The following is a 57,671-nucleotide window of genomic DNA, read 5'->3' as shown; positions in this document are numbered from 1 at the left end:
GTAGTACATTAGAAATCGCGTCAATTTTAATTTTCGCACTTTCTAAACCATTAAAAAAACTAATTAACAATGCACCTAAAATAGCTCCAATATAAATTGTATTACGCTTCCCAATCCACTTATGGAAATACGAAAGTACGATTAACACAATTGCAACTGGATAAATGATCATTAACACAGGTAATGTTACTGCGATTAATTGTGTTAAACCTAGGTTAGATACAATTAAACTAAATACACATACCATTGTTACAATCGTTTTATGCGAAAGTTTTGGGAATAAGTTTGTAAAGAAACCTGCACACGCAGATGTTAACCCAACAGAAGTTGTTAAACAAGCGAGTATAATAACAAGCCCTAATAAAATTTTACCACTCGTCCCATATAGCTCATTTACAACATTCGTTAAAATAAGGCCACCGTTTTCTGAGATACCAAGTGATGTACTTGTTGAACCAAGATAAGCAAGTGATAAATAAATTAACGTTAAACCAAGTACAGCAATAATACCTGATACTACTGTTATTTTTGCAATTTGACTACTCTCTTTTATCCCTTTAGAGCGGATAACTTGTACAACGACAATTCCGAATACGAGCGCGCTAATTGCATCCATCGTTAAATATCCTTGAATAAATCCACCAAAGAAAGCATTTTCTTTGTAAGCAGCTAACGGCGCAGCTGGCTCTCCAATTGGATCAATAATTGCCTTTCCGACAATAACAGCGACAATTAATACTAATAATGGTGTAAGAAACTTTCCGAACCAATCCACTAATTTAGATGGATTTAATGATAAATACCACGTTATTCCGAAGAAAACTATCGTGAAAAGAAATAGCATGTACCACTCTGAAACCATTGCCTCTGATAAAAACGGCTTCATACCCATTTCAAACGAAACAGCTCCAGTACGAGGAATCGCGAAAAATGGTCCAATTGCTAAATAACTAATCAATGGGAAAATAAACGCAAATATAGGGTGAACTCTAGAAGATAGCGCTTTCAAGTCCCCCTCTACAAACGCGACAGCTGTTACAGCTAGTAGGGGTAATCCGACTCCCGTTACAAGGAATCCTATTGTAGCAATCCAAACATTCTCTCCTGCTTGTTGACCTAAAACTGGCGGAAAAATTAAATTTCCTGCTCCTAAAAATAATGCAAATAGCATTAAACCAATTGCTACCGTATCACCTGGCCTTAAACGTCCCTTCATGCTCTTCATTTGCATAGCACTTTTTCATTGTTTATCTCTATATTTTACAATATGCTATGCATCCTCCTCTCTGCTCAAGATGATAAAATATGCCCCTTACAAAGCAGTGTCTTTCTCCATAATTTCTCCATTCCCCTTATTTTTACTCTAATCATTAATACAATTATTATTTTGAATTTTGATTTTTTTGAATTTTTAAATCATTAGAGTGTTATTACGTGGAGTGTAGATGTCAGACCTCTTTGTTTTTATCACACATATAGTAACATATTTAGTTGCAAAATAAAAACATATTTTCAAATTGATTTTTTTGAAAATCGAAATTATCTACATTTTTTATTCTCTTACACAAATATTGTTATAATCTCACCTATTATTCGATTGTTATTTTCAAATAACTTTATACACGTAACATACAAAAGCCATCTAATATATAATTAGATGGCTTTTGTTATGTTACTCTATCGTTTCAACTTCACGTGGATTTTTCATCTCTTCCACATACACAACTCTAAATCCGTGATCTTCTAAATCTTTCAATAATGTCTCTAATTCACCGTCGTTAAACTCTTCTCCTAATGTAAACATAATTCTACGAACTAATAAGGCATCATTATCAAAAGTCATCAAACTTTGAATACCAGTGTATTTCTTTAAAACTGTCGATAACTTTTGGATTGCTCCATTATAGTCTTGCGTTCCAATCATGACAGAGTATTTACTAGAGTGAACGCCCCATGCATCCTCTAATAACTCAAAAACTTTTTTATGCGTTAAAATTCCAAGGAAAACCCCTTTTTCGTCAACTACTGATAAATAAGGCAATTTTTTTATTGTAAAAAATACTTTAAAGAAAGATGAATCTTCTCTCACAAATCCTTCTTTATCGTTTAATAATTGTATTACACTCTCATCAAGTGATCCTTTATATTCTAAAATATCTACTTTATATATATTCCCTAAAAATTTCTCTTTTTTTTCATCTAAAACTGGTACACAACGATACCCCGTTTTATTTAAATGCTCTAACGCTTCCCCAATCGTAATCGAACTTGAGCACAGTAAAACTTCCCTTTTCGGCACGTAATTCCCTTTAATCCTCATAAAAAGCCTCCTTATGTTAAAATACTTTCTGTGCCATAACTATATTATATTTTCAGAAAAAAATAAATAATTTATTTTATTTTTCTGAAAATTATCCATTTTCTTGTCATAATTTATTCATGAATCCTTCACTTGTATATTTTTGCTATCAAATCTTCTCTCTGAATTACTAAATGAAAAATATATTGTAACTTCTTTCAAAAAAAGCTAAAATAAGAATAAGAATTTTCTGAATATTCTAAGAGTAGGTGGTTATATGTCCTTATTACGCTCACATATATGTAAATTTATAATTGGTGTTATTTTTATTTTTGCCATAAGTCCTATTCCAGCTCTTTTTATTACACACAATTACTCTTATCAAAATGGATTTATTAGCATTTTTCAAAACTTCGCACAGCTTTCTTCTATATCAATTCCAAAGGTTGATTGGATGCATGAATCTATCTTTTTCTCAGCAAACCAAATGATACATACTTCTAATCATTCAACACCATTATTCCCTTACATATGGGAAATATATTTTATATCGATTGTTCGTTTTACTTTTACCCTTGCGATCGGATTTTTCATAAGTTTGGGTATCGGCCATTTATTTTTCAAAGTACCTAATTCGTTTAAAAAGTTTACTACTGTATTGAAATGGATTCCTTACTCTTTTTGCACTGTAGTATTACAATGTTCAGTCTTATTACTACTTCTATACATCGCACAATTTATAAACCTTCCTTACTACTCATCATTTATCATCGTATGTAGTACTTCCATGATTATCGTTATGCAAGCAGTAAAAAAATGGATTCCTTTCTTAAAAAACACAAATGAATATGAAATAAAACATGATTCTTTTCTTGTGGATACATTGTTTTTGGCGCTTACTTCGAATCATAAATCAATTTTAGGTTCCATTATTCTTTCATTCGTTTTTATGGAATGCGTTTTTCATGCAAATGGACTGTTACAATTTATCGTTCAATTTGGCGGAAATTCACCCATAATTGTTACAATCGGCTTATTACTACTCTATATCCCATATAGCATACTTTCTTTCCTTCAAACACTATGGACCACAAACTACTCCAAACAACAGTCATACACTTTGACGAGAAGTGTTCCAAAACCTTAATTTAAAATAACCCTCTATAATCTAAAAGTAGGGGGTTATTCCTTTTGTATAGCGGACAAAATAACAGCAAATTCAAAAACTATTACAGAAACATACCAATATTTACCCTTTTCCTTTGACTATTCTTTTCATTTGGATTTATTATAAAAGTATAACATAATTGCAGGAGGTGACATCTTTATTCCAAACCTTGGAATGGAGAACACGCTTGGACATATTAAATATTTTTCTCATCTTTGTACTTATTCTTATTTCTGGCTTTTTCGTTGCATCAGAATTCGCTGTTGTAAAAGTACGAAAAAGTCGAATTGACCAACTTGCAAATGAAGGTAATAAACAAGCTTTAGCTGCAAGAAGCGTCCTATCTAATTTAGATGTTTATTTATCAGCTTGTCAGCTCGGAATTACAATCACTTCTTTAGGGCTTGGTTGGCTTGGTGAACCGACTGTGGAACATATACTACGACCGCTCTTTGAAAAAATTAATATTACTGGAACAATGGCTAACACTTTATCTTTTGTTATTGCTTTTAGTGTTATTACATTTTTCCACGTTGTATTAGGTGAATTAGTTCCAAAGTCTTTCGCAATTCAAAAAGCAGAAGCAATCACACTCAAATTTGCAAGACCGCTTATTTTATTTGATAAAATTATGTATCCATTCATTTGGCTACTCAATAGTACAGCTATATTTTTCACAAAACTACTCGGATTAGAACCTGCGAAGGAAAGTGAACTTGCTCATTCTGAAGAGGAATTGCGACTCATTTTAGGTGAAAGTTTTAAAAGCGGTGAAATAAACCAAACCGAATATAAATATGTAAATAACATTTTTGAATTTGATGATCGAGTTGCGAAAGAAATTATGGTTCCTCGTACCGAAATGATTTGCTTGTCTACTGAAAATACGTTAGAAGAAAATATGGATATCGTCGCTACTGAAAAATATACACGCTATCCAATCATTGAAAAAGATAAAGATGATATCATTGGAATGATCAATACGAAAGAAGTATTCCATGATCAAACGAAAGGTATTTATAAACCACTTGAATCTTATATACATCCTGTTCTAACTGTATTTGAAACAGTTCCAATTCGTAAAACGTTAGTCCACCTTCAAAAAAATCGCGTTCAGATGGCAATCGTTATGGATGAATATGGTGGTACTGCCGGACTTTTAACGATGGAAGATATTCTTGAAGAAATCATTGGAGAAATTCAAGATGAATTCGATGCTGATGAATCACCTATGATTGAAAAGCGTACACCTAAGCTTACTGTTTTAGATGGAAAGGTGCTTATTTCTGAAGTAAATGATATGTTTGGCCTACATATTGATGATAGTGATTTAGATACAATCGGAGGATGGCTTCTCTCTCAAGCAGTTGACTTAAATATTGAAGCTGGCTATTCCATTGAATATGCTGGTTTTCAATTTAAAGTATTAGAACTTGATGGACATCAAGTCAAAAAAGTTGCTGTACATAAACTAGATATTAAAAAGGAGCTATAAAGTGACTGTTTTATTAACAATTTGTATCATTGCCTGTTTCGTTGTTTCATTTCTCGCCTTTATTTATCCAATTATCCCTGGCATACTAGCTGTCTGGGCTGGATATTTGATTTACCATTTCGGTATAAATGGAGGCGAATTAACAACTTCTTTTTGGATTATTCAAGTCATTTTCACTCTTTTCATTTTCGTTGCTGATTTTATTGCAAATGGATATTTCTTAAAAAAATACGGTAGTTCTAAATGGGGTGAACGTGTCGGAATGATTTCTATCATTGTCGGCTCGTTCTTCTTCCCACCATTCGGACTTATTATCATACCGTTCTTATCAGTATTTATAACAGAACTAGTACATAAAAAATCGCCAAAAGATGCTTTTCTAGTTGGAGTCGCTACTGTAGTTGGTTTTTTAAGCAGTACAGTAGCGAAAGCAATTCTCCAAATCATTATGATTATCATCTTCTTGTGTTATATCATCTTTTAACCATCCCGACTTCGGGATGGTTTTTTAATATGCAATACCTACTCGACTATTTTCATATATATTTTTCTTACATAGATCCCATGCAAAGTGTGCTGTATCACCCACTGTAATTTTTGATCCACCCTCTGGCAATATATCTTTTTCAGTTCGATATACCTCTGTCGCCTCACCATCTATTAAATGTGTCGGACAAACAACTGTCCAACATAAATTATTACTATTACTTAGTACCTTATATGCAGCCAAATGATCTTCCGCTGCCGTTGTCGTTTTCCTTTTTGATTCCGTTGATTGAAAACGATATAAATTTAGATCTGTTCTTGCTTGTAAAATACCAGCTGTTCCTATTGTTATGATCCTACGAACCCCATCTTCTTCCATTTTCTTTATAATTTGTGGCATACTCTTCGCTAATGTTCCATTTTGATCCGTTCCAAGTGCACTAATTACTATATCACTTCCTTCTATCGCTTTCTTTATATCATTTTCGTTCAATACATTCCCTTCTATCACTCTTAACCTTTCATGTTGTATTTCTATTCTATTTAAATCACGCGCTAATGCAGTCACTTCAGCTGAATCCTTTAATGCTAAATTAATTATGTTTGAACCTACTCGTCCTGTTGCTCCCAATATACATACTTTCATTTGTTTTCCCCCTCTTTCATTCTCTTTCTATTTTTCAATAATCTCAGTCAATTTACAACAAAAAAGCTTCCTCATATATAAGAGGAAGCTTTATTATTACTTTATTTCTTTTCTTTAGAATCAGTAGACTTCTCGGTTCCGCTTGTTTCTTTATCCTTTTTGTCCTCTTGTTGTGTTGTTGTGTCGTCTTCTTTCTTCTTGTCCTCACCTTTACTACAACCTACCATTAATAAAGAACTTGCAAGTGCCATAGCAGTTAATGATTTAACCCATTTGTTCATTTGCGTTTCCTCCTTGTGATAGAATATGTACAACCTCATATTACTCTCTATTTTTAAAGGAGAGATTGAAAAACAGTAAATATACGGTAAATTTTTGTAAATTTTCCGATAACAAAACCTAATTTTAATTTATATATTTCATTTCCAATCGATACACAATAAAACTAGTTTTTTCTCTCAATGGACGTAAAAAAACTAAGGCGCATACCATTTCGCCTTAGTTTCTCATGCAAATTTTTCATTTTCATATAGATGTGTAATCTTATATTCCTTCTTCATAACATATTGCCACACACTATAAGCGTAACGGTTCATTTTCAGGAAACAATTTTCCAAAAATGAGCGAAACTCTGGGTTAGCAACTTCCACTGCAACTTGAGCAAACTTTAAAGCTAATCGTTTCAAATGCGCAATATAACTGGTTGCAATATGAATATCCCCTGTATATTTACTAACTGTTTCCTTTCCCATTTCATGCAAATCAAACTCCATTGTTTCACAGGTTATATGCTGCACATTCTCTCCTTCTTGAAAATTTACTTGTTCATTATATGCTTGTAACATATATGGTAAATGGTGCTGTAATAGATTTTTTAATTCTTCGTCTCTGACCTTTCCAGCATACTCTCCAACCTTGTATATTAGCATATAACTATATTTCATTAATTCTTTCATACAGTCCATTAAAGCGCCTCCCTTCTCTTTTGTCCATATACTATAAATATGATGCTAAAACATTCGCTATTCTCGCTAAAAACCAATCCCATCTACTAATTTTCTCAAAATCTTCTTCAGAAAATCGTTTTGATTTATGAAAGTCTACCTGTAATCGACTCCATACTTCATCAACAACTGTTTTATCATATATGATACAGTTAGACTCACAATTTAAATAAAAACTTCTATTATCAAAATTCGCTGTCCCAATATCAACAATTTCTCCATCAATAATTGTTACTTTCCCATGAAAAAATCCATTTCGATATTGATAAATCTCCGCTCCAGCATGTAACATATCTTTCAAATATGGATAGGCAGCTTGTTTTAACAATATGGCATCACTTTTAAATGGCACGAGAATTTTCACATTAACACCACGATTTAATGCAGCTTTTAACTCTTTCACCATTTCTTTACTTGGTACAAAATATGGTGTAGCGATAATTAAAGACTTTTTAGCCTTTTTTAAAAGTGCCCCATACTTTTCCCATAAGCCTTTTCCATTTGAAAATAAATATTGATATTTCACATTCCCTAATGTAGGTATACTTTCATGTATAGGCATTTTTTCTCCTGTATCTTCTTTCCAATCTTCGGCGAACTTTCTTTCCATATCCGCTGCACCCTCACCATGGATGCGCACGTGATAATCACGCCATGGCCCAAACTTTGGATTTTGTCCAAGGTACTCCTTTCCGATATTAAAACCACCGACGTATGATACCTTTCCATCTATCGTAACAATACGTCTATGATTCCGTTGATGAAAAGAATAGAACACATTTTTCAGTTTCGGTTTTTTACTAAATGTAAACTTCACACCGTTTTCCTTTAATCGGCTAATTACCTTTTTCTTCAGCTTATATCCACCTATCCGATCGACTGACAATTTTACTTCTACTCCGCTAGATGCTTTTTTCTCTAATAACTGTAAAAACTCTTGGCTTATTTCATCTTTTCCTACAATATAAAAATGGATATATATATACTTTTCTGCATCGTTTATATCCTCAAATAATTTTCTATATAACTCTTCACCGTTCGTATATAATTGAAATTCACCTAATCGAACTTGTCCTAATTCATATTCACTAGCCATTTCCTTCCCCATTTCCACATCGATGTTCATCCAAATGAATACACCTATTAAACAAAGGATTATAGCGAAAAAGTGCTTCATGGATAAATTCCTTTCTCCACTTACTGTTATTTCTATATCTTCCCTTTTTTATTACATTATCATTCAAGAAAATATGTCATTGCATGATATATGTCCATATCAAACAATAGCTCATTTGCATATTGTATGTTGTATCTTAAAATAAAAGGAGGAAATAACAATGGGCTTCGCACATGGTAATGGATTTGCGCTATTAGTCGTATTATTTATCCTCTTAATCATCGTCGGTGCTGCTTGCTTCTGCTAAGTAGCTACTGTCATATGATATGTGGATGAAAAAACTATAAAAGCGGACACCTATTTTTAGGTGTCCGCTTTTCATTTTAAAACCATTTCCGACTGCTATAGTAACTTAAATGGCTAAATATTCATCTCAAAAGGTTAACAATGTGGCTACTTTCTTACTCTCTGCCTTACGTATATGACGCTGTTCTGCACGTAACACAGCAATACGATGTAATTCTTTCTCTTCTTCTGTTTCAGGGATAACACGCGGTACTGGAACTGGATTATTTTCCTTACTAAGTGCCACAAAAGTAACGAATGACGTTGCCGCTATACGCTTCTCACCTGAAATTAAATCTTCAGCCACTACCTTCACAAACACTTCCATAGAAGTTCTTCCAGTCCAAATTACGAAAGATTCATAACTAACACAATCTGAAGAACGAACAGGATGTAAGAAATCGACCCAGTCCATAGATGCTGTGACACATTCCTTTCTTGAATGTCTGGATGCTGAAATAGAAGCAACCATATCCATCTCCGCTAATATCTTCCCACCAAATAGCGTGTTATGATCATTTAAATCCGTTGGGAAGACTCGGCTCGTTTTGAACACCCTTGACTCATTGGCTGTTTTCCCCTTTACTTCTGTCATTGTTATCACCCCTTTAATGATCTATCCCTACTATTTCAATAATCACTATACTAAATGAACTACACGTTTAATATTAACAACATTCAGAACTTTTAGTCCACAAAAAAGAACCGATTTTATCAATCGGCTCCTCTAAATACATATTGTTCTTTCGGCTGTTCAACTTTATTCCATTTGGTTACTTCTAATACAGGAATATTCGCATGAAACGGCTGATAAAACTCAGTAGTTATCTCTCCTTCTACTTGAATCCAGTCATCATTATTCCACTCTACGCCTTCTGGTTTTTTCACTAACATACCATACACACCAGAATCTGCTACGCAATGTATAATACCGAAACGGAATAAGAAGTATTGTTCTTTTTTAGAAGAATCATCTCTAAAAACAAACCCTTTAAAAGATAATTTTTTCCCAGTAAACTCGCCAGGATAATTATAAATTGTTTCCATACCCTTTAGGAAGTCTTCATCTTTCAAATTAATATTGTCTTTCGTAACAAACTCTTTCTTCCCTTTTTCCATTACACCGCGGTATCCTTCTTTCCCGTAATAAATGCTCGTATCAGGTCTTAGAAATTGTCTTGTCATAAATGGATCCTTACTTTCTGCTTGTGCAACAGGAAAGTGAAACCCTTTCGCTTTAACAATATCCGAATCTAGCGTCGCAATTGGGAAAAATAACCCTGAGATAATTGGAAAACAAAACAATGAGTACGAAAATGCTTTTTTCCACCATGTATTCTCATCTTTTGAATGATCATGTCCGCAATGACCATGGTCACAACTACAATCATTTTTCTCTTTTTCCTTTTGGTGTTCTTTTTGGAAAACGACGATAATTTGTATAATCGTTAAGAAACCTAAAATAATTGCTGCTGTTGTTGATAAATAGGCATACTTCATATTGATATACTTCGTAATGTTACCGGAAATATGCAGTTGCGCAATTAATATTGTAAAACCTAATAATATATATGCTCGAAACATAACCTACCACCCCATCGCATAAATGAGTAGTGAGCTTGCATAAACAACAAGAGTAACTGTAACTATAACAACAATTACAAATTTCGTTTTAAATGTCGCAAGCATCATAAACATATTTTTAATATCCACCATCGGTCCGTAAACGAGGAACGCGACAAGTGAAGCTGTTGAAAACGTACTTTGGAACGAAGAAGCGATAAATGCATCTGCCTCTGAACAAAGTGATAATATATAAGCAAGTCCCATCATAACAGCTGATGAAGAAAACGGACCTTGTCCAATAGCAAGAAGTGTTGAAGTTTGTACAAACGTTTGTACCGCTGCTGCAATTAACGCACCTAGTACTAAATATTTTCCCATTGAGAAGAATTCCTCAACAGCGTGTGTACATACATCCCACATTTTTTTACGCAGTGGACGCTTATTATTCACTTCTGGGAAGTGATCATCTCTTAATTGATGTTCTTTAAACATAAAGGATAATATAATTCCAACGATAATGGCTACGATAATCGCTACAATAGAACGATACCATACCATGTGCATACTACTCCCAAAGGCAACATAAGTAGCAAATAATACAACTGGATTAATAATAGGTCCAGTTAACATAAATGCAATCCCTGCGTATGGTGGAACGCCTTTTCCAATTAATCGTCTTACAATCGGAACAATTCCACATTCACAACCTGGAAACAACATGCCTAAAAAAGTAGCTAATAAAACAGACAGAAATCGGTTCTTCGGCATCCATTTTGCCACCATATCTTCTGTCACAAACATTTGAATGAATCCTGAAATAAATACACCAATTAGCACAAACGGAAGTGCTTCGATTAATATGGAAATAAAAATTGTATTCATTTGCAGGAATGCTTTCGGTAATTGAAACAATTCCATGATGTATTTCCTCCAACTTTTCATTAACAATATGTAATTTTAACCCCATTTCATTAATTGAACAAGGCTTATATGGAATACATACCCTTTATATACATTACATTGTACAAGTTATATTCTATTCAAAATTTGAGATTTCATAGCAAAAAAGCTGCTCTAGCGTAGTTGTATAACTATGCTAGAGCAGCTTTCTTATCGTTAAAAGTAACGTTTCTTCCAAAAAACAAAAGCTAACGTGAAAGATAGTGTTACACATATGATGAGTACAATTACAAAACCGTGGGCTTCCCCTTCAAACGGAACCTTTACGTTCATTCCAAAGAAACTAGAAACCATCGTCGGTAAAGATAAAATGATCGTAATTGACGTTAACAGTTTCATAACACTATTTAAATTATTTGATATAACGGAGCTAAAAGTATTCATCATTCCACTTAAAATGTGACTATATATTTCCGCCATTTCAATAGCCTGTTTATTTTCAATTAATACATCTTCTAATAAATCTTGATCGTCTTCATACATTTTTAAAAATGTACTATTACGCATTAACTTTTGAATTACAATTTTATTAGCCTTTAATGACGTTGTAAAGTATACTAAACTTTTCTCAAGGCCTAACAATGTGAAAATCTCTTTATTTTTCATTGACTGATTTAATTGATGCTCTAAATCAATTGTTTTTCGATTTATTTGCTTTAAGTATCTTAAATAATAAGTAGAAATCGTATATAAGAGCTGAAGTGCAAAGCGCGTCTTCTTAAACGTATAAAATTCTTTAATACGTTGATTAATAAAACGTTCAAAAATTGGATTCTCTTCTAAGCAGATTGTAACAAAACAATCCGGCATCACAATCATACCTATTGGAATCGTGTCATAAATCGAATTTCCTTCTTCATCATGTCTAACTGTCGGAATATCCACGATAATTAAAGTATTATTGTCTTCCTTTTCAATACGAGAGCGTTCTTCATCATCCAAAGGGTCTTTAATGAAATCTAAGTCTACATTTAAAGTTTGTACTAGATATTGAATTTCTTCTTCTGTTGGATGAAGTACATTAATCCAGCACCCCTTTTGCATTTCCTCAATCTCTTGTAGTTTTCCGTTTCGGTCTGTTAAATATATATTTAACATACTATCACCCCGATTCTTTTTACATGTAGGAATCTACCTCTCTTAAATCACAGTTTTTAAACCGCCATTCTCAGCATATGAAACATACGTTTAAATTTCAATAGAAAAATTATTTTGAAAACGTTTTTATAAGAAAAATATTATAAAGTGAAACTTTAATCAGTGGGGGGCTTCATCCTCACTAATTATTAGCCCTTACAAATCGGGCTTTTACGGGTTATCCGCCCCCAACCAAACTTCTTTTCTTTCGCTGAATTGTGCGGTGAGGGTCTCACTGCCCGTTAAAGCGGGATAAACATAGAAAAAGACAGAGTGCTCTCTGCCTTAAAAGCTTATGTTGCCTTTATAACATATTTAGAAAGCATCCACAAGTTAAACCCGACTGAAATCGTATAGCCCGCGTATGTTGAAATGATAAAACTTACATAATCGAAATACGGAAGCAATACAATATTTAAAACTATCTTCACAATAATTCCAATCACTAGTCCTAGCACCGTCTTCTGCTGTTGATTGATTCCTTGTAGCATAGCAGCCGTTACTGTAAAAAGAGAAAATAGTATGCAAGCAGGAGCATAATACTGTAAAATGATTCTCCCCATCTCTGGATCATTTCCAGCACCGAATAAAAGAGTATATACAGGTTTGGCTAACACCATCATTCCAATTGCCGCCGGTACCGTAATTGCTACTACTAATACATTTGTTCTCGTAAAATGTTTGTACAATAGCTTCGTATTTCCTGCTGTGTAAGCTTTCGTCATCTCTGGTACGAGAGACATACTAAAAGCTGTCGCAACGGATACCGGGATAAGCACAACCATTTGAACAAGACCAATTATCGCATTAATTTTTTCCGCTTCTCCTTGCATATACCCTATTTGTATAAGTAGTTTATTAATTGTAAATGTATCAATCGTCTGATACAACGGAATTGCTAAGCCCACCACAACAAAAGGAATAGAATATGTAAAGAGCTCCTTATACAATGAGAAAAAAGATTTCGTTGTTTGTGGTATACTTTCCATCTCTTTTTTCTTTAAGTGCCTTCTCCTTCTTATATAATACGCACTTAAAACAGTTAATCCACCTACAGCTCCCATAAATGCACCGAACGTTGAAATACCAACCGCTAGCGAAACAGAAGCTTTTAAAACATATAAAACGACAAAGCTTCCTATTAAAATGGTTAAAACCCGAAAAAATTGCTCTACAACTACACTTAATGCAGAAGGCCCCATCGATTGGAATCCTTGAAAGAAGCCCCTTAATAAACTCATTACTGGCACAAGTATTAACGCAAAACTTACAATTCGAATATTAGTAGTAACCGCTCCTACACTATTCCCCGTTTGATCATTCCCATCGATGACAAGTTTAGCTAAATGCGGAGCTAGCATATATAACGTAAAACACGAAATGACTCCCATTATAAACATAAACACGATTCCACTTTTCAACACTCTCTTAACCGTATGATAATCATTCAGTTGATCATATTTTGATACCATCTTTGAAACAGCTAGCGGTAATCCCATTGTTGCTATGCTGAGCATGATGGTATAAGGACGATATGCATATGTGTATAGAACGTAACCACTCGTACCGACCATCGCTGTAAATGGTATAACATATATAAACCCTAACATTTTTGATATCATCGTTGCCATCGTTAAAAATATCGTTCCACGTATAAACGGTGACCCTTTCATCACATTCCTCCGCTACGCTTTATTATTACACATTATGGACAACTCCTTTTCTTTAGAACCGAAACAAATAAAAAAGCCAATGAAAAATCATTGACTTTAACGCGCTGCTTTTTTCTTTTTGAAATACTTTAAACCAAAGTATAGAGCAATAAAAAGAACAGCTCCTATAATTATGTAATGTGTGTAATCAGATGCATACTCTTTAATTTGTCGCCAATTCCCACCAAGTTTTTCACCTAAGTATATAAATAGAATTGACCATGGAATGATCGCTACAACCGTATAAAGTGTAAATAGTTTTAATGGCATCTTAGCTAGTCCTGCTGGAATAGAGATCGCATGACGTACTACTGGGATAAAGCGCGCAGAAAATATTACGCCTGCTCCATAACGCTTAAACCAACCTTCCGCTATGTCTAAATGATGTTTATTAATAAGTAGATATTTCCCATATTTCTCTACAACCGGACGCCCTCCGTAGTATCCAAGCCAGTATAAAAAGATTTGCGCTAAAGTACCACCAATCGTTCCGGCGATAACTGCACCCACAAAACTAATTTTACCATTCGCTACTAAAAAGCCAGCATACGAAAGTACAATTTCACTCGGGATTACTTCAATCATTAAAGCAAGAGCTACTCCAAAGTAACCTAAGCTTGCAAAAAATTGCAATAACTGATCTATTATGTTTGCTAACATGTTCTTTTTTATCTCCTTTTTTCTTCACATACCATCCCATTATTACATAAAGGCTGCAATCTGCCAATATCTTCATTTTAACAATATGTACAATTCAAGCAGGATTAATCTATTAATTTCTCTTTCTGCGGGTCTTTCATGTAGGCAAACATCTCTTTAATTTGGTTTTCTGTATTTCTAGCAATTGATAAATTAGGCAATTCATTTTCACCAAAAAACTCCACCTCTTCTGTTTCAATGCTAGTTTTCTTTTCTCCACCAATAATCTCACATCCAATGAAAATCTTATATACATGCGTCGCCGATGGAGATGGTTGATGTTTTTCTTTATCAAATATAGCTAGTAACTTAAAATGATCTACCTCATAACCAGTCTCTTCGAAAACTTCTTTTGCTGCAACTTCGGTTGGCGTATAACCGACATCAGCCCATCCACCTGGCAATGCCCATTTCCCATCGCTTTTTTCTTTCACAAATAATAACTTTTCATTTTGAAAAACAACAGCTCTTATATCAACTTTAGGTGTTTGATAGCCTGTCTCACTTGCAAATAATTTCTCTACGACTTCCCAATCTGTTTTCGTGTAATGTGACATCATTGAAATAGAAATATCTCGTAATTGCTGGAAACGCTCAATATCATACACATCCTTAGAATACGTTAAACCCGCTTGAGCTATAGATTGTATTTGTTTTACCCAATCAATCCATTTAATCGTCATATATCCGCATCCCCATTCTCTATCAAATATATTACTTCATTTTCATTGATACATCTTTATTATACAAAAAAAAGAGATTGATAACGTTTCAATCTCTTTCAAAATTAATCCAATTCATGTAAGTGGTCTTGTATATACTTTCTTCTCTTATTTATATATTCATAAATCATATCAGCCTCTTGATCAAATGTTTCTAATTTTTCTTTCATGTATGGATCTTGTAGTAAATATGGACGAATCAATTCACACAACCCTTCTACTTTCGGCCTCATAAACGAAACTGTAAATTGATCTTCTAATATTTCTTCTAAAATACTTCGATACTGCTTTCTAAATACAGGTATGTCTAGCAATCTTGCACTCAACGTATTATACCCTTGAATGCGAATATATTCATGATTAAGCGGTCTCCCTTGTACATCTCGCCCCCAAGTCGCATCATAATCCCACGGTATAACTTCAAATAAATTTGTTTCATCGTTATGATATAGTGCATAGTTATGAACAAAACCATCAAAGTTTTGCGTAAAAATAACTCCTGCTAACCATCGTAAATATTTATCTACATGTAGAAACTTCCCAATTTCTTTTTCATAGGCTTCCCTCGTCAAAGTATTCGCTTGAAATACAAATTCACTCAGTTGTTCTTCACTATTTTTATTCGAATATTTAAATTCATAACCCGCAAAGAGCTCTGTCTTAACATCTTTATCTCGTTCACTCATTAATGAAAAATTCGCATCATCATCTATCGCATAATAAATAGAACCACTCGGTAATCCTCTATTTTTTAAAAAATTTTCATCAACCGATTCTAACTGTAAGTACACACCTTGAATTTGACCATTAATTTTTATAAATACATGTTGTGATTTTGGCGAAAGTACACCAATATCATGAAAAAAATCTAAAGATAATTTATTTCGTATGAGAGACGGATCCATAAACTCCGAATTCAAATGAAACTCTTTCGCACCTTGAAATTTTTTAGGCTTATAAAACATAACATGATAAGACTTTTTCTCAAATTCGCGAATATGAGCTCCTCGGTATACGATATCAATATCATACTTCTTTTTTCCATAAGTTAATTTTGCTGGCACTGGACTATCTGACCAAATGTCCTTTTTCAATTCCACTAAGTACATTGGATGAACAAAAAAATCATATGAAGGCAGCATGTTTTCTCATCCCTTCTCAGTTCTCTTCCTTCAATGTATGCGCCTTTTCTTGTCCATACATCCGCAATCATCTATTTATATAAAATTACACTCTTGTCCTGTTCAGAAAGATGCCTACATACATATCATGTTAAGGAAAAAGAATACCTTTTCACTTTAATACATGATAAGGAGGATTTCTATGAAACGTGATATTAGAAAAGCTGTCGAAGAAATCAAAAGTGCTGGGATGGAGGATTTCTTACACCAAGATCCAAGTACTTTTGAATGCGATGATGATAAATTCACTCATCATCATTGTACAACTGGATGTAAATGTACAACTGGGGGTAAATGTCCAAGAACAAGATGTACTCGCGTGAAACATTGTACGTTCGTTACAAAATGTACGCACGTAAAAAAATGGACATTTGTTACGAAATGTACACGTGTACGTGTTCAAAAATGGACGTTCGTTACGAAAGTAACGCGTAGAAAAGAATGCGTATTAGTTACAAAACGTACTCGCAGAAAACATTGTACATTCATTACAAAATGCATACGCTTTGAAAAGAAATTTTTCTGGACAAAACGAAGTTTCTGTAAAAAATGCGAATTCTTCCCTAACAGACACGGTCACTCTTGCGATGATTCATGTGATCATGGTAAAGACTGTCACGATAGCGGACACAAATGGAATGATTGCAAAGGCGGACATAAATTCCCATCTTGCAAAAATAAGAAATTCGATCACTTCTGGTATAAAAAACGTAACTGCTAGTTTTTATACCACCCAAAAAAGGCCGTTTTGCGGCCTTTTTTACATTTATTGAAAGTGACTTATATCTGCAAATTGTTTCACTTTACCAATACCCTCTTCAAATTCTATTATGCTCAAACTGGCACTATGCATAAATGGATCATCCCACACATTTTCTATTTCCATTCCCGCGAAATACCCTATAAGTAATTTTGCTGCTGCCGCATGAGAAACAATCAATATGTTTTGTCCTTTATGCTTCTCTAAAAGAAGCTGCATCCCTTCAATTACTCTTTCATAAACGGCCTCAAAATTTTCGCCTGATGTTGACTGAAAAAGATGTGGCTCATTCCAAAACAGATGTACTTCTTCTGGAAATTGCTTTTCTATATCCGCGATTGTTTGTCCTTCCCATATACCCATGTTAATTTCATAGAAATGCTCATCCGCTATAATGGGTATATCACGTTCCCCTTTTATTAACTCTGCCGTATGAAGTGTTCTTTCGCTCGGACTACTATAGATCGCATGGATTGGTAAATCTTTCATTCGATTCCCTAATTGTTTCGCCTGAACTATACCATTTTCAGTTAAAGCAGAATTTTTCCGTCCCTGCATTCGCTTCGCTACATTCCACTCTGTTTCACCATGCCTTGTTACATATATAGTTGTTTTCATTTCTTACTCCCCCTCACCATGTTGGTCGTAATTCCCACGGTTCAACTCTCCCTACAATCCACTCCGCTCGTTTACTTTCAATCCCTTTTATAACTCCATCAGCTATCTCTTCATGAGTAAGCCATCTTCCATATGTATCTTCTAAAATAAAACCTAAAATAATTCTATGATAAATACATCGCGTACTCCCTATTTTTTGTGCAGGCATACGTGATGCTTTACTACCTAAAATATGAAATAAACTATATGTTTTAGACGACAAATCTAGTTCTTTACAAATATTTGATAGTGCATGCTTTGCACTTGTGTGTACCCATGCAACAACTAATGTGATTGGGCCATTTTTCTTAATTGTACTTTTAATAGCTAGCTTTACATCTTCATCATTATGATAATCTAACGAAAGGCATGTAATATTTTCTGGTGCAGAACTCATTCGCTTAACATTTTCTAATTTCACTTCATCTCGCCCGATAATAGAAACATAAAATCCTTTCTCACAAAACCACATAGAAACTTTCTTTAGCATTCCTGTTCCACCAATTACAAGTGCATGCAAATGCTATCCCTCCCTAATAAAATGTCATATGAGGTTTCTCATCTCTATAATAATTTAAACGGTCTTGCAGTGTCCCTGAGTGAAACTCAAATTTATGACCGTCAGGATCAACAAAGTATATAGATTCGTAATCTCTTACATCACGTTCTCTTCCTTGTAAAATATGAACATCATTTTCTTCTAATCGCTGTATTAGACATTTAAAGTCTTCTTGTTCAACAGAAAATGCAATGTGCGTATAAGATTGATGAATCTCATTTCTCGAAATATGCGTCTCTTCATTAAGCGCTATCCATACTCCACATATGTTAAAATAAGCCAATTTTCTTCCTTTAACTAATAATTCTCCTTCTAATACTTTTTCATAAAACATAATAGAGTTTTCTAAATTAGATACCGAAAAACAAATATGATTGATTCCCCTTAACAACTATAATTCCTCCTTATACAAATAAAAGATGAGCGAAAATTCACTCATCTTTTATTATACTATTTTTTTGTAATATATGCCCATTTATAACTGAAGTCCCCGCCAAACGTATGGTTAGCAATGCCTTTTACAAACGGCTTCTCTAAATAAGCTGTACTTTGTTGGTACGTAGGAGAAATTGCTGCGTCTTGACCAATTAAGATTTTTTCAGCTTCCGCAAGTGCATTCCAGCGTGCTTTATCATCTTTTAATAGCTCTCCTTTTGATTTCGCTACTAAATCATCATACTTCGGATTAGAATAATCCATTTCATTAAATGAGCTTCCAGTAACAAACATATCAATATAAGTCATTGGATCCGGATAATCAGGACTCCATGCAGATAATGAGAATTCATATTGGAATTTCTTTTCTAAATCTAGCTTCTGCTTGTATGGTTGCTGTTTCAAATTCACTTTAATACCAGGCAAGTTTTTCTCTAGTTCTTCCTTAATAAAGTCGCCCACTTTTTTACGGCTACCGTTATCATCGTTTAGTAATTCAACCGTAATTGTATCTTGACCAAGCTCTTTCTTCGCTTCTTCCCATAATTTTTTTGCTTTCTCTGCATTATCTTTACTATCACGGAAGTTTTTATTTACAGAGCGGAAATCTTTTCCATCCGGACCTGTCGTGAATTTTTCAGGTACTAAGAAATATGCTGGCAATGAACCGTCATTTAGAATGACATCAGCAATTCCTTTTTTATCGTATGCTAAATCAATCGCTTCACGTACTTTTTGGTTTTTAAATGTTGCATTTTTTTGGTTAAAACGTAAGAAATATATGCGTGGATCTAACTTCGTTTTAAATTCATCTGGCTTATTCTTTTTATATTTATCAACAAATTCAGAAGTTAAAATAACTCGATCTGCTTGATCACTATCATATAAATTTACTCCCGTGCTTGTTTCCTTCACAATACTTACATTAATTTCGTCTAATTTTACAGTATCTTTATCCCAATAATTAGGATTTTTCTTCAACTGATAATTTTGTTCATGTTTCCATTGACTCATTGTAAATGGTCCATTATATAATAATTTATCTGCTTCTAATCCGTATTTATCTCCTTGCTCTTTCACATATTTTTCATTTAATGGGAAAAATGTAGGGAACGACGTAAGCTCAAGAAAATAAGGTGCTGGTTGCTCTAATTCTACTACCAACGTTTTATCATCCTTCGCTTTAACACCCAATTGATCTGCTGGTAATTCACCTTTATTTACTTTCTGTGCATTTTTCACATCAAATAAAATGAATGCATATTCTGCCGCTAATGCTTTATCTAATGTACGTTGCCATGCATATACAAAATCTTGTGCTCGAACTGGATCACCATTTGACCATTTCGCATCACGTAATTCAAATGTATATGTCTTTTTATCTTCACTAATCTTCACATCTTTTGCCATACCTGGTGTTGGTTTATTATCTTTATCTAGACGATATAAACCTTCCATTGCATTTACAAATACACGGAAAGATACAGAATCTGTTGATTTAGATGTATCCATTGAAGGAATTTCAGCTGTTTCTAGCAAATTTAAAACTTGTTTATCGGCCATTCCCTTATTCGATTCTTTCTTCGTTGTCGAAGCCTTCTCACCATTCCCACATCCTGCAACCAATACACTCGTCGTTAACGCAAATGCAGCAATTGTTGTTGTCTTTCTCTTCATTCTTCCTTCCCCCAATCTATATGTATAAGTTAAATCCTATATAATATATTTCATTATACAAAAGATTCTGATTATTTTAAATATTTATTTTAACAAACATAGAAAAAAGCGATCGGAAATTTCTTTCCAGCCGCTTTCTTGAATAGCATTTACTTGTAATCCATCCTCTATATCAAATGGATTTTGAACTTTAAATATTTCTTCCATCAGCTTCAAAAACTCTTCTTCAGTTTTAGATTCACCATTAACCATAAGTGAGTATGGTTCCACTTCACCTAATTTATAATCGACAACAAATTGAATCTTCACCTTTTGTCTTGGCGTTCCGGTGTTATACCCTTGGAATTCTACTAATTCTAACCCTTCCGTTCCACGATAATATATCCAACCTGAATTTTGAAAATAATTTTCGAAAGATTCACCTATTGAAAAGAAAGGATATTCATAAAGCGAGCTTGTACGAACCTTTTGAATAACGTCTCGATCAGTCGGAAAAAAGAAATGACTAAAAAATATGCTAGCAACTGCTAAAATAGTAACAATTGTCGCTCCCATTTTGCTCGTTCCGCCGCTATCATTGATTAGATAGTTTTCAACTGATTTATCTTTTATTTCTCTTGCTTTTATTCGGTATATACGTCTTTCCGCAAATTGATAGTATAATCCATTTGCAAAAATCCCCATTCCAAACAGAATAAAAATGAGTAATAAAAACGTAAGAGGCACCATATTAATGATTGGCAACGCTACATTAAATCCCATATAATACGAAAATGCATCACACGCTACTAATAACAACATAAATAAAGCAGCTGGTACATAATACTTACGATATCCTAGCCAGCCTATATTGAAAATAGCAGCCCAACCATTCCAGCTCCACCTAGCAATCCGCTTATTCTCAAGATCCCATTTCCTTTTGTAATACGGATATTGTCTCCCTACATATACTTCCAGTTCTTTATCTATTAACGAGCTACCTTCCTCTTGTTCATTATCCAAGTTTCGCTGACAACTTGCACAATTTAACTGTTCCTCCTCGCAAGGTTGCCCACAATTTATACATTTCAAAACAATCCCTCTTCCCATCCATACGTCATTTCAAAATTCCTTCGTGTTTTAATAACCACTCTTTCCTCCATAAACCACCAGCATATCCAACAAGCTTTCCACTCTTTCCTATTACACGGTGACATGGAACAATTATTGAAATTGGATTCCGACTATTTGCCCCTCCTATTGCCCGTACAGCTTTTATATTTCCAACTTTCTCTGCAATATCTAAATATGAAGCACTTACGCCGTATGGAATAGTATAAAGTGCATCCCATACATTTTTTTGAAATGCTGTTCCCTCCGCAGACAGCGGGACCGTAAACTCTTTTCTTTTCCCTTTAAAATATTCATCTAACTCATTTATACATTGTTCTATCATTTCATTTTTATTTTCTTCTTCTCGTTCATCAACAAATATAACAGACGTAATTCCTTCTTGATTCGCTGTAATTTCAAGCAAACCTACTTCGCTTTCATAATAAGCCTGGTACATATGCCATCCTCCAATTCAGTTCATATTAGTCATTGTAACACGAATATACAAAATTTTTCGTATAAGCGTTTTATTAGAGAAACAAAAAAGAGAATGGTAAAATATAAGAAAATTCAATCAAGGAGGCTATTTGATGAATTCCAAGCTTTTTTCACCTTATACAATTAAGAACGTTACACTAAAAAATCGTATCGTTATGTCGCCTATGTGTATGTATTCATCGGGGAATGAGGATGGCAGCGTTACGAATTTTCATCTCATTCATTATGGAACTCGCGCTGCTGGCCAAGTAGGTTTAGTTATGGTTGAAGCAACTGCGGTGTTAGCTGAAGGACGAATTTCTAACAAAGACTTAGGTATTTGGGATGACAACCTAATTGAAGGCTTACATAAAACGACTACTTTTATACATGATAACGGCGCAAAAGCTGCCATTCAACTCGCTCACGCCGGAAGAAAAGCAGAATTAGAAACAGATGCGTTAGCTCCTTCAGCCATTCCATTTAATGAAACAATGAAAATGCCAATAGAAATGAGCAAACACCAAATTAAAAATACTGTATTAGCTTTTCAGCAAGCTGCAGTACGATCAAAACAAGCTGGATTTGATGTTATCGAATTACATGGCGCTCACGGTTACCTTATCAATGAATTCCTATCACCACTTACTAATAAACGAACGGATAAATACGGCGGCTCACCTGAAAACCGCTATCGTTTCTTACGCGAAATTATCGACTCTGTAAATGAAGTTTGGGACGGACCAATATTCGTTCGTATTTCAGCAAATGATTATCACCCTGACGGGCTAACGGTTCAAGATTACGTTCAGTATACAAAGTGGATGAAAGAACAGGGAATAGATTTAATCGATTGTAGTTCTGGCGCAGTTGTACCAGCACTTATTGATGTGTATCCCGGTTATCAAGTACAATACGCCAAACATATTAAAGAGCATGCTAACATTGCAACTGGTGCAGTTGGATTGATTACGACTGGGTCACAAGCAGAGCAAATTTTAAATAATAACGAAGCTGATTTAATTTTTATCGGACGTGAGTTACTTCGCAATCCGTACTTCCCGAGAATAGCGGCCAATGAACTTGGCTTTGAATTGCAAGAACCATATCAATACAAGCGAGCACCAGGGAAAATTCATACGAATAAATAAAACCGAGAAGAATGACTTCTCGGTTTTATTTATTCTATCGTTGTAATTTCATTTGAATTATAAGTATGGATACCCGATTCTTCTCGCAGCGCGGTTATATACATCCCTTTAGCCACATCTTTAGCTGAAATTGGTTTATACTTTTTGAAAGCCCCTTTAAATATAAAAGGAATAATACGAGATAACTTTTCAGCCATTTGTTCGCCGAAACGAAATTCTTGTCGATTTCCTACTAATAATGATGGTCTAAAAATGTGAATACCACCGATCACTAACTTTTGCAATTCTTCTTCCATTTTCCCTTTCACTTGTGAATAAAAGAAAAATGATTTAGGATTCGCTCCCATAGAAGACACGACAAGGAAATTTTGTACCCCTTGTTTTTCAGCTAAACAAGCAGCTCGTAACGTATATTCATAATCTACTTTTTTAAAATTTGCTTTTGTTTTTGCTTTTTTTATTGTTGTTCCTAAGCAACTAAAAACATCATCCACAGCAAAGAACTCTTTATATTCCTCTAATACCGAAAAATCAACTTGTTTCTGCTGTAACTTCTCATGTTGCAATTGCATTGGCTCTCTTACAAAAATAGTAACCGAATCGTAGTAATCTGATTCAAGTAATAGACGCGTTATCTCTTGTCCAACTAAACCACTTGCACCAAGTATTAACGCTGTTCGCTTATTCATATATGCATATACCTCTTATTTTACTTTTCTCTCCTTCAATAAAATACAACCTTTAGGAGTTTCCTGCTCTTATTTTACCACAAGTAAAACACTATGCGTACGCATAGTGCTTTACTCACTCTTTTTTCTCATCTCTCTCTTGTAATTTCGTTATTGTTGTAGCGTCCCCTAAATTACTTATTAATCTTCTTAAAAAAATTAATACGAAAGATAATGGCAATACTACCGCTAATATTAATAAAATAGCTTCCATTAAGTAACCCAAGCGCTCATCCCCCTCTTTACCTCCTTTTCAATATATGAAAACAGCGTTGTCACATATGCATGCATTTGCAAAAATAATACACCTATATTTGACAACTTTATAACAAAAACAAATCGGAATGATTATTATTTATTGCAACTTTATTAAAGATGTATTATACTAAGTTCGCAAACTAAAACGTAATTATTCCGTTTTGTATTAAAATGATATTTTTCTTCTATAATTGGGGAAAATATATCCGTAAAAAAGAAAAGAGGAGAACTTCATGCCTAAAAGATTGACTATATTTTCATTCTTACTTATTTTTACCTTAATTTTCGCTGGCTGCTCAAATAAAAAAGAAAGTAATGCCAAGAAAGATGGAAAGCTAACAGTTTATACAACGATTTTCCCACTTGCTGATTTCGCAAAGAAAATTGGTGGCGACTATGTAAATGTTGAAGCAATTTACCCACCTGGTGCAGATTCACATACATTTGAACCAAGTCAAAAACAAACAGTACAAGTTGCAAAAGCCGATTTATTTGTTTATAACGGCGCTGAATTAGAACCATTTGCTGAAAAAATGGAAAAAACATTACAAAAAGAAAATGTTAAAATTGTAAATGCATCTAAAGGTATTGAGCTTCGTGCTTCTACTGAAGAAGAGCATCATGATCATGGAGATGGCCATAAAGAAGATGAACATCATCACGATAAAGACCCACATGTTTGGTTAGATCCTACTCTAGCAATGAAACAGGCAGAAAAAATTAAAAATGCACTTGTAGAATTACAACCTGAACATAAAAAAGAATTCGAAAAAAACTTTGCAGCACTTCAAACTAAATTTACTGATTTAGACGATCAATTTAAGGCAGCTGTAGCGAACGCAAAAACGAAAGAAATTTTAGTTTCTCATGCTGCCTATGGTTACTGGGAACAACGATACGGCCTAAAACAAATTCCTATCGCTGGAATTTCAGCTTCTGATGAACCATCTCAAAAGCAGCTTGCTGACATTACAAAAACAGTAAAAGAACATAATCTAAAATATATTTTATTCGAAACGTTCTCTACTCCAAAAGTAGCATCCGTAATTCAAAAAGAAACTGGTACAAAAGTTTTACGCTTAAATCACTTAGCTACTATTTCTGAAGATGATGCAAAAAATAATAAAGATTACTTCACTTTAATGGAAGAAAACGTAAATACATTGAAAGAAGCAACAAACTAATCCATTATATTTTCTAGGCAGCTGAATCTGTTATTCAGCTGCCTTTTTATGTATTTATCCTTGACTTGACCAAAATAACAAGTAAAATTATCCATATTAGCTTGAAAGCTATATTAATTTAGAAGGTGAGTTGGAATTATGAATCTTCACATTTGTGAAGTAACAGCAAAAAATTGGCGTTCAGTAGTTGCTTTAGACGTCGCAAAAGATCAGCAACAATTTATTGAAAGTAACGCGTTTTCTTTAGCAGAATCATTATATGAAGGAAACGGAACGTCAGTAGGTTTATATGATGGAGAAACACTTGTAGGATACGCAATGTATGGATGGTATTCAGTAAAACATAAAAGTGTATGGCTCGATCGCTTTATGATTGACCAACAATATCAAGGAAAAGGATACGCAAAACGTTTCCTTCGCTTACTCATTCAATTCTTACAAGAAAAATTTGAATGCAAAATAATTTACTTAAGTTTACATCCAGACAACAAACTTGCAATGGGACTGTATGAATCATTTGGTTTCCGCTTAAATGGGGATATTGATGATGAAGGTCCAGTTGTAGGTGTTGTAATGGAGTTACTAATAGACGAAAATACAAGCCTGTGAAAACAGGCTTTTTATTATACAGTTATCATTTTTTAGTTTCTTTTCCTTATTTAATTCTGTTCTACAATCTAATAGAATGCTCATAAAAAAATAAGCCTGCAATTTACGCAGACTTATTTCACACACTCCTCGAAATGTTCTTGGAACCACTCTTTATTAATATCTCTTCCGATAAAAACTACTTCACTTACTCGCTCTTCTCCCTCTTGCCACTCTCTATCGTACGAAGCAGCAAATAACGTATGTACACCTTGGAAAACGATACGTTTATCTACTCCATCTATCGATAAAATTCCTTTGTAACGATATAAATATTCCCCTAGCTCTTGAACGACAGCTGACATCCACTCATTAAGCTTTTGTAAATCCAGCGGACGTTCTTCACGTAATACAAATGATTTCACACCTTCTAAGTGGTTATGTTCTTTATGAGGGTAAATTTGCAACGTATCTTTCGTTTTAAACGTTTGGATTTGTAATAAAGATGGTATATCTACCTCACAGTTAGTCGCCTCAATTAACCTTGCAGTCGGGTTAATTCCTTGAATTTCATGCAAGAGATTTTCTTTCTCATTCTCTTCAATTAAATCTAATTTATTTACTAAAACGACATCAGCAAACGCAATTTGCTCTTTTGCTTCTAATCCTTTTTCAAAATGTTTATGTATATGATAACTATCTACTACCGTTACAACACCGTTAATTTGGTAAGCAGATTGAATGACTGGATCTAAAAAGAATGTTTGAATAATCGGGCCTGGATTTGCAAGGCCAGTCGTTTCAATTACTAAACCATCAAAATCCATTTTCCCTTCCGCTTTTACGTCCAGTAACTGTTTTAAAGCAACGAGTAAATCTTCACGTACAGTACAGCATAAACAGCCATTTGTCATTTCCATAATTTCTTCTTCCACATTCATAATCAACTGATTATCAATGCCAATTTGCCCTATTTCATTTACAATCACTGCTAATTTCTTACCGTGATTTTCTGATAAAATACGATTTAATAAAGTCGTTTTCCCTGATCCAAGAAAACCAGTTAATATTGTTACTGGAATCATTCCTTACATCTCCTTATAGCTATATGTTTCTACATTATAGCATATAGAGAAAATCATTTTTTTAGCAAAACATATTTATTGTATGTACACCCCCCAAACTATATAATAATACGTAGTAAGAAAGCCTTTTCAAAATAATAATTATTCATCAAGGGGGTACTTATAATGGAACGAGTTCAAATGAATGAAACGCTAGAATTCTCTCGTATTATTCAAGGATTTTGGCGTTTAGCAGAATGGAATATGACGAAACAAGAATTACTTTCTTTCATTGAAGATTGTATGGATATGGGAATTACTACTTTTGATCACGCTGACATTTACGGCGGATATACGTGTGAAGGATTGTTTGGAGAAGCTTTACAATTAAAGCCTTCCTTACGAGAAAACATGCAAATTATTACAAAGTGTGGAATCGCTCCCCCATCACCGAAATTTCCAGAGCGATATGTGGCTCACTACAATACTAGTGCAGAGCATATTATGCAAAGTGTAGAAGCATCACTTAAAAATTTACATACAGATTATATTGACGTATTACTTATTCATCGTCCCGATCCTTTTATGGATCCAAATGAAGTGGCAAAAGCCTTTTCACAATTAAAACAAGAAGGAAAAGTTCGTCACTTCGGTGTATCTAACTTCTTACCTTCACAATTTAATATGTTAAATTCGTACTTAGATTTTCCACTTATTACGAACCAAATTGAAGTTTCTGCATTGCAGCTTGAGCATTTTGAAAAAGGAACAATTGACTTATGCCAAGAAAAACGAATCAATCCAATGATTTGGTCACCTCTTGCTGGTGGTGAGATCTTTACTGGTCAATCAGAACGTGCTGTACGTGTACGCGAAACTGTGCAAAAAGTTGCTACTGAGCTAGGTGTTTCTAATATCGATACGGTTATGTATGCTTGGTTACTTGCTCATCCAGCTAATATGATGCCAATCGTTGGCTCTGGTAAATTAGATCGCGTAAAAACTGCCGCTCTTGCTACAAAAGTTAACTTAGACCGTCAACAATGGTTTACAATTTTCGAAAGCTCTAATGGACATCCTGTACCATAATGCATAAAAAGAAGAGCTATTTTCTTACAGCTCTTCTTTTTCATATGTATTTCTAGTCATGGCAAATACACACATATCCCTTAATCCGTTTCCATCTACCGCAACACTCGCACTTTCTAACGTACCTTCTAACTTAAAACCTAATTTCTCAGGTATCGCTCTACTCTTCTTATTTAAAGAATCACAACGAATTTCTACACGGTTTGCTTTCAATTCAGAAAAAGCGTAATCCGTTATACCTTTCGCAGCCTCTACCATATAGCCTTTTCCGCTAAACCTTGTATCAATCCAATATCCGATTTCAAATTGAGGTATATCCCAATTAATACGATGCAATCCGGCTGAAGCAATAAATTCACCTGTTTCTTTCGAAAATACTAGTAATCTTAAATCCTCACGTTGCAAAAATTGAATATGTGATTTTCTAATACTTTCTTCTACTTCTTGCTCTGTTTGCTCTTTTTGTGCAAACACCATCCAAGGTTTTAGTTCTTCTATTGAAGCCTGAATTGCATCATATACAACTTTACCATCTCCTGGTTTCGGCATTCGAATAAAAAGCCTGTCAGTATAAAATTCAGAAGGAAAATCGAATAATAACGGATTCACTGTAAACACTCCCTATATTTCTTTTATATATAATAATATCCATCTCAAGTTATATAGTAAAGAATTTTCTGAATTAAAAGCCTTTTACTCATTCACTTCCGCCGCTACACGAATTCCAGATTCAATCGCACCTTGAATCCATCCGTGATATAGCGTTGTATGATCTCCAGCGAAGAATATTCTCCCCTCTGGTTTGACAATCGCTGGTTGCAGCTCAGATTCTTGACCTGCTTGAAAAAGTGCAAATCCTCCAAGCGCATACGGATCCAATGTCCAGCTTTTTGATATTCCAGATATAAACTCATCATACACTTGACCACCTAATATTGTTGCTAAGTTGTGTAATGCGTAATAAATACGATCACCTTTTGATAAACCATCCCATAACAACGCGTCATAAGACCATGTATAGCTACCTAACATCATAGCCGGTCCTTTCTCACCAATTCCATAACTTGGATAATAGGCATAACGAATTGGCAAATCTGTTATAATTCTGCCACCTAATTGTCCTTGTTCTTCCCAAAATCGGCTTTTAAATTGAATTCCTATTTTCGTCGCAGGCATATAATGTAATTCACGAATTGCTTTCCATTTTTCATGAGATATAGAATCAAACGGATCTACTTCTACAAAACGCATTGTCGAAAACGGAATGGTAACAATAACTAAATCTCCTGTAATACTGCTATATTCAAAAGTTTCCTCGTTCCGATAGAAAGCTGTCACACCATTATCGTGTTGATGTAACTTCATTAATTTTTGATTATATATAATATTTTCTTCTAATTGCGGTAAAAATGACTTTGGTAATCTATCATTCCCGCCCACAATTTCACAAAATCCGCTCTCCTCTTGCATAATGTATAGAAAGCGTAAAGTCTCTACAAACGACCGTTCTAAAAAACCTTCTAGATCTAATAGAACACCGATCATCTCAATTGTTACTGGCGAAAAGTAAGTATTATACTGATAAGGATGATACTTCAAAAATTGTCCTGTGGAATATCTCCCAAAATCCTTCACTACAACATCCCAATTTTTCTCTGGATTTCTTTTAATAAAATTTATTATCGGCTGTACTGCTAGTAACAATAGTTCTTCAGACGTTTTTCCCACTTCGTTCATTTCCACAGGATACCTTAAAATACTCGGATCCTTTTCATATTGTTTCAACGTCGTTTTCCGTCCATTTACATAGATAATATCCGTCTCATTCCTATTAATAAAAGGACTCACCTGTAGCCCAAACTTTCTTATATATGCCATCGTTAATGTATGTGTATACGGAATTCTCATTGCTCCAACATCTAAATATAATCCGGTATCTTCCATTCTAACTGTCTCTATACGGCCACCTACCCGGTTGTTTGCTTCAAAAATTTTCACATCATGTCCTGCAGCCTTTAATAAAGATGCTGAAACTAATCCAGCCATACCAGCTCCCACAATAATAATTTGTTTTGGACTTATCGTCTTCTTCAATCCTTTATCTATAACTTTTAACGCTTCATCCATTTCAGTGTTATACATTATATCTTTCTGCACAATTCCACCCCTTACTTCATCAAATAGACGTTAGTGGTTTAGTGCATTTTATTCATAGATCCCCATAAACATAACACCATTGCAATTTGAATATTCACTAAAAGTACATAAGAGACAGATTTCATATTTCTTTATGCCTCGTATAATATAACAACCGCAACGAAGGAGTGACTAAAAAATGAAACATACTTATGATTACCACGCTACAAAAAAGCATTTAGAATTAAAGAAACAAAACTTATGTAAAAAACTTAGCAATATGACACTATCTGAAAAAGAACGTGAACAGCTAAAATGTGAAATTGACAACTATGAATATATTTTAAATCTGGTCGAAATGAATCATTATGAACGCGGATTTTCTCGTTAAAAGCGGAAATAGGATTATCCACTTTTCATTTTGAGCATTTCACTACGCATTTTTCATAAGTAAATATATAATAGGATGTACATTAAGATTGAGAGGTATATTCTATGATCAAGTTAAGTGTATTAGACCAATCACCTATTTCAGATGGTAGCACAGCAGCCCAAGCTTTTTCACATACAGTTACGCTTGCACAAGAAGTTGAAAAACTCGGATTCACACGTTTTTGGGTATCCGAACATCATAATTCCGTAAGCTTAGCTGGTTCAAGTCCAGAAATACTTATTTCTCATATTGCCGCGAAAACGGACCGTATTAGAGTCGGTTCAGGTGGTGTTATGTTACCGCATTATAGCCCATATAAAGTCGCTGAGAATTTCCGCGTTTTAGAAGCACTGTATCCAAATCGTATCGATCTCGGTGTTGGTAGAGCTCCTGGTGGTATGCCAATAGCAACTCGCGCACTTCAAGAAGGGAAAATGGTCTCACTTGATCAATATCCAGAACAAATTGCAGATGTTGCAATGTACTTACATGATCAAGTACCAGAAAACCATCACTATGCAAACTTAAAAGCCACTCCAGTTATCCCAACGTCTCCTGAAATGTGGATGCTCGGTTCTAGCGGAGAGAGCGCTAAAATTGCTGCAAACAACGGAGCTTCTTTCGCATTTGCGCAATTTATTAATGGCTTCGGAGGCCCTGAAGTTATGAGGGCTTACCAAGAACAATATCAGCCTTCATTTTTAGGAGATAAGCCTAATTCAATCGTTGCCATTTTTGTTATATGCGGAGAAACAAATGAAGAAGCGAAAAAAATTGCTTCTAGTTTAGATTTATCAATCTTATTATTAGAGCAAGGAAAACGAACTACTGGTACACCTTCTATTGAAACTGCTCAAAATTATTCATACAGCGCTTATGATTTATTCCGTATAAAAGAAAATCGTCAACGTATGATTGTTGGTGATCCGTCTTCTGTAAAAGAAAAAATAATAAACTTAAGCAAAGCATACAATACTGACGAATTTATGATTGTCACGATTACTCATCAATTTGAACATAAATTAAAGTCTTATCGCTTATTAGCAAATGCTTTTAATTTATAATTCTAAAAAGAGATGCATCACATATGATGCATCTCTTTTTCTTACTACTTATTGTTTTCATTTCCTATATATTCAATAGCTTCTTTTAATAGCTCTTCAAAGTTAATAGGATAATCATGATCTAAGTCAGGCACAACTTTATACTTATGTTCTATATTCTTCTCTCTTAATAGTTGTACAAATTGCTGCGTGGATTCGAAACAATCTGCATCTTGATCCCCGCATACTATATATCCTTTTATATGTTTATCCTGCAGCACTCTTAGCAACTCATCCCATTCTTCAATCTCGGGAAGCCATGGTGCCATAAAAACAAAACCATCAACCTCTATATCTTTTTGCAAAATCGTATATAAAGCTACTCTTGCCCCTGCAGAAAAACCACCAATGATTACATTTTCTACTGTATGGTTTTCTATAAACTTATTGTAATGCCCTTTTAATTCTTCTTTCCCTCTCTCTATATCATCCCAAACAAATCCATCTGAAAACTGAATTTGTGAAGACTGTGGTAAAGCTAACGTGTAATCTTGTGTCAAAACTGATTTCCAATATGGCTCTACTATTTGAATATTTTCTTGGTCACCGTGCAATGTAAGTAGTAGATTTCCTTCTTTCTTGCTGTATATATATTTCACATCTGGTCTTTCCTTTTTATGTGCTAATTCTTCTCTTTCTTTACATAATTGCACCATTGTATGAAATTCTTCAAATTTATGTAGTGATTTTAAATCTTCGTCGGAAATTAAATACTCATTTCCATACCAGAATCCCTTTTCTATAATGGCCTCTCTCATTAAATGTAATGCTTCTTTTTCAAGTCCCGATGCACTTGCGAGTGCATACTTAAAATTATATATTTGCGCCTCATTCCCTATTACACCTGTAGCGTTTTCCATTATATAATTGTACGCTTCAAAACTTCCTTTATTTGCATAACAACGTAACGTTTCATTTAATAATTGAATGTAAGTCATGCTATTTTTCATGTACCAATTCCCCCGAAACCTTTTATAATATTTTTTGCGAATCTTTATACCACTTTGTATAACCCACGCTAACAATACCTTATTCTCAAAATGATGCTTAATAGTTACTCTTCCCTGTCCAATACATTTAGTATAAATAATAATAGACTGAAAAATCAATATTTTAACAAACAAAAAAAGACAACAATATATGTATTGTTGTTTTCATTACATCTACCCGCTCTTTTGTTTTTTTCTATCTGGTTTACTTGAAACTAAATAATGTTTTTCTGAAATATATAAGTCTCTTTTTAAGCTACGATTTAAGTAAGGTCCTAGCTTCATTCCGCATATGAGGCGATCTTCGCTACCTTCAACAATTGGGAACATTTCTTTTTCTGTTACGTATTGGTCTACTGCTTTTTGTACGACATCAATTTCTTTCACTAGGCTTAAATTTTCTGCTGTATGTTCAAATACCTCAAGCGTTTCCTTCGTTATGAGAAAATCATTTGTTGGAAATGCAGGTAAATACGGTTTTAACAAATCATAATTTACTGTATAATCTTCATTTACTAATACTGTATAAACGATATTAGCATTCGTTTCTAAAAACTGAGCCATCGCTTGTTCTAATTCATCTTTCGTAATTTCCCGCTCTTCTTTTCCAGTTCTGAAAAAGCGAAACATCGCATCGCCTCCTTTTTACTATATTATAGCATAAAAGAAAACTGAAAAATCATAAAAAAACCCATTGAAATAATTTTTCAATGGGTTTCTATTATATTTATCGTTATTTTAAGAATGCACTTAGCATCCATACATGCTGTTCTAATGTTGTATGAATTGCTAACAGCATGTCAGCTGATGTTTCATCACCAGCTTCACCTGCAACTTCCATACCTTCTTTTAATTCTTGAATAAGTGCAGAATAATCATTCACTAATGTTTGCACCATTTCTTCTGCAGATTCTTTGCTTGTCCCTTCGCTGACACTAGATGTTGCGAGATATTCTTTCATTGTCGCTAATGGTTTACCTTCTAAAGCTAAAATACGTTCTGCTAACTCATCAATATACGTTCCAGCCTCATTATAAAACTCTTCAAATTTCTCATGTAATGTAAAGAAGTGTGGCCCTGTCACATACCAGTGATAATTATGTAGTTTAACATATAACACATTCCAGTTTGCTACCTGCTTGTTTAATACTTCAACAACATTTGTTTTCGTACTCATACAATCACTCCTCTTATCATTTTGTAATGTTTATCTTTTAATAACCTAATTACATTTTACCATACATTCCCTTTCCTTTCGAACAATTGGCTTATATGTAACAAAGTTTTAACACCTTTAATGCTTCCCTAATATCATTAAATTCATGTATTTTTTCAAACACTTCATACGTCTAATTGTCCAAGCTCATACATATGCATAATAGTACATCAAGCTCATCATAGTAGAAAGAGGGATAACATGGACAATCAACAATGGCAAGTAGCAAAGAAAGTAGCCGCTACTTATATCGGAACTGTCGTTGGAGCTGGATTTGCTACTGGACGAGAAATTGTTGAATTTTTCACAGTGAATGGATTATACGGGACAATTGGCATATGTGTAAGTGGATTTTTTTTTATTTGGCTTGGCACAAAGATGATGTTACTTTCATCACAAATCGGGGCATTTTCAGCGCAAGAATTTAACAAATATTTATTTGGGGATGTATTTGGGAATGTTGTAAACACATTATTATTACTCGTTTTATTCGGCGTAACGAGCGTTATGTTATCAGGGGCTGGTGCAGTATTTGAAGAGCAACTTCGCTTACCAAGACAACTCGGTATTCTTATTACAGTTATCGCTTGTCTTATTATAAGTAGCCGCGGATTACAAGGTGTTTTTGAAGTAAATACACTTGTCGTACCTATTATGATGATTTTTATTATCGGACTTGCTATTACAACCTTTTTTCACGGTACACCTTCCATTAATAACACTATTCCTGCAGAGAACTGGAATATGAAATGGATTACTAGCCCTATTACATATGTCGCCTTAAATCTTTCTCTCGCCCAAAGTGTTCTCGTCCCATTAGCCAGTGAAGTAAGAGATCGAAAAGCTATTTTTTGGGGTGGGATTTTGGGTGGTGCTGGACTTTCTTTAATTTTATTATGCAGCCATTTAGCAATCTTATCAGTCGATCAATTTTACCAATATAACATCCCAATGGCTGAAGTCATAAGAAGATTTAATGCAACTTTTCACTTCTTTTTCGTTCTCATTATTTTCGGTGAAGTTTTCACAACTTTAGTTGGTAATGTGTTCGGAATGACAAAACAGATGCAATCTATTACTGGGTGGAAAAATAACAATATTATTTTCTTCATTTTACTAATTAGTTATTGCTTTAGCTACATCGGTTACAGTGACTTACTTCACATTCTATATCCTATCATCGGATGGGTAAGTATTGTTATACTGCCAATCATTGCGTTTAAACAACTTCAAAAAACATAAAAAAGCATCCATGTTATTGGATGCTTTTTTATGCTCATTCACAATCATCACATACTTCCCAGTACGGTCCCATTTCTAATGCTAAATATGGCTTTAACTGCAACCGAATCATTCGACTAGGCATGCGCTCTAAAACAAATTGAATACCTTCTTCATCTTCGTCTAATTCAACTTTTGAAATCGCAATTCTTTGCATAGTTGTAATGGGAATTCCATCTTTATATAAAGTGATTTTCACCTCATCGTATTCATTAAAATATAATTCGACACTCATTTGATTTTTCAGTATTTCATCAACAATTTTAAATGTATTATTTTGTTCTTGGATTATATATTTCCATCCGCCTCTATCTTCTTTCGGAGCTGTTTGAAATAATGTCTCCAAATCCTCGTATAGCATAAGATAACCCCTCTCTTACTAAAAAACGATGAGTATTTTATATACCCTTTATCTCTATCACTATCCATAGCTATTGTACCATATATCAACGTTCTTACCGTATTCATTTGCTTCATACATACTTATAAAATAACTAATTCTATCTCCATTATTATGTATATTACCTCATTACTCCATACACTCTTACAAGTTCAAATAACGACAGACTTTAATCCATGCAAATATTGTCTACTCTCTGCTTTTATTAGCTCACAGCATTCACACTTTTATATATAGTAAGACTACCACAAATAAAAAAGGAGAGTGACTTATACCACTCCCCTCAAAAGACCTTCCCTATAGCTGCTAAAACTAATACGATTATTAAAATTGCAAATAATAATGAGACAATGAAACTAAAAATAGGTAACGCTTTCTTTTCATTCTTCTTAAATAGTAACTTTAAACTAAGAAAAATATTTACTGGTACAAATATAAAATAAAAATATTTAACAATTTGCACCGAGCTATTCGAAAGTGTTTTTAATATAAACACTTCAATTAGAAAAACAATAAAAAATGAAATACTTAGCCAAAATGAGACGTAACTAAGCCAAGAATGTCTTTTTGTCCCCCAATACACTCCCATAATACTCTCCTTTTATTTGTATTCTATACGTTAATAATTATACACAAAGCTAACAAATACCTCTATTTTTCGACAAACATTATGCAAAATACCATTTTAAACGTCATAAAGGAAGTTTACATCTCCATTTGATTTTACACAATAAAACAGACTACCCTACTAGGGGATAGTCTGTTCTCTATTAGACTTTAAATCTGTCAATTAGTCCTTGCAACTCTTCAGCCATTTGAGATAGCGTGCCTGCTGCAGATCCAATTTCCTCCATCGAAGCTAGCTGTTCTTCAGCTGAAGCCGCAACATTTTGTGTGCTTGTCGCATTATTTTGTGCTGTCATTGCAATTTGTCCTACCGAAATAGATACTTCATTTGCCCCTTTTGACATTCCATTAGCCGTTTCAACCATCGTCTTAATTTGATTAGCTATTTCATTTGTAGATTGTAAGATTTCAGCAAAGTTTTGCTTCGTTTCATTTGCGATAACAAGTCCAGATTGAACTTCCTCATTTACATGATTCATAGATTTGACTGTCTTACCCATATCATCTTGTATTTCACATATTAATTTACTAATTTCACTAGAAGATACGCTAGACTGCTCTGCCAATTTACGCACTTCATCTGCAACAATTGCGAAACCTCTTCCATGCTCACCGGCTCTTGCGGCTTCAATCGCCGCATTTAGAGCTAGAAGGTTTGTTTGATCTGCAATATTTTGAATTACTTCTAAAATATCACCAATTTGTTTTGATTTATTATTTAGTAATTGTATAACTGCATCTGATTGTGAAACCGATTCTGCAATAGACTGCATCTGGTTTACTGTTCTTCCTACTAGTTTCCCACCATCTTCTGCTTTTTCACGAGTATGTGCAGAAGCCGTATTAATAGATGATGAACTATTTGCTACATGTTGAATTCCTTCCGTTACATCAAACAGTAACATAGCGCCATTTTCTACGCTTGTTGTTTGCGTCGTTGCCCCACTTGATATTTCATCCATTGCGATTGTGATTTGCTCAGTCGCTTCACTCGCTTGCCTTACACTTGCAGTTAGCTCTTCTGATGCCGCTGCAACATGCCCAGCTGAATCGTTAATTCTTCCAATTAACGTCCGTAACGAATTCGTCATCTCATTAAAGCCTTTAGCAAGTTGGCCGATTTCATCATTAGAATGAATTTCAATTGTTTGCGTTAAATCCCCTTCGCTTATTTCTTTAGAGGTAACAACTAATCTCTTTAAAGGCTTCGTAATTGAAAGTGTTACAAAATAAATAAGTGCCCCGCCTACTACTAATGAGATAAGCATAACAATTAACATATTATAAAATACAGGTTGAGCAGCTTCAATTACTTCACTTGAGTACATCGTCCCACCAATTTTCCAACCTGTTTTTACATTTGTAGCAAATACCATATTCTTTTCACTACCGCCATAAGAATATGAAAAAGCACCGTGATTATCTTCATAAATTTTCTTTGCCCAAGAATCAGCCGCTTTTTCCCCTGATTTTTCTTGTGGATGAGCAATTATTTTTTGCTTTCCATCTAAAATGAAGGCATATCCTTTTTTACCAATATTAATTAACTTTGATGTTTTTAATAAATTATCTAAACTTAAATCTAGCGCAACAACTCCATTTTTATCTTCTGTTTGTTTTGCGATTGTTACGACAATATGTCCATTTCCTTTTGCCTTATATGGCTCAGTAACAACAATACCACCTTGTTTTGCAACTGCATCTTTATACCAAGAACGCTCTGTTGGATCATAGTCTGCTGCCATTTGTATATTTGGTTCTTGTACAAATTTTTTATCATTTCCGGCAACATATACTTGTTCAATATCTTTATTTAAATTTATATATTGAGATAACATTTTTCTTAATTCATCCTGATTATCTCCTTGATACATATTCCCCTGAATCACCCGTGCAAAATTATTCACATCATTAAATTTTGCATCAATCATTTGATTGATTAAATTATCCAGTATTTTTATATTGTCGTTGGCACTACTCTTAATTTGCGATTCAAAATTCTTTTTGGCTGTTTGATAAGACATGCCTCCGATAATAGACACAGCCGCAATTAAAATTACAAAGAATGAAATTAATAGCTTTTTTGCTACTTTCATATCACGAAACAAATTTAATAGTTTACCCATTATGAACCTCCTAATTTTCAAATTTAAAAGTTAAATTGAGTTAATTATGAATATTTCCCAATCCCTAATTATTATTTTCATAACCTATTATGATGAATACTTTGTAAAGTTTAAACAATTAATTTCCCTTTGTCTATATATATAAATAATATTATTATAAAATTTACAAATAGAAAAAACCAAAGGGGCACCCTTTGGTTTTTACATTTTTTTATGTTGTTTAGAAAGTTTTTTCCACTTATCACGCTCTGCTCTGGCAAGGATTGCATCTTGTTTTCTTATAAAATACGCCAGTTCTCTTTGTAATTTTTTATAGCTTTTCAAACGATCTATCGTAATAAGTCCGTTTTCAATTGCACTATACACCGCGCACCCTGGTTCATTCTCATGCTTACAATCACGGAAACGGCATGTTGTCGCAAGTTCTTCAATATCAGAGAATGTTGTTTGAATCGCTTCGCTTCCTTCCCAAAGTTGCAATTCCCTCATACCGGGAGTATCAATTACGAGAGCGCCACTTGGCAATTGAAATAACTCTCGATGCGTTGTCGTATGCCTTCCCCTACTATCCTCCTCACGTATATCTCCCGTTTTTGCTACCTCAATTCCTATTAGCGCATTTAACAAAGTTGACTTTCCTACCCCTGATGACCCAACTAAAGCAATTGTTTTCCCTGAAGAAACGAATTGTTTCAACGAATCAATACCTGTATGCTCTAAACTATCAACAACAAAAATAGGAACACCAATTGCTATAGCTTCCGTTTCTACAATTTTTTGTTCTATATCATTACATATACTACTCTTTGTTAAAACAATAACTGGCATAGCGCCACTTTCATACGCTAATAATAAATAACGTTCCATCCTTCTAACATTAAAATCATGATTAAGTGCATTCACTAAAAATAAATAATCTACATTTGCTGCTATAATCTGTTCTTCTGTTCTTGTTCCAGCCTCTTGTCTTGAGAAAGAGCTTCTTCGCTGGAAAATACGATGAATAATCGCTTTCTTTTCATCTTCTATTTTCTTTATATACACCCAATCACCAACTGCTGGATAATCGCCTTTCGTAACTGCTTCATGCCGAAACTTCCCAGACAGTTCTGCCATATACTCACCATCATTACAAATAATTCGATATATATGCTTATGCTCGAGTAAAATTCGTCCTACTTCAAAGTTCTCAACAGCTTGTTCCTCAAAAAAAGAATCCCAGCCGAACGATTCTAAAATATTTTGATTCAAATTGATATCCTCCCTAGTGTAAGCTAAGCGGAAGGATCGTGCGCTCACTTATATAGTCTCGCCCTTTCCATCCACCTTTGTATTTGGTTTATTATTCATATAAGTTATTTTCGCCATAATACATCACCCCGTTCTTCTTTTAATTACTCTCATTATATGGAATTCTCCTATAAAAAGCCACATTATTTAACGTAATTTTCAAACAACTTTCTTTTGAGCATTCTAATTTGTCCTCGGTGACTAATTTCATCTTCTAGCACATGATACCAAAGATAGTGCTGGTTATATATTACACCGTTAGGCCACTTTCTTTCTGACATGAGCCACTCATCACTTTGTTCACTTAAATACTTCAGAGATTCTTCTCGAACACTTTGTAGAAGTTGTACATAATACTGTATTTCATGACCACGGATCGCTCTACCTGCTTCCCCTAAATACAGTGCATCTTCCCATATTTCTAATTCTTCTTTTGTAAAGTCACGATTTTGAAATGAAATAAGCTGATGAACTTTTTCAATAGCTGCTATATGCTTTAATAGGGCGCCAATTGAATTTCCGCTGCTCTGCATAATTAAATCTAATTGCTCAACTGATAAATTTTTTACTTCGCCTAATGTTACAGCCCTCGTATGCTCCAGCATGCTTACTAATTCCCCTATATTTTTTGTATAACCATCTACACTTCTTATTCGATAATCTATCTTCATATCACGCACCCCTTTCTGCATTCATATTATTGTAAAAATGATTCATATAATAGACTGAAACCTTTCGAAATTTTCTGTTATAATTAAATTGAATACAAAATATACCCAAACAAACTTTCTCAATATGCTTATATGAAATATTAAAAGGAATCAATATAAAATAATCGAATCTTATTCACTAAAAGGAGTGGATTCGATGGAAATGTATCAATGGCTAACCGCTGTTCTCGTTGGTGGCATTACCGGCTTCGTTTCCCATCTAATCAATAACCAAGGTAAGTTATTGCTTCCACGCCGTTTGAAAACATTTTTTCATTTTGGATTTTTAACTGATATTTTTACTGGTAGCCTAGCCGCACTTCTTGGGCTCGTTTTATTCGATGTCACCGCGATAAAAGAAATTATAAAAGTATCCATTGTAACTGCTATTTCTGGCCAAACTTTCTTACTACATCAAGCTCTTGGTGGCGAACAGGCTAAAAATACGCAAATTGGGAAAGCTGATGAGAAGATTCAAGAAATTGACAAATTATTGCGACGTTAGTGTATACTTTCTTTTAAAATTATTGTTATAATGAGAAATAAATATTTTCTATTGCGTCGTTTGTCAGGAGAAAGGGTGTTTCGTATGACAAAAAAGAAAATAGAAGATTTCTTAACAAACTCCGAAAAAGAGGAACTGCTAGAAAACTATAAATGTTTACGAGAAGCCCGCACAAAAAGCGAAGCTAACTATTTTGGTGAAGCAGTAAACCATCTATTAAATAAAGCAAAACAACGAATTATTAAAGATGCAGGTATACATGATGAAAATGCTGCAACTGTTCAATCAAAGAGAAAAGCACTGTTTTAGCTACATTAGCTAAAACAGTGCTTTTTATTTAGAATTTTTTTCTTTCCATGCTATATTCTCTCCGCCTTTATCTTTCCATTTTTACAGTTTCAAAAGTCATCTAGACCTAAAGATCAACCTAATAATATTAGCCCACGCAAACCATTTTAATAATAGATAAAATAATTGAACTAGTAATGCTACAAACTAAATAAGTTTATTAAATCGCTTCTTTTAAATCTGAATGCGGATTTGGTCCGTATTGATTGTCATTTTCTTCACTTTCAATGATAAAAAATACAAGTAAAACAACGCTACCAAACGGTACAAAATTTAATAGTTGCCACCATCCCGTTTTCCCAATATCATGTAATCGTCGTGCACCAACCGAAAAACTTGGTATAATCATTACTAACATAAATAGCAACGCAATAATAGCAACTAACACCTCTGAAAATGATGATAAAAATAACAGTAGCCAAAAAATTACGATATTGGATAAACTAAAAATCCAGTACTCTTTTCGCGTAGCTCTACCACTAAAATTCCTATAATTCTTTAGAGCTTTCAAATACCATTGCATTTAAACCTCTCCCTTTTATCCCCAATAAAATTAAAATATGTAATTATTAACAGATAAGTAGAAATATAATACAACATTTATGTAAAATCCATATCCCCATCTAAATTGCCCTCTATTTAAATAGTTTTTTCCTTCGGCATTTTTCACATTACTTTCACATCTATTTCACAAATATAAGTAGTCCGATATGCTAAACTAAGTATATCCTTTTCCAAGGAACTATATGCCGATATATAAATCCCTATCTTTATAGGGATTTTTATTTTTTGATTCCTCATAACTTTGTTACAATACATTTCTTCTACTATTTCTATACTTTTAGTAACTACTTTAATTAAAAGCACATTCATGTATTCACACTCTTATTAATTCTGATTTGCGAAATATTTATACAAGCTTTATGATGCAATTCCTGTTTCACTACTTTCAGTAAGTTTTTCACTTTTTCTAAACAAAAATAAAGCTCCTATATATAGTAACGCAGTAAAACTACCTATAAGTATAAAATTGTGAGATACTGCAAATAACATTCCTGCTATTGCCGCACCAATCATTTGACCAATATACATAGAAGCATTTGCAAGCGCGGCTCCTGTTCCTCTTGCTGCACTAGATATGTTTTGTAAGTGCCTCATCATTAATACAAACAAAATTCCTGTCCAAAAAAACAAAGCAAAGAACGATAACTCCACCAATACAATGTTCTTTACATGTGGAAGTAATACATATAGCACTGCTGTAAATATAATTCCACCATAGAAAGAAAGGTTATAACCAATTTTATTTACGATTCTAGGACCAAAAATATTACCAGTTAAATTTCCTAACCCTAATACGAGCATAGCTGTACCTACTTCATGAACTTGTAAGCCAAATTGAATGGAAAGCCATACACCAAAAAATGAAAATGCAGCAAAATTTCCGGTTTGAAAAACAAAGTATGCAAAATAAGAAAGTGAAACCTTTGAATCTGTAAGTAATTGTTTATAACGCTGTAAAATCGCTTTTTTATTTCCACCTATATGAACCGACTGTATTTCTGGTAATACAACATAAATAAGAATGACAAGTAGTGCTGATAATATACCAATGAAATAGAATGGGATTGTATAATGTATCGTTGCTAAATAAGCTCCCAGTGGTAGCCCTAAAATTTGAGAGATTGATAACCCTGCTGTTGCAACCCCAATTGCTTTCACAATTTGCTTCTTCTCTATAAGGAGCGGAATAGATGCCCACACTTGTGGAGATACAAAAGCTGCACTTACACCTGCTAAAAATCTAAATGTTAGCATCCATAAAAAACTCGGTGCAATTCCACACAAAAACGTACTTATTGCAAAAAAACTCATACCTAGTACCATCACTTTTTTTCTGTTTAATCCATCTGATATAGGACCAGCAATAAGCGCAAATCCAGCATACCCTAAAGCATACGAACTCACCATCCATCCTGACAACTCAGTTGAAACATGATACACCTGTTGCAATGTCGGCAACAGTGGTGAAATTAAGAAAGTATCTGTACCGATCATAAACATTATCATAAAAAATACAGCTAGTACTCTGTTCATTTAGACCTTCTCCTTATATAAACAGAGGGTACTCTCCCTCTGTTTAACTAATCTTCTAAAATAGATTGGATTTCTTTCATGACTCTTTCATTCAATGCAACGTCTACCGCTTTCACACTTTCTCTTACCTGCTCTGCCCGCTTTCCACCAGGTATAACAGTATCAATTCCTTCTTTATTTAATAACCATGCTAACGCTAAATGAGACACTTCAATATCATTTTCTTTAGCTAGCCCTTTTAACTTATTCACTTTCTTAAAATTACTCTTATATGTATTTTCTTCAAATAGATTTACATTTTGACGCCAATCGACTTCATTTAATTTAAAATCTTCTGTATATTTTCCGCCTAATATTCCAAAAGCAAGAGGCCCATATGGAATAAATGAAATACCCGCTTCTATACAATACGGCAACAGTTCTTCCTCAGCTGTACGTTCTAACATATTGTATGGAGATTGTACAACATCTATATGACCATGTTGATTCGCCTCTTTTAATTGTTCTATGTTTACGTTCGATATTCCAATTGAACGAATTTTCCCTTCTTCTTTTAAATGAGTAAGCTCTCCGATTGAATCTATGTAACTTGTTTCAGGATTTGTAAAGTGTAAATAATATAAATCAATATATTCAGTCTGTAATCTTCTTAAGCTATTTTCCACAGCATTCCTTAAATAACTTGGTTCATTGTTAATATAAGTTTCTCCATTTAACAACGGTTGAATTCCACCTTTTGTAGCAAGTATAAACTCATGACGTTTTCCCTTTAATACTTCTCCTACTAATTCCTCTGATCTACCGAAACCATATGAATCTGCTGTATCAAAAAATGTAATCCCTTGCTGAATAGCTTCTTCTACTAATCGCTTTCCTTCTTCTTCATTCACATTAGCATATAAATTATGTCCCCCTACTGCATTTGTACCTAAACCCAACTTTGAAATATTTAATCCTGCCTTTTGCAATTTTGTATACTTCATTTTTTCTCCCCCTATATTTCTATTATTCGAACATATTCGAACAATAGAAATATACCACTTTATATGTTATAGTGCAAATATCTTAACTTATACAAGTAGGTGAAATATGCGTACACTCTATCATCCAAATCGAGAAGAAATTCAATTTTCTTCTGTCTTATATGCACTTAGCGATCAAATTCGTTTACAAATTGTAAATATGTTACTAGAGAAAAATGAACAATCTTGTGGTGCTTTAAACATCCCTGTTGCAAAATCAACTTTATCTCACCATTTCAAAGTTTTACGTGAGTCAGGTGTTATGTACACGCGCCTTGAAGGAACACAACGTTTCATTTCAATTCGTGAAGAAGATTTAAATGCTAGATTCCCAGGTTTATTACAAGTTGTATTACATGCGACAGAGCCATATTAAAAAAACATCTCATATTCATATGAGATGTTTTTTTAATATGGCTATTCTTTTAATAAATCTAATAATCCATTACCTTCGGATGTACGTTCATACCCTAAAGGTACAGTTCTTTTAATAAGTTGTGCATATATTTCCGGCTCTGATAACTTTCGACCGTATTCTTTCTCACACTGTTTAATGAGCAAGGCAAGCGCTCCAGCAACATGCGGCGTCGCCATGGAAGTTCCACTTAACACTGCATATTTCCCATCTGGATACGTAGATAATATTTCATCACCTGGCGCTACTAGATCAATTTCTTGATTTGAATTACTAAAACATGTGATTTTCCGTTCTAAATTGACAGCGCCGACTTCAATTACTTCCGAGTAAGCACCTGGGTAATCTAGTTCCTCTGTATTATCATTACAATCTCCATTATTCCCAGCAGCACATACGACGAGAACATCCTGCTTTACCGCCTTTTGAATTGCTTCATGTAATTCTGGAACATCTTGCGGACCACCAAGTGACATTGAAATAATTCTCACTTTCTCTTGATTCGGCCCTCTCCAATTTACAGCATAATGAATTGCCTCAATAATTTGCTCGTAACTTCCAGAACCATCTCCCGCTAAAACTTTTAATACTAACATTTTAGCAAGCGGTGCAACTCCTAATACACCGACACCATTTTCAGTTGCTGCAATCGTCCCCGCGACATGAGTACCATGTCCGTTATTATCAAGATACACATTTGGATCAGCTTCATAATCTTTTGTGAAATTTCTTCCGCCGATAATACGATCTTTTAAATCTATATGATTAGTATCACACCCTGTATCTAATACGGCAACGACTACATCTTGCCCCTTCACACTCTTTTCCCATACTTGCGGAGCGTGAATCAGTTGTACACCTGGTGGAATTTCATTTACTTGTTCTACAACTTTATTTACGATAAATGGAATCAATTGTATACCTTTTTGTTTATTCACTGTACTACTCATCGTAATCCCTCCTGAAAATGTATTATTTTCATTTCAGACCACTTTTGAATACGTGTAAATGTAACATTCGTTTTATTCTTTTTGTTTTCCTTCTTTTCAAATATTTCTCAACATCATTTACTAACTCTATACTACTTTTGTATTTCCCCTATGATTTATAGGAAATAATAGCCTGGGTCATTCAACTAATAACCAAAATAAAAGGACCAATTAATGGTCCTCTTACAGTCTTTTAAAAGAATGATATGTAATTTGAAAAATAATATAAATTAAGACTAAACCTCACTCTTGTTTAAAAACTTTTCTATTTCTTTTACTAAATATTCCGCTCCCTCTATCCCAACAGTAATATTTCCATTTGCTAATGATATGTTCTGCTCTGAAACATCACCTGTGATTTGGCAAGCATTGTAAGGTTGATATTTTTGTAAAATGATTTTATCTGCTTCTACAAAAATTTCAAGCGGTGATTTGATTTGTATTCCCAATACATCGCGTAATTCTTTAGGGATAACAATTCGTCCTAATTCGTCTACTTTTCGAATAACTCCTGTTGCTTTCATATTTCTCCCCCCTTTCTCTCTATTAATTTTTTTCACCTCGCTTTTTCCATTTTATCACTTTTTGGCAATACTTGCCTCTTTTTAGAAAATTTTGTACTCGAGTTAAAAAAACACATTTAATGCATACGTAATCTCTCTTTCAATTGTTTTACATAACGGGATCTTATAAGTAAGAAGTATACAACTTGAATACCTATGAAAATACTTAATACAACTGTATTTTCTTTAAACAATGAGTACTCAAACATTTGCCCTAACGCCGTTAAGGCTACTGCCCCATGTAATGTTGCAACACCAATTGGAACGAAGAATAAAAGCGCCAATCGAATTGTAACTACCTTCGATAATTCCCTGCTTGTCAATCCAACTTTTCGAATCATTTCGAACAAGCGAACATCATCCTCCAAATCGGAGAATAAACGGAAGTAAAGGAAACTTCCTGCGCAAACGAAAAATACTATACCAATAAAGAAACCTACAAATAAAATCGGTCCTGCAATTTGTAAACTTTGGTTTTGCTCGTACTCTTCCGCACTAAACGTTGAATATTCTTGATACGGTTTAATTTGATGCGTAAGCTCTTTACCAATTTCAATCTCATCTTTCGTTCTTTCAGTTTTATACATATAATCTTTTGTCTCTATAAATCCATCTTGTAATGAATCATATTGATCATTAGAGATTACATAAACATTTCCTCTTAATATTTTCCCCAATGAAGATGAAGTAACTTTTTTCACCTTTAAACTTTCATTCATATTAGGTAAAGTAATTTCTTTTCTTTCTTTCATCGCTGGCCCTGGTATATCAGCTGACAAAAATACAACCTCTTTATTTGCTACAGTATTAAATGGTTCTCCCGTTAACTTTGCATATTCCTTATAGTCTGATTCTTTTATAAAAGTGGCGCTTCTTAACGACTGTTCCTCCGTTTTCTTTGTCGAAATATTAGTTTTTGAAGCTGCTATATTATGTTTCTTTAATCCTTTGTCAATCATTTGTATATGTTGTGATTCGTTACTATTCCCTTGCTTAGAATGGTAATGAAACGCAATTGGTCTCTCCATTATCCCTTTCGTCATGGATGCGAAGCCTACTAATGTCCCTATTGCGGAAAATGCTACAGTAGAAATAATGGTTACAATAAAGAACATTCTTGCGTTATCTCTCATACGATACGCTAAATCTGATAACGTAATAATATTAGTCTGTGTCCAATAGAAACGTTTACTTTTTTTACATAATCGAATAATAAAGACACTCAGCTGCTTGTACAACAAATACGTCCCGATAATAACTACCGTTGTAACAGGAATCATCATAATAAATACCATTGCTCCATGTGATAGAAGAGCTCCTACATAGCCAGCACTAAGCAATACTACTGCTAATATTGAAGAAATGATTGATGCTTTCGGTTCCGGTTTCGCCTCTGCTGATCCTCTAAACAACTTCATAATCTTATTTTTACGAATCATTCCTGCACTAAACAATGATATGATCATAAATAAAATAAAAAACATAATACCCGTTACAACAATTGCTTTCATCGGTATGTAATAGGATAAGGAGATATCTAGTTTCAATATCATCGGAGCGACAAATAGTAATACCCCTGAAAATAACATACCTGAAAGAATACCAAAAATAATTGCCCCTATTCCAATCATAATATTTTCAAAAAAGATCAGACGCTTTAATTGATATTTCGTCATACCTAGCATCATTAAAATTCCTAGTTCACGCTTTCTCGTTTTTAAAAACATTCCCATCGAATATAAAATAAAGAAGAATGTAAATAAGTAAATAATAGACTGTGCAAAAGACATACTTACGAATACGTACTGACCTAATTCTCCTGCACTTAATGCCGGATGAAACGCAAAAAATGAATACACAAAAAAGGCCATAATTGCAAATGCACTACTCAAAAAATAGGCTGAGTATGTCCGTCTATTTCGGGTTACATTCCGATATGCTAGTTCTCTAATGTTCATATTACTTCTCCGCCCTTCTACTATCTATGTTTTTATATTAGTAAAGTGCGGAAATACCTTCCATCGATTCAAATGACAAAAACCTTACATTTTTGAAAGGTTTAAAAAAATTGCTTATACGTAGCACTTTATTTATAATGACTACATTCATATTCATACACACATCCTATTGTATATTCGTTAGTTTTGCGAAATAATAAAGGATAGAAGTATGTACCATTATACATATAAACTTATTTACCGCTTTAATATGAATAGGAGGAAAACATAATGACATTACAAGAACAGATTATGAAAGCATTACATGTTCAGCCTGTAATTGATCCAAAAGTTGAAATTCGTAAACGAGTTGATTTCCTAAAGGATTATGTAAAAAAAACAGGTGCAAAAGGATTTGTACTTGGTATTAGCGGCGGACAAGACTCTACATTAGCAGGACGCTTAGCACAACTTGCAGTTGAAGAAATTCGTAACGAAGGTGGTAATGCAACGTTTATCGCCGTGCGTCTTCCTTATAAAGTACAAAAAGATGAAGATGATGCACAATTAGCATTACAATTCATTCAAGCAGATCAATCTGTTGCATTTGATATTGCTTCAACTGTTGATGCTTTTTCAAATCAATATGAAAACTTATTGGGTGAATCATTAACAGATTTCAATAAAGGTAACGTGAAAGCACGTATCCGTATGGTTACTCAATATGCAATTGGTGGACAAAAAGGGCTACTTGTTATCGGAACAGATCACGCTGCAGAAGCTGTAACAGGGTTCTTTACAAAATTCGGAGATGGTGGTGCAGATTTATTACCATTAACGGGATTAACGAAGCGCCAAGGACGTGCATTATTACAAGAGTTAGGCGCAGACGAGCGACTGTACTTAAAAATGCCAACAGCTGATTTATTAGATGAAAAACCAGGTCAAGCTGATGAAACAGAGTTAGGTATTACTTATGATCAATTAGATGATTATTTAGAAGGTAAAGCAGTTCCAGCTGACGTTGCAGAGAAAATTGAAAAACGTTACACAGTGAGTGAGCATAAAAGACAAGTACCAGCGTCAATGTTTGATGATTGGTGGAAATAAATTAAACATAAAAAAGAAGCTAATCTTCATTTAGCTTCTTTTTTATATGTTAACGATATACCCCTACTCTTTTCTCCAATAAATCTTGCAGGCAATCTTCATGTTGTTTACAAAATAACGGTGGCATGTCGTCTAACGGGAAAAACTTCAAATCCAACGTTTCATCACCATCTACTTTTTTGTCACCTCCAACTATTGAGAATGAAAAGAACATCACAATTGACTGGGCCTTGTCTCCATTTGGATATGATTGAAAATATTTTGTATACACTCCAATAAGCTCATTTATTTCTACATCATACCCGGTTTCTTCTTTTATTTCCCGGATTGCAGTTTCCGCAGCTGATTCTCCTATCTCCATTGCACCACCTGGAAAGCCCCAAGCGTTAAAGTCTCCTCTTTTTTGCAGTAATACTTCTCCTTCTTTATTAAATACACAACCACCGGCAAAGTTTAAGAAAACATAATCATGTCCTACTTTTTCACGTAATTCTTTTATATAATTCGCCATTCTCATTCCCCTTTTCATACCTCTTCTATCGCTATTTCTTATCTTTTTCAAGCAATTCAATGATTCGATCTAGCTTCTGGTTCATATTAATCACGTGGCGTTTCTTTGCAGCACTGCTTTGTAATACTCTTCTAATAAACAAAGTAAATGATATGAAAAACAAAACGATAAGTCCGATTACTAAACAAGTATATATCAATGTAAAATATCGCTTTCGAACAAGTTCATTCCACATTCACATCCTTATCCTTTTATTTTATCACATAATTCTTAATATTCAAAAGTAATCAATCAATAAATAAAAAAAGCACCTTTTACAGGTGCTTTTTCCCATTGCTTAATACGTAAATGTAATTGTCGCTAATGAATAACCCGCCAATGCACTATAAGGCGCTACTTGATAAGACACACGCTTTGCACCTTTTGGCCAATTTATTTCATTTAATACTTTCTTTATATCTTGCATCGTCCCATCCATGGACTGCTTATATCGCACTTCTACTTTTTCTGGTTTGGCTGCAAACTGTTGCTGCAACTTTTGCTTAAATTCATTATAATTTTCTGCTCCGTATTCTGCAGATAAGTATTGTAAATTTGTTTCTTTTAACATCTGCTCATATACGACAGTTTTTGAGCTACCAGCTTTTATTTTGTTTGTTAATTCACCAAAATAACTTGTAGTTGCTGCTGGATATTTACTACGATCCCAGTCGTGATCTTTACTTAACTGTTCGTCAGACATGTTAAAATATGAGTAAGTTACACGCCCTGCTTTATCTGGTACTGGATCATCAAATGTAGTATCTAGGTGATACCATTTGTTTTCAATGTTCACTAAATTCCACGCGTGAGCTTGTCCGTTTCCTGTGCCTGTTACAATATGATTTTGAATACCTGCCTCTTTTAACAACTCATACGTTAATAATGTATATCCTTGGCAAACGGCAGAACGATTCGCTAATGCTTCATATGCTGTATACGCTTGATAAGACGTATCATAAGACACATGCTTAACAACGTAATCGTGAATAGCTTTTACTTTCTCATGCTCATCCATCCCTGGTTTTACAATTGATCCAACAATTGATTTCGCCTGAGCTTTTACATATTGAGTTTGTTCTTTTGATTCACGGTATTTTACTTGCAGTGTAAACGTATAGTCCCCTGGCATTCCTTTAATAGAATATCTAGTAGACGCTACATTATATTTTACATACTCATCAGCATCTACAATTTTATTAAACTCACCATACAATTGATCCATAATATTTCTAGCATTTCTATCTTTTGTTTTATATGTGATTGTAATATTTTCTTCTCGATTATCAATCTGTTTTTTTAATTCTTTTCTGAAATCATCTAATAACTTTACATCTGATTGTGCTGTCACTGTAGTCGGATTTGTAGCTGCATAAGATACAGATGACGCTTGCAAGCCTCCCATTACTATAGTTGAACAAAGTGCCGCAGCTGTCACATACTTACTTGTCTTTCCCATCTTGTCACTCCTTATATTCTATAACTATACGAAAAAGTATCGTATAGTTTCAGAGTATACAATACTTTTTCGTATAGGTCATATGAGATTATGCATATTAACTAATTCACATAAAAAGGTTGTTCTTTTTAAAAGAACAACCTTTTTTCATTAGCATGTTTGTAATACACAGCATGTATTTTCAAAACGTTGATTTTTCAAATCTTCATTACTAATACAGAAATATAGCATCCCTAGTTCTCCCCAAACCATATTACAATTTTTATGATCTGAATCAATTTGGAATAAAAGAGTCATTTGCTGCGGGTCTACTCCCATATATTCTCCTGTCTCATATAACACTTCTTCTTGTACAGAGAATGGCTCACCAAACATTTGATGGTTATCGTAGTTATCTGGAATTAGCTCTTCAAGTAATTGCAAGAAACGATCTGAATCAGCCTCATCTTCAATAAAAAGTTCTGGTAATTTGTATGTCAGTTCAAAAGTAATTGCACACTGGTTATATTTCGCTTGTATTTCATTTTCTCTTCGTAATTGCTCTACAGGAACATCATAATAAAGTACACGCCCAGCTTCTGTTAGATTCACATTTTCTTCAAAATAATTTTCAATGCAAAAGAAATACAGCATCCCCGTCTTAGGAAGATTGTGATCCATACCAACGTTTTGTAAATCACTTAAGTTAAATTGCGCGATAAATTGTAGTGGATTTCCTTTATGCTTTGGATATTCAAATAAAGCTGGTAGATCAGGAACTCCTCCCATTTTCGAACTACCTATCGCAACAGTTCCCTGCTGCTTTGGCACAACTTTTATACAAGGAAATACAGTATTAATAAGTTCTTCTTTCAAGTGTGTTAGTTCATATTTATCAATTAATACTTCAATTTTTTTATTCATAAATTCTCCTTACATTTACATACTTATTTATATCATAGTACAAAGATTATACTTCATTCTTTACAAAATCAACAAGCCTCCCAAAAACGGGCTTATCCTTCGTACGCGAACAAGTTTAAAAAAGCATACTATACATTGTTCCTACAAACACGATAGTTCTTTAGTTCTTCCAGTACATTTTCCCCTCGTTCATTTTTATTTTTAATATAAGGAGGAATTCCACATGGGTTACGGATATAGTTGCGGCGGTTACGGTTACGGCGGTAGCTGTGGTGGTTGTGGTTACGGAGGTTTCGCTTTATTAATCGTTTTATTCATCCTTCTAATCATCATCGGAGCTAGCTGTTGGGGCGGCTTTGTAGGCTGCTAGTAAACTTAAAAACCATTGTAAAAAAGCACGTACAATACGTGCTTTTTTGCCATTTCCAAATCTTTTATTTGAAAGGAAGTATGTTTAATGAAGATCGATGGTGTTTTTGAAGGAGGCGGTGTACGCGGTATTGCACATGTTGGAGCAATTTGCGCATTAGCCGAAAAAGGTTATGAATGGGAACGTGTAGCTGGAACATCAGCTGGTGCAATTATCGCGGCACTTGTAGCGGCAGGATATTCTTGTTCAGAGCTAAAAACGATTATAACTGATATCGATTATAACAAATTTACGAAGAAAACCTTTATTGACAAAATCCCCTTTATCGGAAAAGGACTAAGTGCATGGACTACTTTAGGTATATACTCTAATGTATTTATAGAAGAATGGATTGAAGAATTACTTCGAAAAAAAGGTGTTCATTTATTTACTGATTTACCGGATCTAAACAAACTCAAAATCATCGCTTCTGATATTAGTAATGGTAAAATGGTTGTCTTTCCTGACGACTTACCAAACTACGGATTTTTAAATTATCGCTTCTCTATCGCTAAAGCGGTAAGAATGAGTAGTACAATCCCCTTCTTCTTTGAACCCGTAAAATGGAGAATTCCAAAATGGAAGCAGCCTTGTTATATGGTTGATGGAGGAATTCTAAGTAATTATCCAATTTGGATCTTCGATTCACCTACCACTCCTCGCTGGCCGACTTTCGGATTTCATTTTGTAAAAGATGAGATTCAAGCTGATCCTGCTCACTATAACGAGCCTATTTCCATGTTCAAAGGACTATTTAAAACAATGATGCAAGCTCATGATTTACGTCATTTAGATAAGGAATCAAAAGCAAGAACGATTACAATTCCAACAGGAACGATTACAAGTACTAATTTTGAACTGACAAAGGAAGAAAAAGAATGGCTTTACAATTCTGGTTATAACTCTGCTAATAAATTTTTACAAGCTTGGAACTTTAGGCAATATATCGATGAATATAGAAAAGGAAAGCAAGACCGAAAGACAAATCGATTTTTTCGTCAACTTGACTCATAATATTATTACTTTGCGTATAAATACGAGAACGTTTAACAACTTAATAATAAATAAGTCTAGTAATTTCTTATATTACTAGACTTATTTATTATTATATAATCTCGTACATTGTTTAAGGATACGTTAACCCTTCGGCTTCCTCTGCAGTAATAACTATGTAACGATTTCCCGTTCTTAATCCTAACAGTTCTGCTTTTTCAATCGCTTCTTGCTTCGTCTCCGCATAAGCAGCTAAATATTTTTCTCCATTGATCATTTGGCAAATTACATATTGTTTCATTACTTTCTCCTCTTACTTTTTCATTAGTTGTGCAAGTTTTTTTATACCTATTTCAATTTCTTCTAACGTTGCGTATGAATACGATAGGCGCAAAAATTGATTTGCACTTCTATCATATAAAGTACCTGGGTTTAATAAAACCTTTTCTTGCAGAGCTTTATCAAATAAACTGCGATATGAAATGGTTACTTTTATATGTACCCATATATAAAATCCCCCTGTTGGTTCATGCCAAGTTGCTATTTCACGAAGATATTTATCTAACATTAGTAACATAAAATCTCTTCGTTTTTTCAATTCACTTCTTACAAAGCGCAAATGCTCATCATATAGACCATTTGTAAACCACTCTGCTGCAATTTGCTGGGATATAGTGCTTGAACCATAATCTGTTTGCATTTTTATGTCTGACAATCTTTGAATTACTGGCTCAGGTCCAACAATCCATCCAATTCTTAACCCTGGACTAATTACTTTGGACATGCTTCCAATATGTAGTACGATTCCATTTTTATCATAGGCTTTTAAAGGTTTCGAACAAGGTGCATCAAACCATAAGTCTTGATACACTGCGTCCTCTATAATAGGTAATCCAATTTCATTACATATTTCCATCACTTCTATTCGTCTCTTCGCATTCATACTAAAGTTCGTTGGATTATGAAAAGACGGGATTGTATATAAAATAGATGCATTAAATTGCTTCTTATATTTTGTAATATATGATGTATTTAAACCGTTCTCATCCATTGGTATTCCAATGAAACGCATTCCTGCGGATTGAAAAACATTAAGCGAATATAAATAGGATGGTTTTTCTAATAAGATGGATGCCCCTTTTGGAAGAAGCCCCATAGAGATAAGTTGCAGCGCTTGAATTGCTCCTGAAACAATTAATATAGAGTCAGGAGATACACATATACCATGCCCCTTTAAGTATTCGGAAATCTTTTCCCTTAAATAAAAATTTCCTTTCGGCTCTTCATACCCAAGCGTCACATTTGACTTTAAAAGCTTATTCATAATTTCTTTCATCTTTTTCTCAGGTAAGAGACTCGGCGCGAGCTCACCTGTTCCTAATCGAATTACATGTGGATAAAATTCAGCTTGATTAATCTCCTGAATAGCTGGGAGATTCGGATAATGAAGTCCTGTTTCTACATAAGACTGCCAATTAGGCGGGGGTGCGTAAGTTGAAGCATTCTCATTATTATTTACAACAATTGTTCCTTTCCTGCCATTCCCTTCTATGTATCCCTTTGCAACTAGTTCACCGAAAGCCATTACAATTGTGCTTCGATTCACACCAAGTGTATGTGCCAAATCTCTTTGTGAAGGTAATTTCGTTCCAACGGTCCATTCTCCATTAACGATCCTTTCTTTTATATACGTTTCTATTTGTTTATACAGAGGAGTCGCTAGAGACATATTCGGTTTCCAAACGAATCTTTCCATTATATCACCTTATATTCTTTTTGGTTGGTAACCTCCCCAACCATATGGATGGATACAAATTTTCATTTCTTCTATACAATATACACTATCATAATGAATTAAAATAGGAGGTAATATGATGAGTGAAGCAATTATTCATGGTATCATTCTTGCATTTGGACTTATCATTCCATTAGGTGTACAAAATGTTTTTGTCTTTAACCAAGGTGCGAGCCAACCAAACATTTGGAGGGCAGCCCCTGTAGTATTAACTGCCTCTATATGTGATACGTTACTCATATTGATTGCAGTGCAAGGTGTCTCCCTTGTACTCCTTACTTTTTCTTGGCTAACTAACTCGTTATATATAATTGGATTTTTCTTTCTCCTATACATGGGCTTTGTTATTTGGAGAAGTAACCCTTCCAACGATGTAAAACAAGAAAAAAGTATGCCCTTAAAAAAGCAAATCCTTTTCGCAGCATCCGTTTCGTTATTAAATCCACATGCTATTTTAGACACAATCGGTGTAATTGGAACAAATTCTATTCAATACATAGGAAGTGAAAAATGGGCTTTCACACTTGCAACTATTATCGTTTCTTGGATTTGGTTTATAAGCTTAGCGTTAGCGGGGAAATTTCTAAAAAGACTAGACTCAACCGGAAAGACAATTTTATTATTAAATAAATTTTCTGGTCTCATCATATGGGGTGTCGCGCTTTATATGTTAAAACAAGTTATTTATTCTTAATGAACGAAAGAGAATTGCATGTTACTCAAAACATCATGCAATTCTCTTACAAATTATGAAGTAGGCTCTGGTTTCTGTTTTACCGTCTTTGCATCCTTTGCTGGTTTAATCCAAATGATTGCTATGATAGCACCAATGGCAGCGAAAATACTTGTCAAATAAAACACTTCATGGTCCGCCCCTTTCATGAAAAAAGAATATAAAGGTGGTCCAGCTGCTACACCGATAAATCGCATTGAACTATAAAATGACGTAACCGTTCCCCTTTGCTCCTTTTCAATTCCTTGTGTAATGAGGGCATCTAAACATGGGAGTGCCATACCAATCCCTATCCCCATAATAACGAGACAAAGAAGTAGTAAATAAATCCCTTTTATAAATAAAGGAATGATGACTGATGCAGCTGCCATTAAAAAACCAATATAAATACACTTCTTCATAACATTTTGATTATCTCCAATTTTTTTACCGGCCATATATGAACTAAGTGACAGTACAAGTAACGGGATAGCAAGCACACACCCTTTCCATATACCATGAATGTCATACTTTGATTCCAGTATAGTCGACAAATAAAAGAGAATTCCGAATAAAATAAGCATAATAATTGCACCTAATGCAAAAATGGCAATTAACCATCTTCCTTTTTCTCGAAACGTAGACAGAATAGATTTTATAAACTCTTTAAGTGGTGGTACTTCTCCTTCTTGTTTCTTTGCCTTTACTAGAACAAGCAACAAAACAATTGATATGACACATAAAACTGGAATCGCCCAAAATGGTAAGAACCATACAATGGCAGCAAGAGCAGATCCTAAAATAGGGCTCAGCACTTTTCCAAATGTATTGGATGTCTCAATAATTCCCAGGCCTGTACTAACTTGTTTTTCGTCTTTGTATAAATCACCAACACACGGTATAACAACCGGCATTGCCCCAGCAGCACCAATACCTTGAATCGCTCTACCGATTAATATCCAAGTGTAGGGATTATCAACTTTCCAAGATACCCAACCAGTTATAGCTCCTCCTATAGCCGCAATCAGCAAACTCGGAACCATTACCATCTTTCGTCCCCATCTATCTGATAAATAACCAGCAATCGGTATAAGTAAAATGGCTACGATAGAGTAAATTGTAATAATCATGGATACTTGAAACGATGAAATATGTAATTTCTTTTCAATTGTCGGCAAGATTGGAATGAGCATTGAATTCCCTAATGTCATGACAAGTGGAACTGATGCAAGCGCAATTAAACAACAGTTTTCTTTTTTTAACATGTTGATTTCGGAACCTTTCATCATATATTTCT

At 34.1% G+C, this 57,671-nt stretch carries 65 protein-coding genes and 1 pseudogene (1 of these 66 cut by a window edge); 19 read left to right on the top strand and 47 right to left on the bottom strand.

The genetic code is table 11. The annotated features are described in order from the left end of the window. A protein-coding gene (gene brnQ4 / locus MR112_RS04130) for a branched-chain amino acid transport system II carrier protein BrnQ4 (protein ID WP_011110049.1) crosses the window boundary here: on the bottom strand, positions 1-1,216 show its 5' portion. The gene continues 122 nt to the left of window position 1, outside the view; 1,216 of the gene's 1,338 nt are visible here — the first part of the coding sequence; its start codon is at positions 1,214-1,216; its stop codon lies beyond the left edge, outside the window. A gap of 456 nt (positions 1,217-1,672) precedes the next feature. Continuing rightward, positions 1,673-2,320: a cyclic di-AMP binding protein CbpA gene (cbpA, locus tag MR112_RS04125; protein ID WP_001220526.1), complete on the bottom strand. Its 648-nt coding sequence runs from the start codon at positions 2,318-2,320 to the stop codon at positions 1,673-1,675. A 256-nt stretch (positions 2,321-2,576) separates the two neighbouring features. On the opposite strand from cbpA, the gene MR112_RS04120 reads away from it, so the two are divergent. The 3 genes from MR112_RS04120 (at position 2,577) to MR112_RS04110 (ending at position 5,446) form a co-directional block, all read left to right on the top strand. Further along, positions 2,577-3,446 (top strand): hypothetical protein, encoded by an 870-nt coding sequence (locus tag MR112_RS04120; protein WP_000055265.1) that lies wholly within the window; start codon positions 2,577-2,579, stop codon positions 3,444-3,446. A gap of 208 nt (positions 3,447-3,654) precedes the next feature. Beyond that, a complete protein-coding gene (locus MR112_RS04115) occupies positions 3,655-4,962 on the top strand; it encodes a hemolysin family protein (RefSeq protein ID WP_000353738.1) in 1,308 nt (435 codons plus the stop codon). Between the two features lies 1 nt (position 4,963). Beyond that, positions 4,964-5,446 (top strand): DUF456 domain-containing protein, encoded by a 483-nt coding sequence (locus MR112_RS04110; RefSeq protein ID WP_000217339.1) that lies wholly within the window; start codon positions 4,964-4,966, stop codon positions 5,444-5,446. A gap of 24 nt (positions 5,447-5,470) precedes the next feature. On the opposite strand, the gene MR112_RS04105 is transcribed toward MR112_RS04110, so the two are convergent. From MR112_RS04105 to cls, 4 genes are all read right to left on the bottom strand, one after another. Further along, a complete protein-coding gene (locus MR112_RS04105; protein WP_000861645.1) occupies positions 5,471-6,094 on the bottom strand; it encodes an NAD(P)-dependent oxidoreductase in 624 nt (207 codons plus the stop codon). Positions 6,095-6,195: 101 nt separating this feature from the next. Continuing rightward, the gene (locus tag MR112_RS04100) at positions 6,196-6,375 is read right to left on the bottom strand and encodes a hypothetical protein (RefSeq protein ID WP_001045960.1); all 180 of its coding nucleotides are present in this window, start codon (positions 6,373-6,375) and stop codon (positions 6,196-6,198) included. A gap of 225 nt (positions 6,376-6,600) precedes the next feature. Further along, on the bottom strand, positions 6,601-7,059 hold the full coding sequence (locus MR112_RS04095) for a spore coat protein (protein ID WP_000340527.1): 459 nt from the start codon (positions 7,057-7,059) through the stop codon (positions 6,601-6,603). Between the two features lie 31 nt (positions 7,060-7,090). Beyond that, positions 7,091-8,275 carry a cardiolipin synthase gene (cls, locus tag MR112_RS04090; RefSeq protein ID WP_142292972.1) on the bottom strand — a complete coding sequence of 395 codons (1,185 nt, stop codon included), beginning with the start codon at positions 8,273-8,275 and terminating at the stop codon, positions 7,091-7,093. Between the two features lie 160 nt (positions 8,276-8,435). Here cls and MR112_RS04085 point away from each other — a divergent pair, with 160 nt between their 5' ends. Then, positions 8,436-8,522 carry a YjcZ family sporulation protein gene (locus tag MR112_RS04085; RefSeq protein WP_000505094.1) on the top strand — a complete coding sequence of 29 codons (87 nt, stop codon included), beginning with the start codon at positions 8,436-8,438 and terminating at the stop codon, positions 8,520-8,522. Positions 8,523-8,648: 126 nt separating this feature from the next. Here MR112_RS04085 and MR112_RS04080 read toward each other — a convergent pair whose 3' ends face one another. The 8 genes from MR112_RS04080 to cotH form a co-directional block, all read right to left on the bottom strand. Then, on the bottom strand, positions 8,649-9,155 hold the full coding sequence (locus MR112_RS04080) for an acyl-CoA thioesterase (protein ID WP_000141164.1): 507 nt from the start codon (positions 9,153-9,155) through the stop codon (positions 8,649-8,651). 119 nt (positions 9,156-9,274) lie between these two features. Then, positions 9,275-10,144: a TIGR03943 family putative permease subunit gene (locus tag MR112_RS04075; protein ID WP_084064636.1), complete on the bottom strand. Its 870-nt coding sequence runs from the start codon at positions 10,142-10,144 to the stop codon at positions 9,275-9,277. A 3-nt stretch (positions 10,145-10,147) separates the two neighbouring features. Next, positions 10,148-11,044 carry a permease gene (locus MR112_RS04070; RefSeq protein ID WP_000418716.1) on the bottom strand — a complete coding sequence of 299 codons (897 nt, stop codon included), beginning with the start codon at positions 11,042-11,044 and terminating at the stop codon, positions 10,148-10,150. A gap of 198 nt (positions 11,045-11,242) precedes the next feature. Then, positions 11,243-12,184, bottom strand: a complete 942-nt coding sequence (locus MR112_RS04065) for a magnesium transporter CorA family protein (protein ID WP_000932389.1) — start codon at positions 12,182-12,184, stop codon at positions 11,243-11,245. Between the two features lie 332 nt (positions 12,185-12,516). Further along, the gene (locus MR112_RS04060) at positions 12,517-13,896 is read right to left on the bottom strand and encodes a putative polysaccharide biosynthesis protein (protein WP_000678845.1); all 1,380 of its coding nucleotides are present in this window, start codon (positions 13,894-13,896) and stop codon (positions 12,517-12,519) included. Positions 13,897-13,992: 96 nt separating this feature from the next. Beyond that, a complete protein-coding gene (gene uptA, locus MR112_RS04055; protein WP_000880691.1) occupies positions 13,993-14,595 on the bottom strand; it encodes an undecaprenyl phosphate transporter UptA in 603 nt (200 codons plus the stop codon). Positions 14,596-14,699: 104 nt separating this feature from the next. Continuing rightward, a complete protein-coding gene (locus MR112_RS04050) occupies positions 14,700-15,317 on the bottom strand; it encodes an NUDIX hydrolase N-terminal domain-containing protein (protein WP_000153585.1) in 618 nt (205 codons plus the stop codon). Positions 15,318-15,421: 104 nt separating this feature from the next. Beyond that, on the bottom strand, positions 15,422-16,498 hold the full coding sequence (cotH, locus tag MR112_RS04045; protein WP_000937999.1) for a spore coat protein CotH: 1,077 nt from the start codon (positions 16,496-16,498) through the stop codon (positions 15,422-15,424). Positions 16,499-16,679: 181 nt separating this feature from the next. Between cotH and exsB the strand changes: the two genes are divergently transcribed. Next, positions 16,680-17,258, top strand: a complete 579-nt coding sequence (gene exsB, locus MR112_RS04040) for an exosporium protein ExsB (RefSeq protein ID WP_000817498.1) — start codon at positions 16,680-16,682, stop codon at positions 17,256-17,258. A 45-nt stretch (positions 17,259-17,303) separates the two neighbouring features. Here exsB and MR112_RS04035 read toward each other — a convergent pair whose 3' ends face one another. From MR112_RS04035 to MR112_RS04010, 6 genes are all read right to left on the bottom strand, one after another. After that, positions 17,304-17,915 carry a phosphoserine phosphatase 1 gene (locus MR112_RS04035; protein ID WP_000858826.1) on the bottom strand — a complete coding sequence of 204 codons (612 nt, stop codon included), beginning with the start codon at positions 17,913-17,915 and terminating at the stop codon, positions 17,304-17,306. A gap of 13 nt (positions 17,916-17,928) precedes the next feature. Continuing rightward, complete coding sequence (locus tag MR112_RS04030; protein ID WP_000543107.1) at positions 17,929-18,474, bottom strand: short-chain dehydrogenase; 546 nt, start codon at positions 18,472-18,474, stop codon at positions 17,929-17,931. Between the two features lie 13 nt (positions 18,475-18,487). Continuing rightward, positions 18,488-18,904, bottom strand: coding sequence for a FosBx1 family fosfomycin resistance bacillithiol transferase (gene fosB, locus MR112_RS04025; RefSeq protein ID WP_000943775.1), 417 nt, complete (start codon positions 18,902-18,904; stop codon positions 18,488-18,490). Positions 18,905-18,963: 59 nt separating this feature from the next. Beyond that, a complete protein-coding gene (locus MR112_RS04020; RefSeq protein WP_242244794.1) occupies positions 18,964-20,625 on the bottom strand; it encodes a peptide ABC transporter substrate-binding protein in 1,662 nt (553 codons plus the stop codon). Between the two features lie 84 nt (positions 20,626-20,709). After that, positions 20,710-21,714, bottom strand: coding sequence for a DUF2628 domain-containing protein (locus MR112_RS04015; protein WP_002023926.1), 1,005 nt, complete (start codon positions 21,712-21,714; stop codon positions 20,710-20,712). A gap of 7 nt (positions 21,715-21,721) precedes the next feature. Next, positions 21,722-22,174 (bottom strand): methylated-DNA--[protein]-cysteine S-methyltransferase, encoded by a 453-nt coding sequence (locus MR112_RS04010; protein ID WP_000283910.1) that lies wholly within the window; start codon positions 22,172-22,174, stop codon positions 21,722-21,724. Between the two features lie 133 nt (positions 22,175-22,307). Between MR112_RS04010 and namA the strand changes: the two genes are divergently transcribed. Next, entirely contained in the window at positions 22,308-23,345 is a 1,038-nt protein-coding gene (gene namA, locus MR112_RS04005) for an NADPH dehydrogenase NamA (RefSeq protein ID WP_242244793.1), read from the top strand. A 29-nt stretch (positions 23,346-23,374) separates the two neighbouring features. On the opposite strand, the gene MR112_RS04000 is transcribed toward namA, so the two are convergent. Both MR112_RS04000 and MR112_RS03995 read right to left on the bottom strand, forming a co-directional pair. Beyond that, positions 23,375-24,034: an oxidoreductase gene (locus MR112_RS04000; protein ID WP_001042735.1), complete on the bottom strand. Its 660-nt coding sequence runs from the start codon at positions 24,032-24,034 to the stop codon at positions 23,375-23,377. A gap of 115 nt (positions 24,035-24,149) precedes the next feature. Further along, entirely contained in the window at positions 24,150-24,299 is a 150-nt protein-coding gene (locus MR112_RS03995) for a hypothetical protein (protein WP_000540932.1), read from the bottom strand. Between the two features lie 265 nt (positions 24,300-24,564). Between MR112_RS03995 and MR112_RS03990 the strand changes: the two genes are divergently transcribed. Together MR112_RS03990 and MR112_RS03985 are read left to right on the top strand one after the other, a co-directional pair. Further along, positions 24,565-25,515, top strand: a complete 951-nt coding sequence (locus MR112_RS03990) for a metal ABC transporter substrate-binding protein (RefSeq protein ID WP_001126150.1) — start codon at positions 24,565-24,567, stop codon at positions 25,513-25,515. Positions 25,516-25,653: 138 nt separating this feature from the next. Then, positions 25,654-26,124 carry a GNAT family N-acetyltransferase gene (locus tag MR112_RS03985; RefSeq protein ID WP_001048677.1) on the top strand — a complete coding sequence of 157 codons (471 nt, stop codon included), beginning with the start codon at positions 25,654-25,656 and terminating at the stop codon, positions 26,122-26,124. 113 nt (positions 26,125-26,237) lie between these two features. On the opposite strand, the gene MR112_RS03980 is transcribed toward MR112_RS03985, so the two are convergent. Continuing rightward, positions 26,238-27,188, bottom strand: a complete 951-nt coding sequence (locus MR112_RS03980; RefSeq protein ID WP_078186767.1) for a CobW family GTP-binding protein — start codon at positions 27,186-27,188, stop codon at positions 26,238-26,240. Between the two features lie 165 nt (positions 27,189-27,353). Between MR112_RS03980 and MR112_RS03975 the strand changes: the two genes are divergently transcribed. Then, the gene (locus MR112_RS03975) at positions 27,354-28,256 is read left to right on the top strand and encodes an aldo/keto reductase (RefSeq protein WP_242244792.1); all 903 of its coding nucleotides are present in this window, start codon (positions 27,354-27,356) and stop codon (positions 28,254-28,256) included. Between the two features lie 24 nt (positions 28,257-28,280). Here MR112_RS03975 and MR112_RS03970 read toward each other — a convergent pair whose 3' ends face one another. Together MR112_RS03970 and MR112_RS03965 are read right to left on the bottom strand one after the other, a co-directional pair. Continuing rightward, complete coding sequence (locus tag MR112_RS03970) at positions 28,281-28,865, bottom strand: GNAT family N-acetyltransferase (protein ID WP_001068736.1); 585 nt, start codon at positions 28,863-28,865, stop codon at positions 28,281-28,283. A gap of 84 nt (positions 28,866-28,949) precedes the next feature. After that, entirely contained in the window at positions 28,950-30,413 is a 1,464-nt protein-coding gene (locus MR112_RS03965) for a flavin monoamine oxidase family protein (protein WP_025687611.1), read from the bottom strand. Positions 30,414-30,591: 178 nt separating this feature from the next. Between MR112_RS03965 and MR112_RS03960 the strand changes: the two genes are divergently transcribed. Together MR112_RS03960 and MR112_RS03955 are read left to right on the top strand one after the other, a co-directional pair. Then, the gene (locus MR112_RS03960) at positions 30,592-30,783 is read left to right on the top strand and encodes a DUF3896 domain-containing protein (RefSeq protein WP_000683366.1); all 192 of its coding nucleotides are present in this window, start codon (positions 30,592-30,594) and stop codon (positions 30,781-30,783) included. 104 nt (positions 30,784-30,887) lie between these two features. Continuing rightward, positions 30,888-31,889: an LLM class flavin-dependent oxidoreductase gene (locus tag MR112_RS03955; RefSeq protein ID WP_226368369.1), complete on the top strand. Its 1,002-nt coding sequence runs from the start codon at positions 30,888-30,890 to the stop codon at positions 31,887-31,889. Between the two features lie 44 nt (positions 31,890-31,933). On the opposite strand, the gene MR112_RS03950 is transcribed toward MR112_RS03955, so the two are convergent. The 3 genes from MR112_RS03950 to MR112_RS03940 form a co-directional block, all read right to left on the bottom strand. Continuing rightward, positions 31,934-32,878, bottom strand: coding sequence for an alpha/beta hydrolase (locus MR112_RS03950; protein WP_242244791.1), 945 nt, complete (start codon positions 32,876-32,878; stop codon positions 31,934-31,936). 213 nt (positions 32,879-33,091) lie between these two features. Then, positions 33,092-33,547: a DUF3939 domain-containing protein gene (locus MR112_RS03945; protein WP_000488210.1), complete on the bottom strand. Its 456-nt coding sequence runs from the start codon at positions 33,545-33,547 to the stop codon at positions 33,092-33,094. 103 nt (positions 33,548-33,650) lie between these two features. Further along, positions 33,651-34,094, bottom strand: a complete 444-nt coding sequence (locus MR112_RS03940) for a Dps family protein (protein WP_000105199.1) — start codon at positions 34,092-34,094, stop codon at positions 33,651-33,653. 240 nt (positions 34,095-34,334) lie between these two features. On the opposite strand from MR112_RS03940, the gene MR112_RS03935 reads away from it, so the two are divergent. Continuing rightward, entirely contained in the window at positions 34,335-35,375 is a 1,041-nt protein-coding gene (locus tag MR112_RS03935; RefSeq protein WP_000370205.1) for a YkvI family membrane protein, read from the top strand. Between the two features lie 34 nt (positions 35,376-35,409). Here MR112_RS03935 and MR112_RS03930 read toward each other — a convergent pair whose 3' ends face one another. The 5 genes from MR112_RS03930 to MR112_RS03910 all read right to left on the bottom strand — a co-directional run bounded on the left by MR112_RS03930 (position 35,410) and on the right by MR112_RS03910 (position 40,528). After that, positions 35,410-35,775: a DUF3979 family protein gene (locus tag MR112_RS03930; protein ID WP_000965068.1), complete on the bottom strand. Its 366-nt coding sequence runs from the start codon at positions 35,773-35,775 to the stop codon at positions 35,410-35,412. A 322-nt stretch (positions 35,776-36,097) separates the two neighbouring features. Then, the gene (locus tag MR112_RS03925; protein WP_000539569.1) at positions 36,098-36,403 is read right to left on the bottom strand and encodes a hypothetical protein; all 306 of its coding nucleotides are present in this window, start codon (positions 36,401-36,403) and stop codon (positions 36,098-36,100) included. 181 nt (positions 36,404-36,584) lie between these two features. After that, positions 36,585-38,567, bottom strand: coding sequence for a HAMP domain-containing methyl-accepting chemotaxis protein (locus tag MR112_RS03920; RefSeq protein WP_000517284.1), 1,983 nt, complete (start codon positions 38,565-38,567; stop codon positions 36,585-36,587). A 201-nt stretch (positions 38,568-38,768) separates the two neighbouring features. Further along, positions 38,769-39,818, bottom strand: coding sequence for a ribosome small subunit-dependent GTPase A (gene rsgA, locus MR112_RS03915; RefSeq protein WP_001073050.1), 1,050 nt, complete (start codon positions 39,816-39,818; stop codon positions 38,769-38,771). 182 nt (positions 39,819-40,000) lie between these two features. Continuing rightward, the gene (locus tag MR112_RS03910; RefSeq protein ID WP_000687338.1) at positions 40,001-40,528 is read right to left on the bottom strand and encodes a DinB family protein; all 528 of its coding nucleotides are present in this window, start codon (positions 40,526-40,528) and stop codon (positions 40,001-40,003) included. A gap of 196 nt (positions 40,529-40,724) precedes the next feature. Between MR112_RS03910 and MR112_RS03905 the strand changes: the two genes are divergently transcribed. Next, a complete protein-coding gene (locus tag MR112_RS03905; RefSeq protein WP_000426317.1) occupies positions 40,725-41,072 on the top strand; it encodes a DUF4257 domain-containing protein in 348 nt (115 codons plus the stop codon). Positions 41,073-41,156: 84 nt separating this feature from the next. Then, on the top strand, positions 41,157-41,381 hold the full coding sequence (locus MR112_RS03900) for a hypothetical protein (RefSeq protein WP_000162602.1): 225 nt from the start codon (positions 41,157-41,159) through the stop codon (positions 41,379-41,381). Between the two features lie 199 nt (positions 41,382-41,580). On the opposite strand, the gene MR112_RS03895 is transcribed toward MR112_RS03900, so the two are convergent. The 4 genes from MR112_RS03895 to MR112_RS03885 form a co-directional block, all read right to left on the bottom strand. Further along, positions 41,581-41,943, bottom strand: a complete 363-nt coding sequence (locus tag MR112_RS03895; RefSeq protein WP_242244790.1) for a DUF805 domain-containing protein — start codon at positions 41,941-41,943, stop codon at positions 41,581-41,583. 143 nt (positions 41,944-42,086) lie between these two features. Beyond that, positions 42,087-42,293, bottom strand: a complete 207-nt coding sequence (locus tag MR112_RS28855) for a hypothetical protein (protein WP_001101741.1) — start codon at positions 42,291-42,293, stop codon at positions 42,087-42,089. A gap of 48 nt (positions 42,294-42,341) precedes the next feature. Beyond that, on the bottom strand, positions 42,342-43,517 hold the full coding sequence (locus MR112_RS03890; RefSeq protein ID WP_048655667.1) for an MFS transporter: 1,176 nt from the start codon (positions 43,515-43,517) through the stop codon (positions 42,342-42,344). A 47-nt stretch (positions 43,518-43,564) separates the two neighbouring features. Continuing rightward, positions 43,565-44,500: an aldo/keto reductase gene (locus tag MR112_RS03885; RefSeq protein WP_016122346.1), complete on the bottom strand. Its 936-nt coding sequence runs from the start codon at positions 44,498-44,500 to the stop codon at positions 43,565-43,567. A 106-nt stretch (positions 44,501-44,606) separates the two neighbouring features. Here MR112_RS03885 and MR112_RS03880 point away from each other — a divergent pair, with 106 nt between their 5' ends. Next, positions 44,607-44,915, top strand: a complete 309-nt coding sequence (locus tag MR112_RS03880; RefSeq protein ID WP_001259906.1) for an ArsR/SmtB family transcription factor — start codon at positions 44,607-44,609, stop codon at positions 44,913-44,915. Between the two features lie 41 nt (positions 44,916-44,956). Here the strand turns inward: MR112_RS03880 and MR112_RS03875 are convergent, their stop codons facing one another. From MR112_RS03875 to MR112_RS03865, 3 genes are all read right to left on the bottom strand, one after another. After that, the gene (locus MR112_RS03875; protein ID WP_000099746.1) at positions 44,957-45,904 is read right to left on the bottom strand and encodes a serine protease; all 948 of its coding nucleotides are present in this window, start codon (positions 45,902-45,904) and stop codon (positions 44,957-44,959) included. A 275-nt stretch (positions 45,905-46,179) separates the two neighbouring features. Next, the gene (locus MR112_RS03870; protein WP_000648324.1) at positions 46,180-46,467 is read right to left on the bottom strand and encodes an AbrB/MazE/SpoVT family DNA-binding domain-containing protein; all 288 of its coding nucleotides are present in this window, start codon (positions 46,465-46,467) and stop codon (positions 46,180-46,182) included. Positions 46,468-46,583: 116 nt separating this feature from the next. Continuing rightward, positions 46,584-48,464 carry an FtsX-like permease family protein gene (locus tag MR112_RS03865; RefSeq protein WP_001025988.1) on the bottom strand — a complete coding sequence of 627 codons (1,881 nt, stop codon included), beginning with the start codon at positions 48,462-48,464 and terminating at the stop codon, positions 46,584-46,586. A 270-nt stretch (positions 48,465-48,734) separates the two neighbouring features. Between MR112_RS03865 and nadE the strand changes: the two genes are divergently transcribed. Further along, a complete protein-coding gene (gene nadE, locus MR112_RS03860; protein WP_000174901.1) occupies positions 48,735-49,553 on the top strand; it encodes an ammonia-dependent NAD(+) synthetase in 819 nt (272 codons plus the stop codon). A gap of 49 nt (positions 49,554-49,602) precedes the next feature. Here the strand turns inward: nadE and MR112_RS03855 are convergent, their stop codons facing one another. The 4 genes and pseudogenes from MR112_RS03855 to MR112_RS03840 all read right to left on the bottom strand — a co-directional run bounded on the left by MR112_RS03855 (position 49,603) and on the right by MR112_RS03840 (position 52,465). Then, the gene (locus MR112_RS03855) at positions 49,603-50,064 is read right to left on the bottom strand and encodes an NUDIX hydrolase (protein ID WP_000024999.1); all 462 of its coding nucleotides are present in this window, start codon (positions 50,062-50,064) and stop codon (positions 49,603-49,605) included. Between the two features lie 31 nt (positions 50,065-50,095). Further along, positions 50,096-50,292: pseudogene (locus MR112_RS03850) on the bottom strand (DUF4083 domain-containing protein). A gap of 109 nt (positions 50,293-50,401) precedes the next feature. Beyond that, on the bottom strand, positions 50,402-51,562 hold the full coding sequence (locus MR112_RS03845) for a transglutaminase domain-containing protein (protein ID WP_000520862.1): 1,161 nt from the start codon (positions 51,560-51,562) through the stop codon (positions 50,402-50,404). 150 nt (positions 51,563-51,712) lie between these two features. Then, positions 51,713-52,465 (bottom strand): YwqG family protein, encoded by a 753-nt coding sequence (locus MR112_RS03840; protein ID WP_001034844.1) that lies wholly within the window; start codon positions 52,463-52,465, stop codon positions 51,713-51,715. Positions 52,466-52,688: 223 nt separating this feature from the next. Here MR112_RS03840 and MR112_RS03835 point away from each other — a divergent pair, with 223 nt between their 5' ends. Both MR112_RS03835 and MR112_RS03830 read left to right on the top strand, forming a co-directional pair. Next, the gene (locus tag MR112_RS03835) at positions 52,689-52,835 is read left to right on the top strand and encodes a YjcZ family sporulation protein (protein WP_000540425.1); all 147 of its coding nucleotides are present in this window, start codon (positions 52,689-52,691) and stop codon (positions 52,833-52,835) included. Positions 52,836-52,922: 87 nt separating this feature from the next. Then, positions 52,923-53,888: a patatin-like phospholipase family protein gene (locus MR112_RS03830; protein WP_017656809.1), complete on the top strand. Its 966-nt coding sequence runs from the start codon at positions 52,923-52,925 to the stop codon at positions 53,886-53,888. 112 nt (positions 53,889-54,000) lie between these two features. Here MR112_RS03830 and MR112_RS03825 read toward each other — a convergent pair whose 3' ends face one another. Together MR112_RS03825 and MR112_RS03820 are read right to left on the bottom strand one after the other, a co-directional pair. After that, entirely contained in the window at positions 54,001-54,168 is a 168-nt protein-coding gene (locus MR112_RS03825) for a DUF3933 family protein (RefSeq protein WP_000816389.1), read from the bottom strand. 12 nt (positions 54,169-54,180) lie between these two features. After that, the gene (locus tag MR112_RS03820) at positions 54,181-55,623 is read right to left on the bottom strand and encodes an aminotransferase-like domain-containing protein (RefSeq protein WP_048538789.1); all 1,443 of its coding nucleotides are present in this window, start codon (positions 55,621-55,623) and stop codon (positions 54,181-54,183) included. A gap of 118 nt (positions 55,624-55,741) precedes the next feature. On the opposite strand from MR112_RS03820, the gene MR112_RS03815 reads away from it, so the two are divergent. After that, entirely contained in the window at positions 55,742-56,356 is a 615-nt protein-coding gene (locus MR112_RS03815; RefSeq protein ID WP_001287303.1) for a LysE/ArgO family amino acid transporter, read from the top strand. A gap of 53 nt (positions 56,357-56,409) precedes the next feature. Here MR112_RS03815 and MR112_RS03810 read toward each other — a convergent pair whose 3' ends face one another. Then, positions 56,410-57,639: a bacillibactin exporter BcbE gene (locus MR112_RS03810; RefSeq protein WP_002197672.1), complete on the bottom strand. Its 1,230-nt coding sequence runs from the start codon at positions 57,637-57,639 to the stop codon at positions 56,410-56,412. Between the last annotated feature and the right edge of the window lie 32 nt (positions 57,640-57,671).

Source organism: Bacillus cereus group sp. BfR-BA-01330 (genome assembly GCF_022663885.1).
Lineage (GTDB): Bacteria > Bacillota > Bacilli > Bacillales > Bacillaceae_G > Bacillus_A > Bacillus_A cereus.
Note: the sequence above shows the minus strand (reverse complement) of the source record. Positions and strands in the feature narration are given on the sequence as shown.

Excerpts from the sequence above, each read along its gene's own strand:
- MR112_RS03875 (WP_000099746.1), bottom strand. The coding sequence starts at position 45,904 with ATGAGTAGTACAGTGAATAAACAAAAAGGTATACAATTGATTCCATTT.
- MR112_RS03985 (WP_001048677.1), top strand. The coding sequence starts at position 25,654 with ATGAATCTTCACATTTGTGAAGTAACAGCAAAAAATTGGCGTTCAGTA.
- MR112_RS03900 (WP_000162602.1), top strand. The coding sequence starts at position 41,157 with ATGACAAAAAAGAAAATAGAAGATTTCTTAACAAACTCCGAAAAAGAG.
- MR112_RS03940 (WP_000105199.1), bottom strand. The coding sequence starts at position 34,094 with ATGAGTACGAAAACAAATGTTGTTGAAGTATTAAACAAGCAGGTAGCA.
- MR112_RS03990 (WP_001126150.1), top strand. The coding sequence starts at position 24,565 with ATGCCTAAAAGATTGACTATATTTTCATTCTTACTTATTTTTACCTTA.
- MR112_RS03960 (WP_000683366.1), top strand. The coding sequence starts at position 30,592 with ATGAAACATACTTATGATTACCACGCTACAAAAAAGCATTTAGAATTA.
- MR112_RS03880 (WP_001259906.1), top strand. The coding sequence starts at position 44,607 with ATGCGTACACTCTATCATCCAAATCGAGAAGAAATTCAATTTTCTTCT.
- cbpA (WP_001220526.1), bottom strand. The coding sequence starts at position 2,320 with ATGAGGATTAAAGGGAATTACGTGCCGAAAAGGGAAGTTTTACTGTGC.
- MR112_RS04095 (WP_000340527.1), bottom strand. The coding sequence starts at position 7,059 with ATGGACTGTATGAAAGAATTAATGAAATATAGTTATATGCTAATATAC.
- MR112_RS03815 (WP_001287303.1), top strand. The coding sequence starts at position 55,742 with ATGAGTGAAGCAATTATTCATGGTATCATTCTTGCATTTGGACTTATC.
- MR112_RS04100 (WP_001045960.1), bottom strand. The coding sequence starts at position 6,375 with ATGAACAAATGGGTTAAATCATTAACTGCTATGGCACTTGCAAGTTCT.
- MR112_RS03955 (WP_226368369.1), top strand. The coding sequence starts at position 30,888 with ATGATCAAGTTAAGTGTATTAGACCAATCACCTATTTCAGATGGTAGC.
- MR112_RS04080 (WP_000141164.1), bottom strand. The coding sequence starts at position 9,155 with ATGACAGAAGTAAAGGGGAAAACAGCCAATGAGTCAAGGGTGTTCAAA.
- MR112_RS03945 (WP_000488210.1), bottom strand. The coding sequence starts at position 33,547 with ATGTTTCGCTTTTTCAGAACTGGAAAAGAAGAGCGGGAAATTACGAAA.
- MR112_RS04065 (WP_000932389.1), bottom strand. The coding sequence starts at position 12,184 with ATGTTAAATATATATTTAACAGACCGAAACGGAAAACTACAAGAGATT.
- cls (WP_142292972.1), bottom strand. The coding sequence starts at position 8,275 with ATGAAGCACTTTTTCGCTATAATCCTTTGTTTAATAGGTGTATTCATT.
- MR112_RS03870 (WP_000648324.1), bottom strand. The coding sequence starts at position 46,467 with ATGAAAGCAACAGGAGTTATTCGAAAAGTAGACGAATTAGGACGAATT.
- MR112_RS04000 (WP_001042735.1), bottom strand. The coding sequence starts at position 24,034 with ATGAATAAGCGAACAGCGTTAATACTTGGTGCAAGTGGTTTAGTTGGA.
- MR112_RS04020 (WP_242244794.1), bottom strand. The coding sequence starts at position 20,625 with ATGAAGAGAAAGACAACAACAATTGCTGCATTTGCGTTAACGACGAGT.
- MR112_RS04075 (WP_084064636.1), bottom strand. The coding sequence starts at position 10,144 with ATGTTTCGAGCATATATATTATTAGGTTTTACAATATTAATTGCGCAA.
- MR112_RS04035 (WP_000858826.1), bottom strand. The coding sequence starts at position 17,915 with ATGAAAACAACTATATATGTAACAAGGCATGGTGAAACAGAGTGGAAT.
- MR112_RS04085 (WP_000505094.1), top strand. The coding sequence starts at position 8,436 with ATGGGCTTCGCACATGGTAATGGATTTGCGCTATTAGTCGTATTATTT.
- MR112_RS03950 (WP_242244791.1), bottom strand. The coding sequence starts at position 32,878 with ATGAAAAATAGCATGACTTACATTCAATTATTAAATGAAACGTTACGT.
- cotH (WP_000937999.1), bottom strand. The coding sequence starts at position 16,498 with ATGCTGCCTTCATATGATTTTTTTGTTCATCCAATGTACTTAGTGGAA.
- MR112_RS03980 (WP_078186767.1), bottom strand. The coding sequence starts at position 27,188 with ATGATTCCAGTAACAATATTAACTGGTTTTCTTGGATCAGGGAAAACG.
- MR112_RS03895 (WP_242244790.1), bottom strand. The coding sequence starts at position 41,943 with ATGCAATGGTATTTGAAAGCTCTAAAGAATTATAGGAATTTTAGTGGT.
- exsB (WP_000817498.1), top strand. The coding sequence starts at position 16,680 with ATGAAACGTGATATTAGAAAAGCTGTCGAAGAAATCAAAAGTGCTGGG.
- MR112_RS03835 (WP_000540425.1), top strand. The coding sequence starts at position 52,689 with ATGGGTTACGGATATAGTTGCGGCGGTTACGGTTACGGCGGTAGCTGT.
- MR112_RS03840 (WP_001034844.1), bottom strand. The coding sequence starts at position 52,465 with ATGAATAAAAAAATTGAAGTATTAATTGATAAATATGAACTAACACAC.
- MR112_RS03930 (WP_000965068.1), bottom strand. The coding sequence starts at position 35,775 with ATGCTATACGAGGATTTGGAGACATTATTTCAAACAGCTCCGAAAGAA.
- MR112_RS03920 (WP_000517284.1), bottom strand. The coding sequence starts at position 38,567 with ATGGGTAAACTATTAAATTTGTTTCGTGATATGAAAGTAGCAAAAAAG.
- MR112_RS04060 (WP_000678845.1), bottom strand. The coding sequence starts at position 13,896 with ATGAAAGGGTCACCGTTTATACGTGGAACGATATTTTTAACGATGGCA.
- MR112_RS03830 (WP_017656809.1), top strand. The coding sequence starts at position 52,923 with ATGAAGATCGATGGTGTTTTTGAAGGAGGCGGTGTACGCGGTATTGCA.
- nadE (WP_000174901.1), top strand. The coding sequence starts at position 48,735 with ATGACATTACAAGAACAGATTATGAAAGCATTACATGTTCAGCCTGTA.
- MR112_RS03885 (WP_016122346.1), bottom strand. The coding sequence starts at position 44,500 with ATGAAGTATACAAAATTGCAAAAGGCAGGATTAAATATTTCAAAGTTG.
- MR112_RS03865 (WP_001025988.1), bottom strand. The coding sequence starts at position 48,464 with ATGAACATTAGAGAACTAGCATATCGGAATGTAACCCGAAATAGACGG.
- MR112_RS28855 (WP_001101741.1), bottom strand. The coding sequence starts at position 42,293 with ATGAATGTGCTTTTAATTAAAGTAGTTACTAAAAGTATAGAAATAGTA.
- MR112_RS04050 (WP_000153585.1), bottom strand. The coding sequence starts at position 15,317 with ATGACGATTAAATGGATTGATTGGGTAAAACAAATACAATCTATAGCT.
- MR112_RS03845 (WP_000520862.1), bottom strand. The coding sequence starts at position 51,562 with ATGGGAAAGACAAGTAAGTATGTGACAGCTGCGGCACTTTGTTCAACT.
- MR112_RS04010 (WP_000283910.1), bottom strand. The coding sequence starts at position 22,174 with ATGTACCAGGCTTATTATGAAAGCGAAGTAGGTTTGCTTGAAATTACA.
- MR112_RS03890 (WP_048655667.1), bottom strand. The coding sequence starts at position 43,517 with ATGAACAGAGTACTAGCTGTATTTTTTATGATAATGTTTATGATCGGT.
- MR112_RS04120 (WP_000055265.1), top strand. The coding sequence starts at position 2,577 with ATGTCCTTATTACGCTCACATATATGTAAATTTATAATTGGTGTTATT.
- MR112_RS03935 (WP_000370205.1), top strand. The coding sequence starts at position 34,335 with ATGGACAATCAACAATGGCAAGTAGCAAAGAAAGTAGCCGCTACTTAT.
- MR112_RS04105 (WP_000861645.1), bottom strand. The coding sequence starts at position 6,094 with ATGAAAGTATGTATATTGGGAGCAACAGGACGAGTAGGTTCAAACATA.
- MR112_RS04070 (WP_000418716.1), bottom strand. The coding sequence starts at position 11,044 with ATGGAATTGTTTCAATTACCGAAAGCATTCCTGCAAATGAATACAATT.
- MR112_RS04015 (WP_002023926.1), bottom strand. The coding sequence starts at position 21,714 with ATGGGAAGAGGGATTGTTTTGAAATGTATAAATTGTGGGCAACCTTGC.
- MR112_RS03855 (WP_000024999.1), bottom strand. The coding sequence starts at position 50,064 with ATGGCGAATTATATAAAAGAATTACGTGAAAAAGTAGGACATGATTAT.
- MR112_RS03825 (WP_000816389.1), bottom strand. The coding sequence starts at position 54,168 with ATGAAACAATATGTAATTTGCCAAATGATCAATGGAGAAAAATATTTA.
- MR112_RS03820 (WP_048538789.1), bottom strand. The coding sequence starts at position 55,623 with ATGGAAAGATTCGTTTGGAAACCGAATATGTCTCTAGCGACTCCTCTG.
- uptA (WP_000880691.1), bottom strand. The coding sequence starts at position 14,595 with ATGTTAGCAAACATAATAGATCAGTTATTGCAATTTTTTGCAAGCTTA.
- MR112_RS03810 (WP_002197672.1), bottom strand. The coding sequence starts at position 57,639 with ATGTTAAAAAAAGAAAACTGTTGTTTAATTGCGCTTGCATCAGTTCCA.
- MR112_RS03910 (WP_000687338.1), bottom strand. The coding sequence starts at position 40,528 with ATGAAGATAGATTATCGAATAAGAAGTGTAGATGGTTATACAAAAAAT.
- MR112_RS03905 (WP_000426317.1), top strand. The coding sequence starts at position 40,725 with ATGGAAATGTATCAATGGCTAACCGCTGTTCTCGTTGGTGGCATTACC.
- namA (WP_242244793.1), top strand. The coding sequence starts at position 22,308 with ATGAATTCCAAGCTTTTTTCACCTTATACAATTAAGAACGTTACACTA.
- MR112_RS03975 (WP_242244792.1), top strand. The coding sequence starts at position 27,354 with ATGGAACGAGTTCAAATGAATGAAACGCTAGAATTCTCTCGTATTATT.
- MR112_RS03925 (WP_000539569.1), bottom strand. The coding sequence starts at position 36,403 with ATGGGAGTGTATTGGGGGACAAAAAGACATTCTTGGCTTAGTTACGTC.